The organism is Rothia sp. HMSC068F09 (assembly GCF_001812775.1).
GTDB classification, from domain to species: Bacteria; Actinomycetota; Actinomycetes; order Actinomycetales; family Micrococcaceae; genus Rothia; species Rothia mucilaginosa_A.
The window spans coordinates 102,097-156,625 of sequence record NZ_KV810428.1 but is presented as its reverse complement, the minus strand read 5'-3'; the positions used below and the strand labels follow the sequence as shown (position 1 = coordinate 156,625).

Here is a 54,529-nt window from a genome sequence, read left to right as displayed (position 1 = left end):
CCTCCAACCACACTCAACTCTGAAGAGCCATAATAGTAGATATTATAGAATTCCAAATCAGCGGACGTTAGAAATTTAGTAAACGTATAGCTGTAATCTGGCGGCGGCGCAGAATATGCAGGGTGCTGCTGATTTGCCGGGGTGTAAATTCCGATCATGTCCGTATCGACAAGATGGTATTCTCCCCTATAGTCTTCTTGGTTGAAGAATTTTTTGGTCCACTCAGGGTCGACAGTCATTTCCTCTCCTTCCTAAAATATATCTCTTATTAAATAATGCTATTTTGAATTCACGAATCTATTTCGTGTATCCAGCAACAGAAACACCCTTGGGCAACAAAAGATCCCCTTGTAGATTTTCGTCAACGCTTACCCAGCGTCCATCCAAAAACTCGCCGTAGAAAGAAATGCTTGGGTGTCGGTCAGTATGAAACATATCTCGAAAATATTTCACTTCGCCGGTATCGCGATACACAAAATAGGCATCTCCATATATCGATAATTCCGTCTGCATTTTGTTGCGAGTTGAAATATCTACTGCATCAGCTTAAGAAGAACACTCATTGTTCAGACAACAAATGAGATCGTTAAACGAATAAATACCTTTAGCGAATCAACATCTGACTTGTCTGAGTTAGATGCTTGAGCAGCATCGTGAGAACCTCAGCGTACTCACCTTGAAAAGGTACAGGGACGGCATAAGCCTGAAAAATAACCATATATAGCTTCCGGAAGTTAAAGTTGATGTGACGGTGAACGAGCTTCCTCGCCCACTCCTCAAGGTAACACACGCGCACTCTACACACGAACTCAGCAGGACGGATTCCACCTCCCATAGCCAGCCGCGAAGAGCCCACCTCAAAAGTCCAGAAAGAAACCCCCGCCAGCACAGTACCGAAAGTACTGCCCGGCGGGGGTTTCTAGAGAAACTACAGCTGCCCGAATCCTTGCGGGTAGATCGGTTCGTAGGTGTTACGGTTGCTGTAGCCGTCGCGGTCCACCACAATCACCCACTGCCCACGCAGATGCTCCACAGCCAGCGAGAAACGCCCCAGATACCTCAAATATTTGCGGATATCCTGCTTCTCACCCGTCTCAGTCACGTAAAACGCCAGGTCCGTAGCCTTAGTCGTGTACAGGGTGCTCACCAGAATATTTCGGCTCGTATTTTTAGCCTTTTCACCCGCAACAAGATCGTCAACAACGTTGGCGTTCAGCACATTCTTGTCAGGCGAAATAACCCACCCGCGCTTCTCCCTGTACAGGCGAAGAATTTCGGGGTGTAGCACCTTTTCGGGGTCTGTGACCTTAGAAAGAGGCTCCGTATCGCCCGTGTGGTAGAAGTAATTCATTGACGCAAAGAAGTACGCCACGAATGCGTACAGGCCGCCACGGTCGTAGTTATCCATTCCGGGCTGCTGAATAGGGTATGGCACGTTCTGCGCCGCCTGCGCCTCGGTGGCAGGAATGAAGCGGCCCTTACGCTCAAACGCCGTGTAGACGAGCGGCCCGGAGGAAGGGCCCAAGGTACGGAGCTCATCGTACCTCTCCGTGGGTTCCAGGCGTACAAATTCCTGGTCACGCTTCTTATCGGCTTGGGAATCCGAGCTCATCGTATTGAGCAGGTTGACACCCCAGCCAAAAGCCACCGCGACGAGGGCGGCACCGGCGAATACGCCAGCCCGTATAAACTTGGCTCGAGAAAGCATAGACCTCATGTACGCACGTTGCTCGTTGAATCCGGGCCTGTTATATCCGGGTCCGCCAAAGTTATTCGTCATGTTGCTCTCCCCTAACTCGCGCTATTTTCTGAAATGAATTGGATGGGCCTCCACTCATTCGTGAATTGTGTGCGCAGAGTCCCGTGTATCGCGCCGTCACGAATCAGACCGCGCGTATCAAAATCGGTGATGGGATACATCTGATTAGTGTCCTTGCGGTACACCTGAACTTCGGGAAGAATATCGAACCGTACGTTCCATTCCACAATTTTTAGCGTCTCGTCAATGAGGCGCGGCTGCCCCTCCAAAAGGTTCATGGTCAGAATCTGGGGGTTAGGGGTAATGACCCAGCCTTTACCTTCTTCGTAGAGGTCCTGAATGGTGGGGAAGAACATTTCCTCGCTGATATTGTCGATCTTCAGAATTGCAGGTTCCGAGGCGAGAATCATGTAATTCTGGCAGGCGTAGTAGTAGCCCAGGTAGGGGCGCAGGTTCCTCGCCGCATAGTGCCTCGGCCTGTACCTTACCCCCGGCGCCGGCGCCGAGTAGGCGGGGTGGTCCCGGTTTGCGGGCGTGTAGGGCCCGATCACGCCATCGGCAACGTACGGGTATGTTCCGGTGTAGTCTTTTTCGTCAAAGAGCGCTTGAGCGTCTACTGTCATTCTTTCCCTCCTTGGATTCCATATTTATGAGCCGTCAAGTTCGCGAGCTGCCGAGGTGGTTCTGGGCTACTCGCGGGCGGCTGGGTTCAACAGCCGGGCGCCTTCGCCCGTCCCCTACTTCGTTCAACGAAGAGGTACTCGCACCCCGCTCCCCCGTCGGAACGGTACCGAAGTACCGCCCCAACGGGGGTTTCTTGTGCTAAAATTCTGCACTAAATCTGCTTCCCAAATAAAATGTTCGGCGACTCCCACCCATCGATTTAGTATCTTATTTTATGAAAACCGGGGGGATATAGAGGCATCAAATCCTTTCCATTATTAATCAAAACCCATCGCCCCTTCAAGTTTTCTAGATATGAACTAAAATAACCACTTTCAAAGGTCTCATAGTGGTCAAGGGGAATCTTTTCCCCCGTCCCTGAAATAAAGAAATACGCTGCCCGGTGAAGAAAATATTCTACACTACAATAAAAAATATTCCGCTTGGTGTACTCAAACCTCTCATCCGGGAAAAAAGAACCAGAATTAATGGATACCTCATTAAATATATCATCCTCACAGATAAGCCATCCGCGCTTTTCTTGGTAGAACCGGAGGATTTCAGGTTCAATAACGTCCTCTGGCTTCACTATCTTAGAAAGAGGCTCAGTGTCTCCCGTGAGGTAAAAATATTTCAGAGACGCATAATAGTAAGCAATAAAAGTATATAATCCAGACCTGGTGTATTTATTCATACCCGGGTGTAATACCGGGTAGGGAACATTCTGCGCCGCGTGCTTTTCCGTTGCAGGAATATACCGCCCGTTACGCTCATACGCCGTGTAAATGAGCAATCTACTAGATTTCCCAAGGTCCTTTTGATAGTCGTATTGTTGCTTCGGCTCCATGTCGATATATCTTTGGTGCTGCAACCGTCGACGTGCCTCCCGTCGCTCCTCGTCCGTTCCCAGCAAGCCAGCACGATACCCTGCGGAGACGAGCAACCCAGCACCCAGAACGCCTACGCCCAGTCTGCCTAAAAAGACGCGGCGGCTAACCGGGCGGTTCTTCCGAGGTTCAGGCTGATAATTAAGCTGGGAATATGGGTCGGAATATGAGGTGGGATATGGGTTAGGACCACTGTTGATACTCATAATTTATTCTCCTTATTAAGCGGGGTCAGTACCGTCAGGAATAAAACTGATTGTTGACCCTTTGTCTTTGACACTCACCGTTCTCATCGTGCCGTGTATTGATCCCTCACGAATCAGGCTTCGCGTATCAAATTCAGCGATGGGATGCAGTTCTCCGGTATCTTTTCGATATACCTTCGCGTCAGGATGAATATCAAATCGCACCTTCCACTCGGTCACCTCTTGTTCCGAATTCGTGATGCGCGGCCGACCCTCGAGAACGTGCAGACTGAGAATCCTAGTATCAGGTGTAACCACCCACGCTTTACCCTCTTCGAAGAGATCTTGAATAGCCGGGAAAAAGATTTCATCCTCACTCAGATCGTCTCCTAAGCCTCGTGTATCAGAGGTCAAAAGAATGTAATTCTGACAGGAGTAATAATAGATATAATGGAAAAGCTCCCGCACAAAGCTAGTTACTGGTTGCTGCCAATAATCGTAATCCGGGATAGGCGCAGAATATGCTGGATGATCCTGATTGGCCGGAATATACTCGCCAGTTAAACGAGTGGTTGCTAACGAATACTCTCCAGCGAAATCATCCATATATACAAATGACTTAAGTAGTTCTTCGCTGTCTATCATTGTCTTCTTCCTTACACTCGTCTTTGGATTTTTAGAACCGAATCTTAAGATTCACCGGTATGGGAACCATCTGCGGGGTACATCGGTGTCCTATCCTTGTCATTATTCAACAAGGTCCACGCGCCATTCAGATGCTCAGCTTCCATCCTCTCCCCGTTATCGTACGATGATTCTCGCCCCAGAGGACTCCGATATTCGTAAAGAGATAATTTTTCACCGATGCTCGGAATATAGAAATACCCTCTATAGGATTCTTTAGATACCCCCAGAAAGCACGACATGATGTGTCGGCCGTTCCGCTCCACCATCGATAGACGATCCGAACTACTCGTTGGGAAATAAATCCACGCCTTACACACGTCCTCTTTTGATATAACCCATCCGCGCTTCTCCCGGTACAGGCGAAGCATTGTTTCAAGAAGGACAGCCTCCGGCTTAACAACCTTCGACAGCGGCTCGGTATCTCCCGTGTAGTAGAAGTAGTTGAGGGCGGCACAAAAATACCCCATGAAGGTCAGAAAACCCTGCGGACTATATTCGTACATCTCCGGTTGAGGTACAGGGTAGGGCACATTCTGAGCGGGATGCTCCTCAGTCGCGGGAACGAACTCGCCGCGGCTTTCGTAGGCGGTGTACTCAAGAGGAACATCCTTATACAGATAAGACGTATCGATTACCCCCACGAACTCTTGATCCGGTTCAAGAGCCGCCAAAGCCCGATCTTTCTTGGCCTGCTGTTCTCTCTCCTCAGCTTCCTGCTTCTTTTGGCGTTCCTCTTCCAGCTCCTCCGGCGTCTTAATCAAGCCCGTGCACCGGCTAACAACCGCTGCCGTCAGAACACCCACACCAGCGTAGCCAAGGGTTCGTCGAGAGAAACGCTTTTTCTTCTTGGCGCTCTTGGCGGGAGCCGGGCTGCTTGAACCGCCGTCGTTGTTCGTGGTCATTCGTGTTCCTCCACGGCTTTCGTAAAATACCGCGATGTATTTTCTGATGTTGTGGTCCCCCACCGAGTGCAACAGACGTCGTCCCATGAACGGCGGGAAACCCTACATTCCTAGTCTATTAGAGCCGGTTCCACGCGCCTCCGGTACAGGCGACTAACCCAGGGAATCCACAGCAAATAGCCAGGAAACAGCCCCGCATCCTGCCCACATAAGATGGACCGGGCATGAGTGGGCATGCAGAAACCCCCGCCGGAACGGTACCGAAATACCGCCCCGACAGAGGTCTCACGCTAAAACTCTGCGCTCAAATCACGCAGTCAGGCTAGGCCACCCGGATTAGGCGCCCAGTGCCTCCAGACCGGGCAGGGTCTTACCCTCAATGTACTCGAGGGAAGCGCCGCCACCGGTGGAGATGTGGCCGAACTGCTCGTCCTTGAAGCCCAGGTTACGGACTGCCGAAGCGGAGTCGCCACCACCAATGATGGAGAACGCGTCAGACTCGACGATAGCCTCAGCCACGGCGCGGGTACCGGCCGCGAACGGAGCGATTTCGAACACGCCAACGGGGCCGTTCCAGAAGATGGTCTTTGCGCCCTTAATCTTCTCAGCGAAAATCTCGCGGGTCTTGGGGCCAATGTCCAGGCCCTCAGCCTCTGCGCCGAGCTTACCTCCGGTCAGGTCTTCAATGGGGCGAACCTCGGTGTTAGCGTCTGCGGAGAAGTCGTCAGCCCAGACCACGTCCACAGCGGTAATGATCTCGGTGCCCTTCTCGGGGGCTTCCTTCAGGTAGCGCAGAACGTTCTCAACCTGGTCCTTCTCGAGCAGGGACTTGCCCACCTCGTAGCCGTGTGCGTAGGCGAAGGTGTAACCCATGCCGCCACCAATCAGGATGGTGTCAGCCTTACCAATCAGGTTGTCAATCACGGCGAGCTTATCGGACACCTTAGCGCCGCCCATGACCACCACGAAAGGACGCTCGGGGTCATTCAGGGTCTTAGCCAGAACGTCAACTTCCTTCTTCACCAGGTCGCCCAGGTAAGCGGGCAGACGCTTAGCAACGTCGTAGACGGAAGCGTGCTTGCGGTGAACCGCACCGAAGGCGTCGTTCACGTAGGCGCCGTTCTCACCGGTCAGTGCGACCAGCTCATCGGCAAATTCGCCGCGCTCTGCGTCGTCCTTGGAGGTCTCGCGGGCGTCGTAGCGGACGTTCTCGAGAACAAGGACCTCGCCGTCGGCCAGGCCTGCTGCCTTAGCCTTGGCGTCCTCGCCTACCAGGTCGGTTGCAACCTTCACGGGCACGGATGCCAGCTCAGCCAGGCGTGCAGCTGCCGGTGCGATGGAGTACTGGGGGTCGACCTTGCCCTTGGGGCGGCCCAGGTGTGCGGTCACGATAACGCGTGCGCCAGCCTTGGCGAGCTTCTCAATCACGGGCAGGGATGCGCGGACGCGGCCGTCGTCGGTGACGACGCCGTCCTTCAGGGGTACGTTCAGGTCGGAGCGAACGAGGACGTGGCGGCCTGCGACGCCTTCTTCGAGCAGTTCGGACAGTGCCTTAGCCATGGGATTTCCTCCTGGTTAGGTGGGTTTATATACCGTTTCAATCATACCGAAGAATAGGGGTTTTGACAGCCTAAAAAATAAGCTTTTATAAGGTGTTTCTCCGCAGAATACCGCGGATATTCACCCTTCCTATCCCCTGCTCTCTTACGGTATTTCTGACTCAAAATGAGCGATAGAAAATAGTATGTTTATACATCATTAAGGGTTTTATTCAAGACCCCTGCACAAGAGTCTTGGTACAGCAAACCCCGACTCCCCCGCGTAAAGCGGTGGTGCCGGGGTTCACTATATGCGTTAGTCACGCTCTATGACGCTTAGCTATGCGTCGAAGCCCAGAAGGCTTAGAGGGAAGCCACAACCTTGTTGGTGAACTTCACGAGGCGGGAAACGTAGCCGTACTCGTTGTCGTACCAAGCGATAACCTTCACCTGGTCGCCGATGACCTTGGTCAGCGGTGCGTCGAAGACGGTGGAGATGGGCTCACCCTCGATATCCTTGGACACGATGGGATCCTCGTTGTACTTGATGATGCCCTTCATGGGGCCCTCAGCTGCTGCCTTGACCGCTGCGTTGACTTCCTCAACGGTGACCTCGCGCTCAGCGGTGAAGGTCAGGTCGGTGATGGAGCCGGTGATGGTGGGAACGCGGACTGCGAAGCCGTCCAGCTTACCCTTCAGCTCGGGCAGAACCAGGCCAACAGCTGCTGCTGCACCGGTGGAGGTGGGGACCATGTTCACGGCTGCGGCGCGTGCACGGCGCAGGTCGCGGTGGGGTGCATCCTGCAGACGCTGGTCAGCGGTGTATGCGTGGATGGTGGTCATCAGACCCTGCTTGATGCCGAATGCGTCGTTCAGGACCTTAGCCATCGGAGCGAGGCAGTTGGTGGTGCAGGAAGCGTTGGAGACGATGTGGTGGTTAGCTGCATCGTACTGGTCGTCGTTCACGCCCATGACGAAGGTGCCGTCGATGTTCTTACCGGGAGCGGAGAGGATAACCTTCTTAGCGCCGGCCTCGAGGTGTGCCTTTGCCTTGGTGCCGTCGGTGAAGAAACCGGTGGACTCGAGGACCACGTCAACGCCCAGGTCCTTCCAGGGGAGGTTCTGGGGGTCGCGCTCGGCGAGGATCTTGATTTCCTTGCCGCCAACAACCAGTGCGCCTTCCTTGACCTCAACCTCTTCGCCGAAGCGACCCATGATCGAGTCGTACTTGAGCAGGTGTGCCAGGGTCTCAACGTCGGTGAGGTCGTTGATAGCGACGATCTCGAAGCCGACGCCTTCCTGCTGAGCTGCGCGGAAGAAGGTGCGGCCGATGCGGCCGAAGCCGTTGATTGCTACGCGTACAGTCACTGGAGTATCTCCTTGTCAGTGCGTTGGGTGGCGACCCGCCCAATTCGATGCCTTGTGGGCATTATGCTTACCGAATCATTCCGGGCTCTGTGGTGCCCGGCGCGTTCCGCCGTTGTTGGTAATAATCCTACCCTAGTTTGTGTGTGTTTTGGTGTGCTCATTCGAGAATTTTTTGTGAGTTACCCCATAAAATAGGCGAAAAACCCTTTGTTTTCTGTTGGTTTACGTGGTGTTCACCCCGAGAAAATGTTGCGATATAGTCTAAATAACAATAAATACACACGATGCCCATTCGCAGAAAAACCCCGCCGTATCAAGGCACGATGAGAGGGTGCAAACTACCCTTTCAACCGCTAATACACGACCATCGCAACCGCTCCCAACCCCGAATGGGCCGAAAGCACCGGGGGCAGAGAACTCACCAAAAACTCGGGTATGTTTAGCGCCACAGAACCCTCACCCGAGGCAGAATCGGTGGGCGCACCCGCGGAATGACTCAGCGAGCCCTCACCCAGCAGACGCTGCACCCGCTCGTACAGCTGCACCGCCTGCGCCGCATTACCCACGTGATGCACCGCGACCACCTCACCGGGCGTATCGCTACCCGGGGTCGCATCCGTCGAAGCGTCGAGAGCGGCGGCATGACGGTGCTCGCGGCAGGCCTGCACCGTCAGTTCCACGAGCCGATCCAGGGCGCGCGCGGCTGTACGGGGCCGCTCCACGTAGGTGAGCTTCCCCTGGGAAATCGTGCCAATGGGCTTAATCTGGAACATCTGCCCCACCATCGCCAGCGCCGGGGAAACACGACCCCCGCGGCGCAGCGCATCCAGGGTGGGAATGTAAAAGTACAGGGTCGCGCGCTCGCACACCCGCCGCACACACTCCACGACCCGCTCGGGGTTCGGGCCCTCCTCCAACAGATCAAGGGCGCGAAGCACCGCATACCCGTAGGCGCCGGCCACCGTGCGGCTATCCACCACGCTCACACCCTCGGCGCCCAGGCGGCTCAGGCGCGCGCCGGTACGCGCGGACTCCACCGTGCCCGAGAGCTCGCCGGAGAGGTGAACCGACACCACGTGCGTAAAGCCGCGCGACGCCAGCTCGTCGTACACGTCAGCAAACGCGCCAGGAGCCGGGCCGGAAGTGCTCACGGTCTGCCCCATGACGTGCGCCAGCATGATGGCTTCGTCCACCTCGGCGGCGCCGAGGCCCTGCAAGCTACGGTCCTCCGCACCGGGGGTGCGAATCGTAACGGGCATGGGCACCACGACAAAGTTCCCGCGAGCGCTCAGCCGCTCCACCAGCTCCGGATGCAGTGCCGCGGCGCTATCGGTAACCACGGCAATGCGATCCTTTGCGTTGTTCTCGTGCCCCATATTCCGGCCCTTCTTCCGGTTCGTCAGTGAATGATTCAGCGACAAAGCCTCTCCTAGCGTTTCCTGAACATTATGGCACTCATCACTACCGCAGTACAGCAAAGCCCCACCGTGCCTTTCGGAACGTTCCGCAGAACGAACCGAAAGGCACAGCGGGGCTTGCATATCGGCCAAAAGCCTAGATCACGATGTTCACGAGCTTCGGTGCGCGCACAATCACCTTGCGGATCTCGGCGTCACCAATCGAACGCTGAACGGCGGCATCGGCCAGGGCCAGCTCCTGAAGCTCCTGCTCGGAGATATCCTTGGCGACCTCCAGGCGAGCCTTCACCTTGCCCTTAATCTGGACGATGGCGGTAACGGTGTCGTCCACCAGCAGGGCCGGGTCAACCTCGGGGAAGCCCGCGGTCAGCACCGGGGTGTCGTGGCCAAGCACGTGCCACATGTCCTCGGCGGTGTACGGTGCGTACAGCGAGAGCAGGATGGCGATGGTCTCGGCGGCCTTGCGGACGGCCGGGTCGGCCGCGCCGGCACCGGAATCGATGGCCTTGCGGGTAGCGTTGACGAGCTCCATGGTCTTCGCAACAACCACGTTGAACTTGCCGCCCTCAATCAGGCCCTGCACCTCGTGCACGGTACGCGCAATCAGCTTCTGCAGCTCCAGGTCACCGGTGGTTGCGTCCACGCCGGATTCGCTGGTGACGTCCTGAGCCACGCGCCAGGCGCGAGCCAGGAACTTCTGCGAGCCGGCGGGGGAAACGTCGGCCCAGTCCACGTCATCCTCGGGCGGGGACGCGAAAATCATGGTGGTGCGGATTGCATCCACACCGAACTTATCGAGCTGCTCGCCCAGGTTCACGCCGTTACCCAGCGACTTGGACATTGCCTTGCCGCCGTTGAGCACCTGGCCCTGGTTCATGAGCGCCTTGAAGGGCTCATCGTGCTGAATCAGGCCCAGGTCGCGAACAACCTTGGTGAAGAAGCGCGCGTACAGCAGGTGCAGAATTGCGTGCTCCACGCCGCCCACGTACATGTCGACGGCACCCCACTCGCGCATGGCCTGCGGGTCGAAGGGAGCCTGGTCGTCATGCGGGGAAACGTAACGCAGGAAGTACCAGGAGGAGTCCACGAAGGTGTCCATGGTGTCCGAGTCACGGCGAGCCTGCTTGCCGCACTTCGGACAGGGCACGATAGCCCAGTCATCGGCGGCGGCCAGGGGCGACTGGCCCTTGGGAGCCAGCTGCTCACCACGCAGGTTATCGGGCAGCAGAACCGGCAGCTGATCCTCGGGAACGAGCACCTCGCCGCAGTCCTCACAGTGAATCACGGGGATGGGGGTACCCCAGAAGCGCTGGCGGGAGAGCAGCCAGTCGCGCAGGCGGTAGATAACCTTGCCCTCACCGGTGCCGGCGGCCTCCACCAGCTCGATGGCCTTGGCAATCGCCTCAGCCTTGGGCAGGCCGGTCAGCTCGCCAGAGTTCACGAGCACGCCGTCACCGGCGGTAGCAACACCGCTGGTGGCCGGATCCTCGGCGCCCTCAACATCCAGAACCTTCACGACGGGCAGGTCAAACTTCAGGGCGAAGTCCAGGTCGCGCTGGTCGTGCGCGGGCACGGCCATAATCGCACCGGTACCGTAGTCGGCCAGCACGTAGTCGGAAGCCCACACGGGCAGCTTCGCGCCGGTCAGCGGGTTAATCGCGTAGCGGCCGGTGAACACGCCGGTCTTCTCGCGCTCGGAGGACTGGCGATCGATATCGCTCAGCGCCTTAATGTCCTCGCGGTACTGTTCCAGGGCGGCCTTCTGCTCGGGTGCCACGATCTGCTCGGCGAACGCCGCATCCGCAGCGACCACGATGAAGGTGGCACCGTACAGGGTGTCGGGGCGGGTGGTGAACACGGTGAAGGATTCGGCGGCCTGATCCTCGGTGGCCTCAATCTCGAAGCGCACCTCGGCACCCTCGGAGCGGCCAATCCAGTTGCGCTGCATGAGCAGCACGCGGTCGGGCCACTTGCCCTCCAGCTGCTCCATGTCGTCCAGCAGCTGCTGGGCGTAGTCGGTGATCTTGAAGTACCACTGGTTCAGGGCCTTCTTGGTCACGGTGGTGCCGCAGCGCTCGCAGGCACCGTTGACGACCTGCTCATTAGCGAGCACGGTCTGGTCCTTGGGGCACCAGTTGACCATGGAGTCCTTGCGGTACGCCAGACCCTTCTTATAGAACTGCTCGAAGAACCACTGGGTCCACTTGTAGTACTCGGGGTCCGAGGTGTGCAGGCGGCGGCTCCAGTCAGCGGCAATGGCGTAACGCTTGAACGACTCGGCCTGGGTGTCGATGTTCTTGTACGTCCACTCCTTGGGGTGAGTGTCGTTCTTAATGGCTGCGTTCTCTGCCGGCAGGCCGAAGGAGTCCCAGCCAATCGGGTGCAGAACGTCGTAGCCGCACTGCTTGTAGTAGCGGGCATTCATGTCACCAATGGCGAATGCCTCCGCGTGACCCATGTGCAGGTCACCGGAGGGGTAGGGGAACATATCCAGAACATACTTGCGGCCCTTGGGTGCGTGACCGGTGGGCTGGAAAACCTTCGTTTCGTCCCAGTAGGGGCGCCACTTGGCTTCCATAGCGCGGAAGTCGTACGCATTCTCGGTGCGTTCGGTCTCTACCTGAGCAGACACAGCGATTCCTTAAAGACGGTTGATCAAAACTTAACCCTCCAAGTGTAACGCGAAAGCGGCGACGGGATGGATCCGGGCCCGCACTGATTAGTCCGTGGACGAGCCGAGGATGCGCGAGGGTCTCGGCACACACCACCCTCCAGGGGCTTTTCAGGCTTCTCGCCTAAAATTAGGGGTGGGACTCTCCCCTCCCCGCACCCGACCCCGTGAAAGGTACCCATGACCTCCACCGTTCCCTCGAACTCCCCCAGCGCCTCGGTTCTCGAGGGCGTACCCGGCCCGCTCATCCCCGGCACCGGTCACGAGGCGCGCATCGGCGCGGATGCGCAGGCGGTCACGACCCGCTACTGGCAGTACGGCGAGGGCATGGGCTCCGGAAGCTTCCCCGAGGGGTGCTACCCCGTGCTACTCGTGCACGGTTTCCGCGGTGACCACCACGGCCTCGAAATCATCGCGAACTACCTGCTGAAGCTCATCCCGAACGTCAGCATCATCAGCCCCGACCTGCCCGGCTTCGGCCGCTCCGGTGACCTGCCCGAAAGCGCCCCGGGCGAGGACAGCATCGACGCGTACGTGGCCTGGTTGCAGGATTTTGTGGAGCACACCAACCCGCTCGGACTGCCGCTGCACGTGGTCGGCCACTCTTTCGGCTCCATCGTCACCAGCGCCTTCGCCGCCGCACACCCGAACTCACTCGCGCTACTCTCGCTTATCAACCCCATCAGCGAACCCGCCCTGGAGGGGCGTCAGCGCGTCACCTCACGCCTGGCCTCGCTCTACTACCGCGCCGGCGCGGCGCTACCCGAAAAGATTGGCTACCCGCTGCTGCGTTCCCAGCTGATCACCCGCCTCTCCAGCGAGGTCATGATGCGCACCAAAGATAGGGCGATGCGCCGCTTCATCAACGGCCAGCACGCCGCCTACTTCGGCTCCTTCGGCTCGCGCCGCGGGGTGCTCAGCGCCTACGAGGCGTCCATTGCACACACCGCCGCCGAGTACGCCGCCGCAATCCGAGTTCCGGTGCAGATGCTCGTCGCCGAAGACGACGACCTGGGCACCCCCGAAACGGCCCGCGCCATGTACGCGACGCTCACCTCCCGCGACCTGCCCGACTCTACGACCGGCGCCCGCGAGCGCCTGGACATGATCCCCGAAGTCGGGCACCTCATCCACTACGAAACCCCTCGCCGCGCCGCGGAACTCATCGCCGATTTCGCCGCCGACCACTCAGGGAACGAGAAGTAAGGAACCAACATGAAACTCATGGTTGACGCCCGATACACCCGTATCGGCTTCCACGACGGCATCAGCCGCTACACCGCCTCTCTGCTGGACGCGCTCAAGACCCTCATCGACTCCGGCGACGAGGCCGCCGCCGACCTCGACCTCACCATGATTATTAGCGATGAGCGTCAGCTGGACATGCTGCCCGACCTGCCGCACGTGAAAATCTGCTCGCCCACCGGCCCGCTCGAGCCGACCGCCGCGCTGCAGCTGAACAAGTACGCGCCGGATGTGGTGTTCTCCCCCATGCAGACCATCGGCTCCACCGGACGCAAGTTCAAGCTGATTCTCACCCTGCACGACCTGATCTACTATTCGCACCCGACCCCGCCCGGGTTCCTGCCCGCGCCGGTGCGCGTGGGTTGGCGGCTCTTCCACAAGACCTACACCCCGCAGCGTTTTCTGCTCAATCACGGCGACGCGGTCGTGACGGTTTCTGAGTCGACCGCCTCGCTGATTCGTGAGCACGAGCTGACCACCAAGCCGCTGTTCGTGGTGCCCAACGCCCCGCAGCCCGGCAGCGTGGTCTCGCGCCAGACCGCCCTGGAGCGCGCCACCACCCGCGAAGAGCAGCCCGTCAAGCACCTGGTATACATGGGGTCATTCATGCCGTACAAGAACGTGGAAACCCTGCTGCTGGCGATGCGTTCCCTGCCGGATTACCGCCTGCACCTGCTGTCGAAGATGCCGCCGCAGCGCCTGGTGCAGCTCACCGACGAGCGCCTTATCGGTGAGAACGTGGAGGTGCACAACGGCGTGAGCGATGAGGAGTACCAGCAGCTGCTCCGCCGGGCGCACGCCCTGGTGACTGCCTCCCGCGAGGAGGGTTACGGCCTGCCCGTGGTCGAGGCTCAGGCTGCCGGTTGCCCCGCTGTGATTAGTGACATCCCGATTTTCCGTGAGATTGCGCCGCACGCCGTGTTCGCACCGGTGGACGGTGCCCCGGAGGCGCACACCGCCGACTGGGTCAAGGCAATCCGTTCCCTGGAGGATCCGGCCGTGCGCGAGCGCGTCATTATTGATGGCCTGTCGGATGTGCGCCGCTACTCCTGGCGCGACTCGGCGCTCAAGCTGCTGAAGGTCGTGCGCGGGCTCTAAAGCGTGCGCGGTTTATACGACGCGGCGCTAAATTACGGTGTTAGGCGCAGAAATGTCGCCGCACTCCCCCGGTTCTCGGGAGGGTGCGGCGGCATTCTCATATTTGGTTTGTGGTTGCCGGGTGACCCGTGCCCTAATACGGGGGCGGCGAGGCTACACCTTCCGGAAGCGCCCTCAGGGTGCCCGAGCTCTGCGAGGGCGGGTTCCCTGCGTAGGCGCGGAGGAAGTGTGTAGCGAACCGCTCCGAAATCAAACCACGGAAACCCGCTAGACCGCGGTAAAGCTACCGGTGCGGGCCTCTTCTTTTGCCACCAAATCGTTGACGTGGGTGTAGGCGTAAATAATCTTCGCGTCATCCAGCTCAGCGAAACGCGCCAGGTAGCGGCAGACCGCACCGCGCTGGGCCATCGTCATGGCCGAAAGCAGTTCGGGGTTGGGGTGGGTGATACCGTTGCTACGCTCGGGAGCGGAATCGCCGAATCCGGGTTCGTAATCGTATGCCGGGCTCATCGTCGAGGGCCTTTCGTCAGGGCGTCGCTACAGTGCAAACGCCACGCGGAGTAACACGGCGAATAGGTTCGCAGCGATAACCGGATGCCTCTTCGCGGTGGTGGTTGTGATACCTCTAAAGTACCCAAGAGCCAATCAATGTTCAAGAACCGCTAGGGAACAACCTCATAATGGACACGTCCGCGGTTGTCAGGCGGAAATCAGGGGGCATAATGGCGGCAGACGACCGCCGGTTTTTCCCCACCGTTTGAGTCCACCGTTAGAAGCTTAAAAAGAAATGCCGCCGCACTCGTCAAGAGTGCAACAGCATTTCCTAAAGCTCTAATGATGCAGGCTACGCCACGCTTGCGCAGAGGCCGCGCTCGGCGTCCCTACGGGCCAGCTCATAGGCGTGGCCGTACGCGTAGAAAATCTTTGCGTCGTCCAGCTCCGCGAAACGCGCCAGGTAGCGGTAAACAGCTCCTCGTTCCGCAACGGTCATATCGGCAAGCAAAACGGGGTCAGGGTGCATGACGCCGTTATTGTGTACAGAAGCAGACCCGCCGCATGCAGGTTCGTATGCGGGGGTGATCATAGTCTGAGTCACCAGTATTCATCTTTCGTTGGTGCGCACGGTTGTGAGGCGTACGCGAAGTTGAGTGATAGATACCGCCGATACCCTCTCGACAAGCGCCGAAAAAGTGCCCGCGGTGCCGAATATATTACCGTGAATACGACGGCTAAACCAGTTGGGACCTCAAAGATTCAGCTATGAGCCATTAGATGCACATTGGTGCACGGATTGTGGGGGTAGCCCCAACGCGGCGCTACCCTAACCCGCATCGGGCCGAGGCGCGCTCGCCTCATCGACGACTCCCCCGGCGACGCTCTCTCGCGCCAGAGTGCGATCAATCTTCGTCACCATGAACCGTTGGAACCGACGCTGAGTCGCAGGAGACAGCACCACCACGAGCAGCACCTCCACCGCGAACAGAATCGCCAGCAAAGCGAGGCCGCCGCCGGGCGAATCCACCTGCTCACGCAGGTACCGGGCCGCGGCCACCGCCCACTCAAACCCCGCGGAGTCCAGGACCGGCACATCCAGCCCGGCCTGCGCCGAAACGTGCAGAAGCGACGCCGCATTCAGCAGCAGCACAAACAGCGCGGTCAACCCCGCATACAGGCCGTAGTGCACCGCACGCGCAACCCTTTTAGCTCGGGCAAAGGCACGGTTGAGCTCGGCGCCGATATCGTTCACGCCCTCCAGCAGGTGCGTGTCGGCCGGTAGAACGTGCGGCAGCAAACGGCGCGACAGCATGAGCGGAACCGGTGAACTGGCGTCAAAATACTGCATGTGGCTACTCACCGAAGGCCCCGGCAGGGTCGCGAAGGTAACCTTCACATCGGTCGGCTGCGTAATGTTCGAACGCCCGATGCTATCGCCGCGCGCCGCAATCTCACAGTGATCCGCCACGTTCATCTCGTGCAGCGAGGGCGCATAGGCGCGCACGAACAGGTGACAGCAGCTACGCACCGATACGACTATCGCCAGCATCACGACGCACCAGAACGCCACGCCCAATGCGGTGGGCGCAGGAACCCTCGCTTCACCGCTCAGGTAGGCAAGCACCAGCATGAGGGAGGTAAACATCATGAATACCCCGTTCACAAAGAGCGTCGGGATAAGCCACTTAATCAGGGAACGTGTGCCGTAGACATTCCAGAGGGCAGGGATCGCCCCCGTCTCCTGCGCAATGCGGCCCCGGCCCTTCAGCGCCGAGAGCACGGCGAAGACAACCGTGGCCGCGCCCAGCGTCAACGGAATCAGCATCATGTGGCGCAGCAGTGATGCGTAGGGGCCAACCAGAAGCAGGGCCTCCTGAACCCAGGCGAACCCAGCTACCGCTCCGAGGGCCAGCAGGGTCAGGCGGTTGCGGAACCCGCCGGAGCTATCGAGCGGAGCGGGAACGTCGTTGCGGTCACTGGCGATGATACTGATCGGCACCACACCGTTACCCAGCCCGTAGAAGAAACGCAGGGGTTTCTTTCCGGCCTTCGCACGGCGACGCAGCAGCTCATACCCCAGGTACCCGCCCTGCGAATGGGCAATAATACCCGGGGCATCACTACGGGCCGCCAGCAGATCCAGCTGACGGTCCAAACGCGCGTAGATGCGCTCCAAATCCCGAGACTCAGGGCTGGTCGCCGTCTGAATCAGCTGCGTGGGAATCGCCTTCACCAGCGCCCACAGCTCGCGGGCACGGCGAGCCAAAGCCCAACCCAAAATACCCAGGCTGAGCACGGCCACCAGCGCCGTCAGCAGACCGCGGCTCGTGCTCAGGGAAGCAACAAAGGCGTCGCGCATCGTCACGATCGTCACCACCGCCAGTACAAGCCACCCGGCCACGTTCACAAAACGCGCTACCGACCGGAGCAGCTGCCCGGCGCGATCGGTCCAGGTTCGGCCCGGACGCTCGTAGTAGAGACAGAACATGAGGAAAAGCGGCAGCACCGAGACCAGCCAGGGCAGGTGATCTCTGAGGGGACGATAGTGCTTCGGGCGCCAGAACCCCTCCTGAAGGAGGATGCTGCGACGCACCACCGAACGCTCCGGATGTTCCGGACGGCTCGAATGCGAGGCGCTGAGGCGCTCCTGCAGGCGTCGTTCCTGAGCGCGCAGCCCCTCCGAGATACGCGCCTGCAACGACGAGGCGCTCGGCTCGTCGACGGCTTCCCGGTCCTCCGGGGACTCGGGTACTTCGGTAGATTCGGAAACTTCGAGAGTTTCGGGGGTTTCTGGAGCCTCGGGGGCCTGCACGTACTCCAGCGTGAGCGCGTAGCTCAGCTCGCGGTGCTCGCTATGCGGGGTCACCTCCCCCGATGGCGGCTGAGTATCGCCGTCGGGGATGAGCGTGACGCTCCCCCGGGTCGCCTCCTCGGGGCTGTCCGCGGCATCGGAACCGGTATCGGATGCGGTCGCGCTCGCCATCGTGGCCAGCGTCTTCAGGCTGTGCGCCACCGGCTTGCCGAAGTAGTCCAGGGTCTCACCGAAGTTCTGGTACCCGATGCCGTGAATCAGCAGAACCGCGGCGTCGTGCCGGCGCCCCGTACTGTGCAGGGTGCTCTCGGGGTGCCGGGAAGCATACCCCAGCAGGGTCCGCTGCTCGTCCGAGGGCAGGGAACTGCCCTTCACCAATTGGCGATCCACGACGCCCCCTTTCTGCACTGTACCTCTGCGTTTTCTGCAGATAAATCCGCAAGACTGTGGGTTTTAAAGCACGTCCAAGCCGTCACAACGCACCTGGACGGGCCGCTCCCCCACGGTTTTCTTGAGGGCGGCCATCGTGGCGCGCGTGGCGCGTAACTCGTGCGTCACCTGCTGGGCAATACCGTAGGAGAAGAAGATCAGGGCGCGCCAATCCCCGCGCACCGGGGATTCCTCCGGATCATTCTCCAGGGTTTCGGACCAGGCGAGATAGCCGTGGTCCAGCGGAACCGGACCGACCACCCGCGATTGCTCGCGCACAGACTCGGGTAGGGCCGAAGAACCCAGGAAGATTTCCATAAAGGAGCGCACGTCAGCCTCCGCGCCGGTTACCGCGGCCGTGCGCACCGCCGGAGGCAAGCCCGTCTGGGAACGCTCCTCCAGCTCCTCACGAGCGAACCAGGCCGGATCCCAGCGGATGAGGGCCTGCTCCACGGGCGAGGGCGAGGCGGTCGTCACTACGGTCCCCTCCAGCGCCGCCGGACGCACCAGGGCCGCCGCGTTAAGCCAACGACGCAGGGCGGCCTCGGGGGCGCGCAGAGAATCGAAGTAGAGCATCTTATCGGCGTCCAGAAGCAGGGCCGCCGCGTAACCACCGAAAGCCACGGGCTCAGCCCCGGGAGTCGCCACGACCAGGGCCGGTTCCGGGCCGACCGTCGCGCGCACGTGATCGCCCGAGGAGGAAATCACCGGAACGTTCGGGAAGGCCCGGCCCAGCTCCTCGGCCGTGCGCATCGCTCCCACCGTCGAGGAACGCCAGCGGTTAAACCCACATTCGGGGCACCGCCACTGCTGGGCCAGATGGCCGCACCACGCACAGGAGGGCACCGAGGAACCGGAAGCCAACGAAAGCGGGCCGCTGCACACGGTGCATCGGGCTGGCATGCGGCACCGCGCGCACGAGAACGAGGGCACGTAACCACTGCGGGCCACCTGCACGAGCACCGGGCCTCGGGACAGGGCGCGGCGGGCGTGCTCGAAGGCAAGGTGCGGGATGCGCGCCACAGCAGCCAGCGGGTCGCGAGCCAGCTCGTACTCCGAACCGGTCGAGAAGATGCGCGGCGAATACTCACGCACGAGCGAGCGAGGAGCCCGCAGGTAGGTGGCCCAGCGGGTGCGTACCAGGCGTGCCGCCTCGCTACTCATCGTGAACCCTGCGAAGAGCGCCGCGGCGTTCTCCGCTGAGGCGCGCAACAGTAGCACGTCGCGGGCGTGGCAATAGGGGGCGCGCTGTTCGAGCAGCGACGAGTCGCCGTCGTCCCAGCAGACGACCAGGCCCAGGTTAGCGACCGGGGCGTAGGCGGCCGCGCGGGTTCCGATGACGACGGGCACGCGACCCAGGCGGGCCTTGAGGAACCCGTGGTAGCGCGCGTGCGGGCCCGAATCGGCGCTCAGGCGTGCGTAGGAATCGGTGGGAAGCACCCGCGCGAGGGCGCTCTCCAGCAGGTCGAGGCTCTTGGCGGTGGGAACCACGGCGATGGCGCCCCGCCCGGAGGTTGCCGCGGTGGCCAGGGCCACGGCGAGCACATCGGCCCAGGTGTGTTCCAGGTGGCCGGGAAGCACGGTCATGACGGCGCGGCTCGCGACGCCGGCGGCCACGTCCTCGATAAATTCGGGGCCGTTTTCGTAATCGGAGAAGACCGCGGCGGCATCGGGTGCGTCCTCCAGCGGGGCGGGAGGCTCAAGGGTGAAGGGCGCGGGTGCGCCGGGGGTAGCGAGCCAGGCGTAGGGGTCGGTCTCAGTACTATTTCCGCCGGTCAAAGAGTTTTTAGCCAATTCACCCTCAGCCTGAACCTGAGATTCGCAACCCTCACCTTCAATCGAAGGGTTACCGGCAGATTCGCCCTCAACCGGAGCTTGAGGTCCCACCTGGGAAGGCTCGTAACCCGGCAGGAACGGAGCGTACTTCTTATCCAGGGCGGCCACGCGCGGAGGAACCGCCAGGCGCAACACGTTCGCCACCGTGGAGGCGTAGCGATCGGCCAGCGCTTCCGCCACGCTGAAAATCTCGGGCGCCACCACCGGCACACGCGAGAGCACCCCCTTGAGCGGGGCAAGCGAGGACCGCGTCCAATCGGTCGTGGCCGCGCGCTCCTCAATGTAACCGCTCATCTCGTGCCCGTTGAACATGACGCGCACGCGGGCGCCGGGCACCGCATCCTCGCTCATCTCGGCGGGCACGCGATAGTCGAAGGTGCGGTCCACCTGCGGCAGGGTGCTATCCACACGCACGCGCGCCACGGGGTTCACCACGCCGCTGGCCCGCAACTCGGCGGCCACGCTGACCGGCTCGGGCGTCGCGGGAATCAGGGCATCACGAAGAGCAGGAAATCCCTGCAACAGGTCAAGCTGTTGCAGGGATTCCTGCTGGGTACCCGCGGGTACCTTCGGTTCATCAGAACGGTTCTGACTCACGCGCGCTATCGTGCTCTCGTTCGCTGAATTCGTTCTAGGAGGAGGACACTGCCGAGCGCAGTGCATCCACGCGGTTGAGGCGCTCCCAGGTGAACTCCGGCTCGGTGCGGCCAAAGTGACCGTGAGCCGCGGTCTTGCGGTAGATGGGGCGGCGCAGGTCCAAATCGTTAATGATGGCCAGCGGGCGCAGGTCAAAGACCTCGCGCACGGCGCGCTCAATCTTCAGCGGGTCAACCTTCTCGGTGCCGAAGGTCTCGATGTACAGGCCAACGGGTGCTGCCTGGCCGATGGCGTACGCCACCTGAACCTCGGCGCGATCGGCGAGGCCGGCGCCCACGATGTTCTTGGCGACCCAGCGCATAGCGTAGGCTGCGGAACGGTCCACCTTCGAGGGGTCCTTACCGGAGAACGCACCGCCACCGTGGCGTGCGGAACCGCCGTAGGTGTCAACGATGATCTTGCGGCCGGTCAGGCCAGCGTCACCGACGGGGCCACCCTGCACGAAGCGGCCGGCGGGGTTGACGATGAACTTGGTGTTGGAGGAATCCAGGTCCACGGAGCTGAGCACGGGGGCAATCACATGCTTCTCAATATCGGCGCGCAGGTCGGCCAGATCGTAGCTGGCGGTGTGCTGGCTCGAAACAACCACGGTATCAACGGATACGGGCACGTTGTTCGAGTCGTAGCCGAGGGTCACCTGGGTCTTGCCGTCGGGGCGCAGATCGGTCAGTAGGCCGTCCTTGCGCACCTTGGTCAGGCGCTCGGAGAGGCGGTGTGCCAGCCAGATGGGGGCGGGCATCAGCACGTTGGTCTCGTTCGATGCGTAACCGAACATGATGCCCTGGTCGCCCGCGCCCTGGCGGTCGTAATCGTCGGCGGCGATGCCCTGACGAACCTCGAGGGACTCGTACACGCCGGCGTTAATGTCCGGGGACTGCTCGCCGATGGAGACGGAGACGCCGCAGAACTCGCCGTCGAAACCGCGGGTCGAGGAATCGTAACCGATATCGAGGATGGTCTCACGCACGATGGAGGGAATCTCGACGTAGCTGGAGGTGGTTACCTCACCGGCGACGTGCACCTGGCCGGTGGTCACCATGGTCTCCACAGCAACGTTCGCTGCGGGATCCTGGGCGATAATGCCGTCCAGGATTGCGTCGGAAATCTGGTCACAAATTTTGTCGGGATGGCCTTCAGTCACCGATTCGCTGGTGAATAGGCGTAGATGGTTAGTACTCACGGTTTCCACTCTACTGGTTGAGGGCACGCAAAGGTAGCGCGCTCGTAATGATGACGGTTTCCTTCAATTATGACACGTTTATGACGGCCGATTACGGGCCCCATTCGCGGGTTCACGCCCCGGTCCTCGCACGCCGGTCACGCGCAGCCCGCACGCGAGAGGCCCACCGGCGGGGCCCAATCGGTGCGCTAAGCCAGCGCCGCCAGAATCTTCTGCGCAAGCGCCGGGCCGATGCCGGGCACCTGTGTCAGCTCCTCCTCGGTGGCCTGCTTAATCTGCGCCACCGAACCAAAATGCTTCACGAGCGCGGCGCGCTTAACCTCGCCCAGGCCGGGTATCTCGTCCAGAGCCGAGGCGACCATGGCCTTGCCGCGCTTGGAGCGGTGGAAGGTGATGGCGAAGCGGTGCGCCTCATCGCGGATGCGCTGCACCAGGTACAGCGCCTCTGAGGTGCGCGGGAGCACGACCGGGTAGTCGTCATCCGGCAGCCACAGCTCCTCCAGGCGCTTGGCGATTCCGGCCACGTACACATCGGTAATACCCAAATCGCTCAGAGCGGCGGATGCGGCGGCCACCTGGGGCGGGCCGCCGTCCACGAGCACGAGGTTCGGCGGGTAGGCAAAGGTCTGAGGCTCGGGGGTGGAGGCATCAATCTCCCCGGAGCGCGTGGGCGCCTCGGCGCGCTCGGCCTGCTGGGCCAGGTGCCGCTTGAAGCGGCGGGTGATGACGTCGTACATACTGGCGGTATCGTCGCGGGCGGCGTCCCCGGTGATGCTGTAGGTGCGGTAGGCCTTCTTGGCGGGCATACCGTCTTCGAAGACCACCATGGAGGCGACCACGTTCGTACCCTGCACGTGCGAAATGTCGTAACATTCGATGCGCAGCAGCGGGTCGGGAAGCTCAAGGGCCGTCTGCAGCTCCACGAGGGAGGCGCTGCGGGTGGTGAGGTCACCGGCGCGCCGGCTCTTGTGTAGGGTGAGGGCCTGGCGGGCGTTTTCGGTGACGGTCTTCATGAGTTCGGCCTTGTCGCCGCGCTGCGGAACGGCGATTTCCACGGGGCCGCCACGCACCTCCGAAAGCCAGGATGCCAGCTGTTCCTTGTTCTCGGGCTCCACCGGCACGAGCACGGAGCGCGGAATATCGTAGCTGTTCAGGCTTTCGGTGCCGCTACCCTTCTGGGCGGCCAGGCTGACCGCGATATCGCTGTACACGCGGGTGAGCAGCTGCTCGATGAGCTGCGCGTCGGTGCTGTCGTCCACCTTTTCCACGATCCAGCCGCGCTGGCCTCGGATTCGGCCGCCGCGCACGAAGAACACCTGAACGGATGCCTCGAGGTCATCCTCGACGTAGGCGAAGAGGTCGGCATCCACGGTCGAGCCGAGCACCACGGCGTTTCGCTCGAAAGCCTTGGTGAGTGCCGCAATGTCGTCGCGGAGCACTGCGGCGCGTTCAAAGTCCATCTGGGCGGCGGCTTCCTTCATCTCCTTGGTCAGCCGCTCGATGTACTTCTCGGCGCCTCCACCCATGAAGCGGGTCAGGCCGCGGGCCAGTTCGCGGTGGTCTTCGGCGCTGATTTTGCCCACGCAGGGCGCCGAGCATTTGTCGATGTAGCCGAGTAGGCAGGGGCGTCCGCTGTTCTTGGCACGCTGGAACACGCCGTTCGTGCAGGTGCGCACCGGGAAGACGGTCAGCAGGGCATCCAGAGTTTCACGGATGGCCCACACCTGCGAGTACGGGCCAAAGTAGCGCACGCCCTTGCGGCGCTCACCGCGGGTGACCATAGCGCGCGGGTACACGTCGTTGACGGTCACGGCCAGGTACGGGTAGGACTTATCGTCGCGGAAGGCGATGTTGAAGCGCGGCGCGTACTCCTTAATCCAGGTGTACTCCAGGTGCAGGGACTCCATCTCGCTGGCCACCACGGTCCACTCGACGCTGGCGGCGGTGTGCACCATCGCGTAGGTCTTGGGTCGCAGCGTCTCGGGCGAGGCGAAGTAGCTGTTGAGGCGGTTGCGCAGATTCTTGGCCTTGCCCACGTAAATGACGCGTCCGTCGGCGTCACGGAACCGGTAGACGCCCGGGTCGGTGGGAATTTCTCCGGGGGCCGGACGGTAGCTGGAGGGCTCTGCCATGGGTGCTTTCTCCTCGGGCGCGGGCGGACATACGACAAACCGCGCATCCTACGCCGACCCCGCGTGCGGGGCCGTGCGTGGATGCGCGGTTAAAGTCTACGCGGTGCGCGCCGGAAGAAGGCTTAGCCGGCGTCGCGTGCGGCTGAGGGCGAAACGTTGTACTCGTTCTTTCGCGCCTGGCCGGACAGCTGGGCGATCTCATCCATAATCGTGTCGGTGGTGGCGCGGCGCTGCTTGCCGCTCATCTTCTCGCCGGTCTTCTCAAAGTAGAGCGGCTTGCCCACGCGAATCGTGAAGCGGCGCGGGTAAATCATGTTCGAGCCGGGCTTCTGCAGGCGGTCGGTGCCGATCAGGCCGACGGGCACGACGGGCGCACCGGTCATGTGTGCCAGCCAGGCCACACCGATCTTGCCGCGGTAGAGGTAGCCGTCGCGGGAGCGGGTGCCCTCGGGGTAGATACCGAAGACCTTGCCCTCGTTCAGCTTCTCCAGGGCGATATCGAGGGCCTTGAGCGATTCGGAACGGTCGGAGCGGTTCACGGGGATGATGTCCACGGCTTCGAAGAAGGCTTTCATCATCTTGCCGCGCGGGCCGGGGGTGTTCACGTATTCGGCCTTGGCGAGGAACGCCACGCGGCGGGGCATCATGGCGGAAATAATGATGGAGTCCAGGAAGGAGAGGTGGTTGGAGGCGACAATCACCGGGCCGGTGGCGGGGAAGTTCTCGAGACCGGTCACGCGGGCGCGGAAAACGGTGCGCAGAATTCCGGTGACTGCTTTCTGGGATGCCTGATAAATCTTCATGTGAACTCCTGGAGGCTGTACCGACGGTGGACGACGGGCCGGCGGTGGGGTGCGCGGTGTAGAAGGAGGCTACTCCCCCGCTGCGCGTATGTACCGTGTTAGTTAAGGGACGCTGGCGTCCGTTACCGATTTCATTATTCCATACCCCGGGCCGCTCGTAGCTCCGTTCCTCTCGGGTTTATCGGGGGCCGGTCGAACGGGGTTCAGGAGGGTTACTTCGGCGGCGCTTTGCGGCGGGTGCATCGGGCTTTTGCGGGAATAATGCGTTTACCGCCGGTTGATATGTAAGGTTGCGGCGTGTAAGCCTTTCCTTTGTTTTTGCCGCGAAGTGAATTTTGGTAGGGTAGAGGTAGGGTAGACACGAGGAACAACAACGGAATGTACGGGCACTGTCGCCCCGGGAGCATCCTCCCCGAGTGACCTCAGCGTCACATTGAGACACCTCGTCACCAAAGTTTTATAAATGCGCATTTAATATGCAAAAATAGGGTAAGGGTGGGCTGTCGCACCTCCCTCTCCGGACGATTCGCTACCCAGTGAGCCGCCCTCCAGCGGATGTGCGTCGGTCCCATTCGAACCGCAAATCCACGCACACTGGAGACATATCACTATGGCTACAAAACCCGTCTCGCGTGCTGAGGCAGCTAAGATTGCCCGCCGCACAGACACGGTCGGTGCCTATGCCGGTAAGGGCTGGGTACAGGCTGTTGCGTTTGTGATGCTCCTGGGCTTCACCATCATGGCAGTCCTCGCAATGCGCACTTACGCACTCTCCATGCCGATGCCCGACAAGATTGTCGGCAACGACGGCAAAGTAATCGCAACCCAGGAACAGATCCTGCATGGTCAGGAACTCTTCCAGGCACGCGGCCTGCAGCAGTACGGAACCGTCCTCGGCCACGGTGCCTACCTCGGCCCCGACTACACTGCAGAGTACCTGCGCCTGACCACCGATGCCGCCATCAAGGAGTATCGTGAGCAGGGCAAGCAGGACCCCCGCGAACTCGTCAAGAACGAGTGGCGCAAGGAGAACAAGTACGATGAGCAGACCAAGACCCTGACCTGGTCCGCTGGTCAGACCAAGGGCTTCCAGCTCATGCTCAAGCACTACAGCGACACCCTGATGAAGGGTGACACCTCGCAGGGCCTGTTCCCCGACGCCATTAAGAACGACGAAGAACTGCACGACCTCGTCGCCTTCTTCGGTTGGACCGCATGGGCCTCGGCGGCAGACCGCCCCGATCAGCCCTACTCCTACACCAACAACTGGCCCTCCGAGCCGAACGTTGACAACAAGCCCACCGCAGACCTCATGGTCTGGTCGGCGCTGTCCCTGATTACCCTCATCGGTGGTACGGGTCTGATGTTCGCCATCTACGGCCGCTGGTCCCGTTCCATCGGTTGGCACGCTGAAGAGGCACCCGTCCTCGACTTCCGCCAGCCCGACGAAGTTCGCCTGACCCCCTCGCAGAAGGCAGCCTGCCTGCTCTTCGCAACCATCCTGGTGCTCTTCCTCCTGCAGGCTCTGGTGGGTGCACTCACCGAGCACTACCGTGAAGAACTCACCGGCTTCTTCGGAATCGATATGGGCCAGCTGCTGCCCTACACGGTATCCCGAACCTGGCACCTGCAGCTCTCCCTCTTCTGGACCGCAGGCGCGTTCCTGGCGGGCGGTATCTTCATCGCCCCGCTGATTACCCGCCGCGAACCCAAGAAGCAGGGTCTGCTGACCTACGTCCTCATCGGTGCCGTGGTCTTCGTGGTGCTCGGCTCGCTGCTGAACGAATGGTTCTCGCAGAAGGGTCTGGTCCCCACCAACTCCATCTTCTCGCAGCAGTGGGAGTTCCTGGACCTGCCGCGATTCTTCCAGATTCTGCTCATCGTGGGCATGTTCATCTGGATCGTGATCGTCGCACGAACCCTCACCGCCCGTCTGAAGGGCTCGAAGAAGACCTCCCTCCCCTGGCTGTTCCTGTTCTCGGGCCTGGCCATCCCCATGTTCTACGCGGTCGGCCTGCTCGCCGGCCAGCGCACTCACGTGTCGGTCGCCGAGTTCTGGCGCTTCTGGGTGGTTCACCTCTGGGTGGAGGACTTCCTCGAGCTGTTCACCACCGTGATGGTGGCGTACATCTTCGTGCTGCTCGGCGTTGTCCGCGAGCGCATCGCTATCTCCATCATCATGATGGACGCCGTGCTCTACTCCGTCGGTGGCGTGGTCGGTACCCTGCACCACACCTACTTCGTCGGTACCCCCTCCGAGCAGATGGCATTCGGTGCGTTCTTCTCCGCAGCTGAGGTTATCCCGCTGACCTTCCTGACCGTTGAGGCATGGGGCTTCATGCAGCTGGGTGCTCGCCAGTACTCCAACCGCACCAAGCCCTTCCCGCACCGCTGGGCCGTGATGTTCCTGATCGCCGTGGGCTTCTGGAACTTCCTCGGTGCAGGCGTGTTCGGCTTCCTCATCAACCTGCCGATCGTGTCCTACTTCGAAATCGGTACCGCACTGACCGCAAACCACGCACACGCCTCCATGATGGGTGTGTACGGTATGCTCGCAATCGCGTTCGCGGTCTTCGGTCTGCGTTACCTGGTTCCCGAGAACAAGTGGCCTGAAAAGGGCCTGAAGTTCTCCTTCTGGACCCTGAACATCGGTCTGCTGTGGATGTCCTTCATCTCGCTGCTGCCGCTGGGTATCGCTCAGCTGTACAAGTCCGTTGGTGAAGGCTACTACGAGGCTCGTTCCTTCGCGTTCATCCACGACGGCGCTTCCGCCGTGATGGGTTGGATGCGTATGCCCGGTGACGTCATCTTCCTGGTCGGCATCTTCCCGCTGATCAAGCTGGCTTGGCTGGGTATCAAGGAGATTTTCTCCAAGAACTCCAAGGAGACCGTCCTCGAGTTGCCCGAGCCCCCGCTGTACGAGGTGGTTGACGACGCTCGTATCGCCGAGTTCGCCGGTGCCAAGGCTGCTGAGGAGCTGCCCGAGCAGACCAGCCCCTACCGTAGCGATCGTCGAGGCTAACCATGCCTGAGCAGATTGCTGGAGTATCTTTCTTCGTGTGGCTGGCCTGCGTGTACGCGCTCGGCCTGGTCGCCGTGGGGTGGTGCTTCGATATTCTCGCTAAGCGCACCAGCCAGCGTGTCGTGGCGGCGCGAACCTTCGGGTTCACCTACCACGAAGAGAGCGATGCGTGGCTCTGCCCCGAAGACCAGTGGCTGTGGGCCACGGCCTTCGACTCGGACAACCGCGTTATGCGCTACCGCGCTAAGCCCAGCGTGTGCAACACCTGCCCGATTAAGGACAGCTGCACCGTCTCGGCAAACGGCCGCGAACTCACCCGCGAGGTGGACGAGTGGCCCTACTCCGAGTCGGGACGATTCCACCGCGGCCTGGCCGTGGCGGTCTCCCTGCTGGGCGTTGTGGTCATGATTGGTGCGGCCATCGTGTGGCACTCTCCCCTGGAGCTTCTGGTGGAGGCAGCCGCAGTGGTGGTCGTCCTATCGCTGACCTACCCGCTGGCGATTAAGCTCATGCGTTCCCCCGCCAACTTCGAGGGCGACCCGAAGCATATTCACGCATCCACCGCCGAAGAGTCGGTGAACGTGAAGATGGATCGCTTCGCCGCGAAGTGGGGTGGCGTCTCGAACGAGCGTAAGCGCCGTACCGAGCAGGCCCGCAAGCAGATGATTGCGGATGCATCCCTGCCGGTTCGCACCTCGGTCCTCGACCCGGATCGCCCCGCCTGGAGCGGTACCGGTGCCTCGGTTAAGCGACTGCACAAGACCACGAACGAGGTCTTGCAGGAGCAGAACCTGGCCGAAGTTGAGGCCGCCGAGAAGCTGGCGAAGAAGTAGCAATGCTGATGGTCCCTCCGTCCCGGCGTTCCCCCGCCGGGGCGGAGGCCCATTGCGCATCACCCCCTGAACCTCCCCGCCGGAAGGGCCACCGCGAGCACCGCACGGTGCCGCCAACCGACTTTCCGAACACACCTCCCGTCGAGTCTGTACGAGGCGCAGTCGACGGGTGCACATGCCCCGAATGAACCATCCCGAATAGATGTGAAGGAAACCCATGGATCCCGTCACCCTGGCAACAATCCTCATCCCAGTTGCCGTTATTGTTCTTTTTATTCTGATTCGTATGTTCCGCGTGATCCCCGAATATGAACGCGGTATCTCCTTCCGTTTCGGTCACCTGCGTTCCGAGCTGAAGCCCGGCCTGAACGTGGTCTTCCCCCTCGTCGACTCCCTGCAGCGCGTTGACATGCGTGTTATCACCCTGACCATTCCCCCGCAGGAAGTCATCACCAAGGACAACGTTCCCGCCCGCGTGAACGCCGTTGTCCTCTTCCGCGTGACCAACGCCAAGAACGCCGTGCTTGAGGTCGAGAACTACCCGATCGCCACCAGCCAGATCGCCCAGACCACTCTGCGTTCCCTGCTGGGTCGCGTTGACCTGGACACCCTGCTCGCACACCGCGAGGACCTGAACGAGGACCTGCGCTCCATCATCGGCTCCCGCACCGAGCACTGGGGCATCCAGGTTGAGCTCGTCGAGATTAAGGACGTTGAGATTCCCGAGGCCATGCAGCGCGCCATGGCCCGTGAGGCTGAGGCCGAGCGTGAGCGTCGCGCAAAGATCATTTCGGCACGCGGTGAGCTTGAGGCTTCGAGCGAGCTGAAGGAAGCATCCGACATTCTGAGCCAGTCCCCCGCCTCCCTGCAGCTGCGTTACCTGCAGACCCTGCTGGAGCTGGGCGCCGACCAGAACTCGACCGTGGTCTTCCCGCTGCCCATGGACGTCATCGGCCCCCTCGTGGGTGCGCTCAAGGGCGAAAGCAAGTAGGCTACTCCTCCTAAGCTAAAAACCGAATAGTACGTAGGCCCCGAGCAGATAGCTGCTCGGGGCCTACGCTTTAACGGCGGCCGATCCGCGGGGCTCCTCCCCTGTTCTCTATACCGCCGCCCCCATGCCGTAGCATGGAACTGGAAGGCCCCGCCGGCTGGGTCTTCAGAACCTACTACCGACAGATGAGGGCGGTCGCATGCTTCACCACCTCCGCGAGACTCTTGGACGTATTCCCGCGCCTCGCCGCTACGGGCGCATCATGGCGCTACTCCTCGCCTCCCTGGGCGGCGCGGTGGACGTCTTCTCGCACATGCGCTACGAGGCCCTCGTCGCCACGCAGACCGGTAACTTTATTCTGCTCATCGCCGACCTGCACCGCGATACTCCCCACGCGGTGCACCTGCGCTGGTTTTCCGTCATCTTCTTCAGCTGCGGATACCTGGGAGGGCATCTTATCCATGATCTGCTGGGGCAGCGGGCCCGGATGCGGCACTGGCGCATCGGCACGCTCCTGCCATTCCTGCTGGTGTGCTTCGCGGTACCCTTCATGGACGGAACGCTGAGCAACAGCTTTCAGGTGGGCGCGCTGGCCTTTACGGTAGGCCTGATGATCCACGCCCTCGCGGACACGCGCATTGGCGAAAATCCCTTCTCGCTCTTCATGACCAGCGGCAATTGGCGCAAAATGCTCAGCGCCTGGTATGCCGCAGGCTCCCTGTACCTCCCGCGGAAAACCCCCGATGGAGCGTCAAAAGATGAGGCGAAGGCACGACGCCGCGCGGCTCTACTCAAAGCGCTCGACTACTCGCTCGTGGTCATCTCCTTTATAGCCGGAGTGCTTCTCATGGCCCTTGTGCACCGATGGGCCGGTGTATTTTCCATCTGGCTGGCCGCGCTGGTGGCCGGCACGGCGTTCTGCTTCGGCTACCAGGCGGAGAAGAAGGAATCCCGCGCGGAGGGGAACGGCTAGGTTCTTCACGGCCGGCCCCGACAGCCGACCTCAACGGCGGCCACGGGCCTCACGCAACACCGGCCCGCGCGTTAAACACGTAGTGCCCGGCACCGCTTCACACGGTGCCGGGCACTACTGTTTGCCGGGAGCCGGGCGTACTCTACAAGGCGCGCTCGCGGGGTCCGGCACGCTCAGTTATCCCCCGGAGCCCCGACAGATTTAGGTCAGGGCGAAAATCTCCACCGGGGAGCCCTCCGCAATAATCCTGCCCTCGTGCAGCAGGACCGCGCGGTCAGCCAACGAGGCGATACGCGCATCGTGCGAAATGATCAGCACCGCACGGTTCGCCAGTACGGCGCGCAGGGACTCGGTGGCGTCCGCGAGCTCCAGCTGGGTGGTGGACTCGTCCAGGATTACTGCGTGCGGGTCGGCCAGCACAATACGTGCCAACGCAAGCTGCTGAATCTGGTCGCGGGTCAGAGGCGAATCCGCGCCGCTGACGACGGTGTCCATGCCCTGCGGCAGGTCGCGCCACCAGCGGGCGCCGACGGCGTCCAGCGCCTCACCCATCTGCTCGGCGGTCGCGTTCGGCACGACCACCGTGAAGTTATCGGCGAGGGTGCCGAAGAAGACGTGAGCCTCCTGCGTGCAGACCAGCAGGCGCGGGCGGCCATCGGCGGCGGCGTCAGTCGGGAAGTCACCATGACCAACCGGGCGACCCATCACGGTGATGGTGCCGTCCAGGGCGGTCAGCGAACCACCAATCAGACGCGCCAGGGTGGTCTTACCCGAACCGGAACGACCCACCAGGGCGAGCGCTTCGCCGCGGCGAATCTTTAGGTTGATGCCTTCAAGCACCAGGGCGTCCGGCGAGTAGCCGTAGGAGACGTCGGTGCAGTCAATGGCGTACTCCGGGTTCTTCACGGCTTCATCAGACACGGCGGCGAACGCTTCGGCGCGGTGCTGTGCACGCTCCTCACGCTGCTTCTTCGCCAGAGACACCACGCCGAACACGCGGCCCATGTTCACGAGCATGATGCGCAGGTTGCTCACGTGGTGATTCAGCATGTCAGCGAGGGTTCGCAGGCTGAAAACCATGACCGAGGCGGTTGCTACGGCGCCCCAGCTTGCCCAGCCGATAGCCACGCAGGCGGCGCCCCAGAGCATGCACAGAATCGTGGGCATCCAGGCGTTGATGGCGTCCACGGTGAAGTACATCTGGCGGATACGCACCATGCCCAGCTGAGCACCAAACAAACGTTCCTTGTTCTCAGCGGAAAAAACCTCTTCGCGGGCATCGTGAACGCCCAGCTCACGAATCGTGGAGGTGCCGCGGATATTCTCGGTCAGCACGCTGTTGAGGTCACTCACGCATTCCTGGGCGGTCTGGTTGCGTGCCGCCATGAGCGGCAGCATCTTCGACATGATGAGGGCAAGACCGGCAATCATGGGCAGCATAATCAGGCCCATTGCGGGGCTCACGAACGCCAGGGAGATCGTGGAGATAATGAAGTACAGGACCACGTAGATTGCACCGAGAAGGTCTGTGCTGACAGAGCTTGCTGCCGAGGACAGGTCGTCGGTCACGCGGGTGAGCAGGTCGCCGCTGCCGGCTTCTTCCACGGTGCGTGCGTCCAGGTCGAGGGTGCCGTCGAGGGTGTCCTGGTTGGTGTCGCGGGTGACGAGCGCACCCAATCGCGCGGCGCTGTACGAGGAGACCATGAGGGTTATCGCCTGCACGATGAACGCCGCCAGGATAATCAGAATCGGCTGCCACGGGTAGCTGGCGAACTTGCCCGCCACCACGTCGTCAACGGTGGCACCAATCTGCAGGGGCACCACCGCGCCCATGAGGGTGCTGACCATGTAGATGACGAAGGTGTAGAGGGCCCGCCCCTTATGCGCCGCGAGGTAGTGCCACATGCGGCGTGCCACGTAGGCGGGGGTTTCAATGGGAAGCTGCTTTGCCATGCTAGTTCACCTCCTGGTTCTGGGTAGTTTCGATCTGAGTGGTTGCGGGGGTTTCTGCCTTAGCAGCGGGGTAGCCGTCGCGTTCCATGCGGCGGGTCGTCTCCGCGGTCGTGGAAACAACGTAGACCTGCTCCAAATCCTGCAGCAGTCCGGGGTAGCCGACGGGCAGGCGGTCGCTGCCGACCTGGGTTTCCATCGCATCGTAGATGTAGCGCTGGCTGGGTTCGTCCACGGAGTTCAGCGGCTCGGTCAGGATCAGCACCTGCGCGTCCTGTGCGAGGGCGCGGGCGAGTGCCAAACGCTGACGCTGACCACCGGAGAGGTTCGCACCCTCAGTAGTGATGCGGGCGGCGAAGTAGTCTTCGGGGTTGCGTCCGCCCAGTCGGTAGGCGATTTCGCGGGAGTCGGTAATCTTCAGCAGCTCCTCATCCTTTGCCTGTGCCAGCTCCTCGTCGGGGTTCGGCACGGTTCCCAGGCGCAGGTGCTCCTGCAGGGTTCCCGCGAAAATCATGGGGTTCGGTTCGCTCAGCAGCACGCGGCGGCCGGAGGCATCCTTGAGGTCCTCTCCCCCGCGGCGCAGGGTGCGGGCGAGCGCCTCGGCGTAATCCTGCGCGGTGAGGTTGTAGTCGCGCGGGTTGACGTACACGATGCGCGGGTTGCTGGCACCGGCGGGGGCGACGGGCACGGGTACCTCGAGGGTGTTTGCCTCGACTGCTTGTTCGGCGCGTGCCAGCTGCGCCATTTCTTCGTCGGTGCGCGGGCTCTTCAGCACGCCCTGGCGTACGCCCGCGTGACCTTCGAGGCGGGCGATCTTGGCGAGCGCAATTTTGGCGTAACGCCATTCAGTCAGGAAGTTCTGGGTAATCCAGATGGGGCCGCCCATCATCGCAATAATGGAGGCGACGGTCACCAGGGACGCGGCGGGGGTGTCGGATACCCAGCGGCCGTTTTCGACGTGGCCGGTGAGGGCGAAGCCGATGCCGAGCAGGGTCACGGCGCCACCGAGCAGCGCGCGGATGAGGAACATCCAGCGGTGCGTCTTTTCGTAGCGCATGTAGCTGTCGAAGACTTCATCGGTGCCGCGGTGGTAGCGTTCGCGCATCTGCTCTTCGGCACCGAGGCCGGCGATAGTGCGCAGGCCGGTGGCGATATCGGAGGCGCGTGAGGAGGCTTCGCCGTCCTTTTCGCGATACTCGCCAATCTTGGATTCGAGGAAGGTCGAGTACCAGGCAATCACGCCGACCACAATGAGCGTGCCGATGAGAGTGACGACCGCGGTGACGGGATTAATCAGCCAGAGCTGTACGGCACCGAGGGTCGCGATAATCATGGCGTTGACGAATAGCGGTAGGGAGAAGTAGACGTTTGTAACACGTCGTACGTCCTTGTTCATGACGGTGACCGCTTCACCTGCGTCAACGGTCGTGCGGGTGCGCCCCATAAGCCGGTTAATGTAGGCGCGCCAGTCGCGGCCGAGCTCGGCGCTGAGGGTCATGGAGGTGCCCCAGCCGAAGAACTCGTTAATCACGATGAAGGTGATGGATGCGACCACCACCCAGAACATGGGCCAGGCGTCGGGGGCTTTTCCTGCGATGTGCTGGTTGATGAATTGGCCCACCATGACGGGGATCAGGATCGCGCCGATACCTGCGGTGGTTTCCCCGAGGACGGGGATGGCCCAGCGGTGCCAGGGGTATTTGTGTCCGGGCGCGGTGACTCGCAGGGCGAGGCGCTTTTTGAGGGCTTCCTCTTCTGCCTTGCGCTGTTCGCTAGCGGTTACTTCCTGTGCAGATTTTTTCTGCGAGGCTTTTTTCTGAGCGGCTTTTTTCTGAGCGGCTTTTTCCTGCGTGGTTTTGATGTGCAGGGTTTCTTCGTGCGCGGCTTCTTCACGCGCAACGTTTTCTTGTGCCTTGTCAGCATTGTATTCAGTCATTCAACGTCTCTCCTTTCTCTTACCCTATTCCTTTATCAATGTGGCACGCAACACTATTTGCGTATTAGGTGGAGCGTGTCGTTATGTTGTGCAACGTATTTTGGGGCATGCATCAGCCGCTCAATATGCACCGATATCAATCGGTGGATTTTTCACCTACTGCGGTGGTCTAGGCGGCGGATCATGCGACATGGAGGCATCTACCCTCGAAAAGCCTGAGCGCCGGGGTGCATCACTGCACTAAGGCGCTTCGTTCTACACTACACGAATTTTGGGAATTCCCGCGTTAGCGCGGCGCCGCGCCTCCCAAACGCCTTATAAACGCCCCGCGAAGGTCCTGTAAAGGAACCGCGAGTACCCGCGTGTTCCCTCGTAACGATAACGTCCCCCGCGCCCGCGCTATTCCCGATAGACTGGAATCCTCATGAGTATTTTGAATTTTCTTTCTCCCTCGCTGGGCGAGAACCCTGGCGACTACAACCGACGCGATTTCAAGAGCAACCCCCTCACCCCCGAAGAAATCTATGAGGCGTTCACCGAGTGGATTTCGACCCGCGGCATGACCCTCTACCCCGCCCAGGACGAGGCCGTCCTGAGCATTGCCGCTGGCCATAACGTGGTGCTGGCTACCCCGACCGGTTCGGGTAAGTCCACCGTAGCTGTTGCCGCGCATTTTACGGGCCTGGCGACCGGTCAGCGCTCCTACTACACCGCCCCGATTAAGGCGCTGGCGTCTGAGAAGTTCTTCGACCTGATCGATATTTTTGGTGCCGAGAACGTGGGCATGATTACCGGCGACTCCGCCATCAATACGGAGGCGCCGATTATCTGCTGCACCGCGGAAATTCTCGCCAATATTGCCCTGCGCGAGGGCAAGGATGCGGACCTCTGCCAGGTCATCATGGACGAGTTCCACTTCTACTCCGACCCGCAGCGCGGCTGGGCGTGGCAGCTTCCTCTGCTGGAGCTTCCGCAGGCGCAGTTCCTGCTGATGAGCGCAACCCTGGGCGACACGACCCGCTTCCAGGAGGAGATGACGGCGCTGACCGGCCGCGAGAGCGACCTGGTGGCTCATTCCGAGCGCCCCATCCCCCTGCATTTCTACTACTCCACCACCCCGGTTCAGGAGACCGTGCAGGAGCTCGTACAGACCAAGCAGACCCCGGTCTACATCGTGCACTTCTCGCAGAAGGCGGCGCTGGAGCAGGCGAACGCGCTGCTGTCGGTGGCTATCGCCTCGAAGGAAGAGAAGGAACGCATCGCGGAGCTGATCGCGAAGTTCCGTTTCGGTCCGGGCTTCGGTAAGGCGCTGAATAAGCTGGTGCGCGCCGGTATCGGTATTCACCACGCGGGTATGCTGCCCAAGTACCGCCGCCTCGTCGAGCAGCTGGCCCAGGAGGGTCTGCTCAAGGTCATCTGCGGTACCGACACCCTGGGCGTGGGCATTAACGTGCCCATCCGTACCGTGCTGATTACGGCGCTGTCGAAGTTCGACGGCGCCCGTAGCCGTCGTCTGCGTGCCCGCGAGTTCCATCAGATTGCCGGACGCGCGGGCCGCGCGGGCTTTGATACCGCCGGTACCGTGGTGGTTCAGGCTCCCGAGCACGATATCGAGAACGCGCGCCTGCTGGCGAAGGCGCAGGCGAAGTTCGGCGACGACACCAAACGCATTAACCAGTCGCTGTCCTCCAAGCGCAAGAAGGCCCCGGAAGGCTTCGTGGGCTGGTCTGAGAAGACCTTCGACCAGCTGGTGGCCGCCGCGCCAGAGCCGCTGACTTCCTCCTTCGACATCACCCACGCGATGCTGCTGAACCTGATGCACCGCCCGGAGAACCCGGTCATCGCCGCCTACCGCATCATTCAGAACAACCATGAGAGCCCGGCGCGCCGCCGCGAGCTGCTGCGCAAGGCAATCGGCATCTACAAGGAACTGCTGACCGGCGGCGTGATTGAGCGAACCAACACCCCGGACGAGCACGGCTCCTACCTGCGCCTGACCGAGGACCTGCAGGACAACTTTGCGCTGAACCAGCCGCTGTCCGCTTTTGCGGTCGCCGCGCTGGAGCTTCTTGACCCCGAATCCCCCAGCTACGCCCTGGATGCGCTCTCCCTCATCGAGGCAACCCTGGATTCCCCGAACCAGGTGCTGTACGCGCAGGAGCGCAAGGCGAAGAACGAGCTGTCGGCGCAGTTGAAGGCGGACGGTGTGGACTACACCGAACGCATGAACGAGCTGGACAAGGTCACCTACCCGCAGCCCCTGGCGGAGCTCATCGATCAGGCGTACACGACCTACAAGCAGTCCGCGCCGTGGGTGGCTCGTTTTGAGCCGCGCCCCAAGTCAATTGTGCGTGACATGTACGAACGCGCAATGGGCTTCAACGACTTCGTGCAGTACTACTCGCTCGAACGCGCCGAGGGCGTGCTCCTGCGCTACCTCTCTGACGCATACAAGGCGCTGCGCCACACCATCCCCGACTCTGCCGTGACCGACGAGCTCGACGACATCATCGAGTGGCTCGGCGAGCTGGTGCGCCAGACCGACTCCTCCCTGGTGGACGAGTGGGAGAAGCTGGCAGCCGGCGAAGACACCGCGACCATTGCCGCCGAGCACGCCTCCATCGAGGAGGAAGAGCCTCCCGCCGTGACGAAGAACCTGCGCGCCTTCCGCGTGATGGTGCGCAACGCCCTCTTCCGCCGCGTGGAGCTTTTCGCCGATGAACGCGACCGTGCCCTGGGTGCCCTGGACGAGTGGTGCGGCTGGGATGCCGACCGCTGGGCGGACGCCATGGACGACTATTTCGACGTCTACGACGACATCTACACGGACGCCGATGCGCGCTCGCCTCGCCTGGTCAGCATGGACGAGGACACCGCGGCTCACCCCGGCGTGTGGAAGGTTCAGCAGAGCTTCGCCGACCCCGAAGATAACTTTGACTTCGGTATTCGCGCAGAGGTAGACCTGGCCGCTTCCGATGAGGCGGGCTACCCGGTGCTCAAGATCCTGAGCGTTGGCGAGTTCTAGGGGCCCCTCCGGAACACCCCTCAAGTGGGCTAGAATACAGAGTATCTATCTATTTATTTGAAAGAAGGTTCACCGTTGACCGTTTCTTCGCTTCCCAAGGTTGAGTACCGCAAGGGTTCGGTCGTCAAGCACGACGGCTACGAGATTACCGACCACTGGTTCCAGGTTCCCCTGACCCACGGTCTGATTTTCTCCAAGGGCAAGGACGCCGCTCTCTCTTCCCGTTTTGCGGACCAGACCATCACCGTGTTCGCCCGCGAGGTCGTGAACACCAGCGAGACCCTGACCGTCCCGGCCGATAAGCGCCCCTACATCGTGTACCTGCAGGGTGGCCCCGGCTTCGGTTCCCCGAAGACCGGTTCTATCGGCGGCTGGATTGCCGAGCTGGCCAAGACCCACCGCGTGATTCTGCTGGATCAGCGCGGCACCGGCCTGTCCTCTCCCCTGTCCGCTCGCACCATTACTGCCGTAGGCGACCCGCAGGTTCAGGCTGAGTACACCGAGCTGTTCCGCGCCGATTCCATCATCGCTGACGCCGAGGCTATCCGCGAGGTGCTGCTGGCTGACCGTGCCGATAAGCGCTGGTCCACCATCGGTCAGTCCTTCGGTGGTTTCCTGACCCTCTCGTACCTGTCCTTCGCTCCGCAGTCCCTGCGCGATTCGCGCATCACCGCGGGCCTGGCGCCGATTCGTACCTCGGTGGACAACGTCTACCAGCACACCTTCGACCGCATGAAGGAACGTGTTGAGGAGTACTACAGCTGGTTCCCCGAGGACGCCGAGCTGGCGACCCGCATTGCTGAGCACCTGCGCACCCACAAGGAGTACCTGCCCACCGGTGAGCGTCTGACCGATCACCGCTTCCAGATGGCCGGTCATTTCCTGGGTGGCCGCTGGCGCGAGCGCGGTCTGCACTACTTCCTCGAGAACGCATTCGCCGAGGGTAACGATCACCTCTCCGATCAGTTCCTGACCGCTATGGGTGCTGAGGTGACCTTCCAGGCGAACCCGCTGTACGCCCTGATGCACGAGACCATTTACGCTGACGGCCCCTCCGACGGCGTTCTGCCCGGCATCCCCGGCTACACCATCTCTCCCTCGCCCGCTCCGACCAACTGGTCTGCTGCTCGCGTGGCGGCTTCCCGTCCCGAGTTCGCACCGGATGCGGACCGTCTGCTCTTCACCGGCGAGCACATCTTCCCCTGGTACTACGAGGAGGACCCCTCGCTGCGCCCGCTGGCTGAGGTTGCGAACATCCTGGCTGAGAAGAAGGACTGGGGTCGCCTGTACGACCACGAGCAGCTGCACAAGAACGAGGTTCCCGTGGTGGCTGCGGCGTACAACCCGGACGTGTACGTGGACTTCGAGCACTCCATGGAGACCGCCCGCTGGGTCGGCAACACCCACGTGTGGACTTCGAAGACCCACCACCACGACGGTTTCGGCTCCGACTCGCTGACCATTCTGGGTCACCTGAAGAACATGCTGGCTGAGGTTCACAACCAGTAATTCTTCGCTGAATATATCTCGGATATAGCTAAAGCCCCTCACCCCGGTTGATCCGGGGTGAGGGGCTTTAGCGTGAGCGCTTGAGCTGACTAGCTCAGGCTCTTGAACTCTGTGTTACTTGGAGGAAGCGTGCGCATCCTGCGCGGTGCGGGCACGCACCACGAGGGCGTGATACTCGTCTTCCTTCTCGATCAGCTCGTCACGCAGCTCCTGCGGGATGGCGTTGAGCTTCTTGGTTTCCTTCTGCCAGCGGGCGGTGATGTCCGCGCGCTCGGCGGCGGGTGCGTCCTCGGGCAGTGCCAGGTATTTCTCGGAGAGCGCCTGCACGCGCTGAATGGTTTGCAGTGCGCGGCCCTTGGGGCTGAGCAGCGAAACCAGCACGGTGATGACCAGAACGCCCACGATCACCAGCAGGGACATCTCGGTGGTAATCTCAACCACGTGCACGGACTCGCCGTGGTTGATGAACGGCAGGTTGTTCTCGTGCATCGCGTGCAGGATGAGCTTCACGCCAATGAACGCGAGGATGGCCGCCAGGCCGTAGGAGAGGTAGACGAGGCGGTCCAGCAGGCCGTCAATCAGGAAGTACAGCTGGCGCAGACCCATGAGGGAGAACGCGGTCGCGGTGAACACGATGTAGACGGACTGGGTGAGGCCGAAGATCGCGGGAATCGAGTCGAGCGCGAAGAGCAGGTCGGAGCCCGCGATTGCGACCATGACGAGCATCATGGGGGTCATGACGCGCTTGCCGTTTTCGATGGTGAAGAGCTTGTCGCCGTCGAAGTTTTCGCTGGTCTTCAGGTATTTCTTGGCGAGGCGAACCATGATGTTGTCTGCCTCGTCGTCGCCGTCGCCCTCGGTGAGTTCGTCCTTGAGCAGGTTACCCGCGGTCATGAGCAGAACCAGGCCGAAGATGTAGAACACCCAGGCGAAGGAGTTAATGATTGCCGCGCCGGCGAAGATGAAGGTGCCGCGCGCCAGGATGGCGAAGACGATACCGAAGAGCAGGACCTTCTGCTGATTCTCACGGGCGACGCGGAAGGTGCCCATAATGATCATGAAGACGAAGAGGTTATCGACCGAGAGCGCCTCTTCGGTGATGTAGCCCGCGTAGAATTCGGTGGCGGCGGAGGGGCCGTTCGTCACGAAGATATACAGACCGAACAACACGGCGATGCCGATGTAGATACTCGACCAAATGGCCGCTTCCTTGACGGTGGGTTCGTGCGCCTTACGGACGTGAACGAAGAAATCAAAGGCCAGCAGGCCAGCGATGATGAGAATAGTAACCAACCATTGCAACCCGGTAACTTCCATGGGGAGCCTTTCTTGTGGTGTGCGTACAGGACCACAAGTCTCTCCCGCCGATCTGAATGGAGGTCGGCTCGACTCCCCGGTTAGGCGCCTTCGGCTAACGTGCTGACGATGAGTCGATTGGTGGGATACTCCCTTGCTCGGGGCACGATTATACAGCAGGTTGGGGTTTTCGCCCAGAAACTTCTCGGAGGGATTTTTAGGAGCCGCGGGCACGCGAACGCCGCATCCGGCGGGGTTATCCCATCGGATGCGGCGTTTCTGCGTGATGAATACGCGCTTGCCAGTTAGTGCTGTCTAGCTGGCACCGCTATGAGTTGGCGCTGTCTAGTTAGCACTGTCTAGTTGGCGCTGTCTAGTTGGCAACGGTGAAGCGGTGGCCCGCGTGCTTGGGTTCTTCCGCCTCATCAATCAGGGCGACAGCAAAGTCCTCGGCGCTAATGGAAGCACCTGCGGGGGTGTCCAGTGCGGTGTTGTACTTGCCGGTGCGTTCACCCGGTGCGATTTCGAACGCCGGGGAGAGCATGGTCCAGTTCAGACCCTCGGATGCGCGGTACTCGTCGAGAATCTGTGCGAATGCCTTCGCCTCGGGCTTGTACTCTTCGGGGAAGCCTTCGCCGTCCACGAAGCGGTTGCCGTTGCCGTCCTCGAGGGAGCCGGCGCCGCCAACGACCAGCAGGCGACCGGTAGGTGCCGCCGCGATCAGTGCGCGGTGCGCGTCGATGACCGGCCGTGCGGAGGTGCCGCGACCTGCCGAGACGGCGACGATGGTGACGTCGTGGGTGTTGACGATGTCGACCAGTGCCGCGGTGTCGGCCAGGTCGATGCTGTGGGCGACGGTGCCTTCGGGTGCCTTGCCGGAGCGGGTGTAGGCGTCAACCTGGTGGCCGCGGGAGATTGCTTCTGCTGCGGTGCGTGCGCCGACCATGCCGGTTGCGCCGATGATTGCGATGTTCATGAGGGGTTCCTTTCGGAGTGGTTTCTATCGTTTCTCTTGCGGTGTTCCGCTTGATGGTTTTATAGTATCTATTAGAAACTGGGTACCTCAAGGTAACTATTGGGGACTTTGAGAAAATATTTAAAAATATTTTTCGCGCCCCTCACCGCACCCATAACAGCCCCTCAACAGATTGAATAGATAGCAACCATGACCGCAACCGCACTCCCCCGCACCCCGCAGGACGACCAGCCCGCCAACATCCTCGCCAGCGTCTGCCCCTCCCGCACCGTCATGCGTCACCTCACCGACCGGTGGACCCCGTTCATCGTTGCGGCGCTCTCCGAGCAGCCCGTCGCCCGTTTCAGCGAGCTCAAGGCGATGATTCAGGGCGTCTCCCCCAAGGTTCTCACCCAGACCCTGCGCTCCATGGAACGCGACGGCCTCGTGGCACGCAAGGTGACCGCATCCATTCCGCCGCGCGTGGACTACGAACTGACCGCGCTCGGTACGACCCTCATTGAGCCGATGACCGCCCTGCGCCACTGGGCACAGGACAATATGCAGGCAGTACTCGAAGCCCGCGAGCGCTACGATGCGGCCGAACTACAGGGCACCGACCGTTAGAAGCGACAGCGGTTAGCGGCCGCGGAGACAGAAGCCACGACAAAGAGGTGGCCCTCCCGGGAATGATTCACCGGGAGGGCCACCTCTATTTTTCTGCGGCCGGGCGTTCGTTCTGCCGCTATGTATTTACGGCTGAGCGCCTGCTGCCGAGCACCTGCCGCTAGGCGACACTAAAGGTCGGCGGGGTGAAGGCGATAGCGTTCACCTGCCTGTTCGTGTCCAACTTACCGTTCACGCGAATGGTCGGGATGGTAATCACCACGTCGAACTGATACATGCCCTCTTCGAGCTGTTCACCGCGCAGGGGTACGCGCGCGGAGATGCCGGTGGCCGGGTCGTTCACGCTCGAGGCGAAGGGCACGACCTGACCCGTTACGGTCTGGAGCGTATTGTTGCGGGTCATGACGGTAGCCTTGCCGCTCGGATCGGTCGTGAAGACCTGGCGGCTGATAATCTCGCCCTGGGGCGAGAAGAGGTAGATATCCATGGACGGGTGCAGGTGAGTGGTGCCGCGGGTCGCCTCAAGCGCGGAGACGTTGAAGGTCATCACGAACTCGCCGCAGTTGAGGTTGAGGTCGCCGTCGGTGCCGCGGGTGGCCTCGTACACCGACATAAGGCGAATCGTGGCGGGGTTGGGCGAGACGGCGTTCTCGGTCGACCACCAGGCCTGCCCGGTTTCGGGTGCGGTGACGGGTCGGTTGCCCGCGCGGGATTGCAGGGCGCCGCTGGCGGGGTTGGCAATCATCCAGCCGCCAACCTGGTTAAAGTCCGGACCCTTCACCGGCTTACAGTCGTCGCCGGAGGCGGCAAAGGCCGGGACCGCGGTGGAAGCAACTACCGCGGGTGCGGCCCAGAGCATGCCGCGAGTGAGGTTGCGGCGGGAGATGGCGCCTCGGGTGTGCGCGCGGCCGTTGGCGGCAGTTTCTTTGGCGGCGTGCGCGTTGGAGGGGTTATCAAAAATGGTCACAGGGTGTTTCTGAGCGCTTTCGGAAGTTATTGGATACGAGGCGAAGAGTAAATAGAGTCCTAGTTTACAAGACACATTTACATTCGCGCGAAATTCCGGGGTGGGCCTTATTCAAAACCGCCCCCGTTCGCGATGTTTAACGGGGGCCGGGACATTCAATATTCCCGTTTGTTCCGCATTTTCGACATTATTTTTCGGGATTTTCTGCGCACTATCCGAGTGTGGCGTCGCTCGGGTGCGCGCGGTTGAGGCGGCCAGGGGACGGTAAGCAAAAGGCCCGGCGGGTAGGAATACCCGCCGGGCCTCGAGCGCTTAGGTCTGTGACGCTTAGGCCGCTTAGGCGTGACCCGCCTCCTTCATCAGGCGCAGCTCCTTCTTCAGGTCGGCCAGCTCGTCGCGCAGGCGCGCCGCCAACTCAAATTGCAGGTTCTCCGCGGCCAGGCGCATCTGCTCGTTCATTTCCTCGATGAGGTCCAGCAGGTCCTCGGCGGGTGCCGCCGCCAGGCCGTCGGCGCGAACGCGCGCCTCCGCACGGGCGAGCAGCTCCTCCGACTCCGGGGTGCTCGTGGCAATCTTCGACGAGGTTACAGAACCCGTCTTCGCACCCGCACTCACCGTACGGGCACCCTTCTTGCCGCTCTTGCGCTGCTGCAGGAGCTCGCGGGTGTCCTCTTCCTCTCGGGCGAGCACATCCGTAATATCGGCAATCTTCTTGCGCAGCGGCTGCGGGTCGATGCCGTGCTCACGGTTGTACGCCTGCTGAATCTCGCGGCGGCGGTTCGTCTCATCAATCGCCACGCGCATCGAGTCCGTAATCTTATCGGCGTACATGTGCACCTGACCGGACACGTTACGCGCCGCGCGGCCAATGGTCTGAATCAGCGAGGTGGTCGAACGCAGGAAGCCTTCCTTGTCAGCGTCCAGAATCGCAACCAGCGACACCTCGGGCAGGTCCAGGCCCTCACGCAGCAGGTTAATACCGACCAGCACGTCGAAGGTGCCCAGGCGCAGCTCACGCAGAAGCTCCACGCGGCGCAGGGTGTCCACGTCGGAGTGCAGGTACTGCACCTTCACGCCGTGCTGCAACAGGTACTCGGTCAAATCCTCCGCCATGCGCTTGGTGAGGGTCGTAACCAGCACGCGCTCGTCACGCTCAACGCGCACGCGAATCTCCTCGAGCAGGTCATCAATCTGGCCCTTGGTCGGCTTAACCACAATCTCCGGGTCAATCAGACCGGTCGGGCGAATAATCTGCTCCACATAACCATCAGCCTGGGAAAGCTCATACTTACCGGGGGTCGCCGACAGGTAAATCGTCTGGCCGATGCGATCCAGGAACTCCTCCCACTTCAGCGGGCGGTTATCCATCGCCGAGGGCAGACGGAAACCGTGCTCCACCAGGGTGCGCTTGCGGGACATATCGCCCTCGTACATGGCGCCAATCTGCGGAACCGTCACGTGCGACTCATCAATAATCAGCAGGAAATCATCCGGGAAATAATCCAGCAGACAGTTCGGGGCGCTGCCGGGGGCACGACCGTCAATATGGCGCGAATAGTTCTCGATGCCATTGCAGAAGCCCATCTGCTCCATCATTTCCAGGTCGTAGGTGGTGCGCATGCGCAGGCGCTGCGCCTCCAGCAGCTTGCCCTGGGATTCGAGGGTCTGCAGGCGCTCGCGCAGCTCATCCTCGATGGAGGTAATCGCCTTCGCCATGCGCTCCGGGCCGGCAACGTAGTGGCTTGCGGGGAAGACATACATCTCTTCTTCCTCGCGAATCACCTCGCCGGTCAGCGGGTGCAGGGTGTAAATCGCCTCGATCTCATCACCGAAGAACTCGATGCGAATCGCGTTCTCCTCGTACATGGGGATGATTTCGACGGTATCGCCGCGCACACGGAACGTGCCGCGGTGAAAGTCCATGTCGTTACGCGCGTACTGCATCGCCACGAACCGACGAAGCAGCTCGTCGCGGTCGATTTCCTCGCCGCGGCGCAGGGTCACCATCTGCTCGACGTACTCCTCGGGCGTACCCAGACCGTAAATGCAGGACACGGTCGCAACCACCACCACGTCGCGGCGGGTCAGCAGGGAGTTCGTCGCCGAGTGGCGCAGGCGCTCCACCTCCTCGTTGATAGAGGAGTCCTTCTCAATGAACGTATCGGTCTGCGGCACGTACGCCTCGGGCTGGTAGTAGTCGTAGTAGGAGACGAAATACTCCACCGCGTTATTCGGCAGCAGCTCACGCAGCTCATTCGCCAGCTGCGCCGCCAGGGTCTTATTCTGCACGAGCACCAGGGTCGGACGCTGCACCGCCTCAATCAGCCAGGCGGCCGTCGCGGACTTACCGGTACCGGTGGCACCTATCAGCACAATGTCTTTCTCGCCGTTCTGCACGCGCTCGGTGAGCTCGGCGATGGCCTTGGGCTGGTCGCCGGCGGGCTGGAAGGGGCTGACCACCTCAAAGGGGGCGACAATGCGGTTAATCTCGGGTGCGTAACTCATGTATCCATCCTAATGGAGGGCTCAGTTTCAGGCTTCGAGTAAGGTCGTTCTTTTCTTCCAGCGCAACGTGAGGGGAGTGTTTATCACGATAAACCAACCCCCGCAAACGTAGTCAAAATCACAAAAAGCGAACACCGAAAGATAAGGGGTGGAACATATCGGTTATTTACACCGCGCTGAAGACATTGCGTACCTAAATTCTGCCTCCGGTATGCCGAAATAACGCCTGTCGCCCCTTTCACATTCATCCCGCTCAAGATAAGAACCCTAATACAACGACTCACTACGCCGCCCAACCACCCCAGTCCTTTGCCTCTCTTTGACGCACACCACTATGTTTAGAGCACACGACACGCAACATATCGCATCTTCAGGAGCATCAGGAATCTATGAGTAGCACTCCGGACGCGCCCACCGCGCCCACCGTTTCCGAGGCCCGCGCCGCGGAACGGAAAACTCGTAACTCCCTCTACCGGTCTACCTACCCCATCGTCATGCTGGTCGCCCTCGTCATTCTTGTGGGCGTCACCTACCTCTCCCTGGTGACCGGCCGCTACCCCGTCACCCTTGACGAGCTCTTCCGCATCCTCGGCAAGAACTGGTTCGGCATGGACCTGAAGGTCTACAAGCCCGCAGAAAACATGCTGCTCACCGTGCGTATTCCGCGCCTGCTGGCAGCCGGCCTGATCGGTGCCGCACTGGCTATTGCCGGTGCCACCTTCCAGGCGGTCTTCCGCAACCCACTGGTCTCCCCGTACCTGCTGGGTGTTTCTCAGGGGGCGTCCGTCGGTGCCGCAACCGCCATTCTGCTGGGTGTGGGCACCACCATCGCCATTCAGGGTTCCGCCCTCGCCGGCGGCCTGATTGCCGTGCTGCTGACCGTCACCATCCCGCGCCTGTTGCGCAACGAATCCACCCTGATGCTCGTGCTCTCGGGCGTGATCGTGGGTGGCTTCGGCACCGCGGCCCTGGGCGCACTGAAGTTCATCGCAAACCCCGAAACCCAGCTGGCTCAGATTGTGTTCTGGCAGATGGGCTCCCTGCAGGACGTGCGCGTCGACGCGCTCACCCAGTTCGCCCTCGTGGCCGGCCCCTGCATCCTGCTTCTGCTGGCGATGCGCTGGCGCGTGAACATCCTGTCGCTCGGCGACGATGAGGCACGCACCCTCGGCATCAACCTGAGCCGTACCCGCGGCGTCACCATTCTGCTGGCCACCCTGATTACCGCGACCAGCGTGTGCATTGGCGGCCCGATTTCCTGGGTTGGCCTGGTCATTCCGCACCTGTGCCGCCTGCTGGTCGGTAACGACACCACCAAGCTCATGCCGCTGTCCATCCTGATGGGTGCTTCGTTCATGATGTTCGTCGATACCCTGGCTCGTAGCCTCACCAGCGCCGAGGTTCCGCTGAGCGTTCTGACCGGTTTCATCGGCACGCCGCTGTACGTGGCGCTGCTGCTGCTCGGAAAGGTTCGAGTGAAGTAACCCATGCCTAACGCACAGAACTCCGCTAACGCAGCTAACACCCAGTCCGGCCAGGCGCTCCTCGAGCTGAAGGGTGCGGGCTTCCACTACGGCCATCGGGGCGAGCGCATCAAGCACACCCGCGCGGGCCGCCGCTCGGACCGCTGGATTTTCCGCAACGTGAACCTGACGGTGCACCGCGGCGAGGTTCTCGCCATTCTGGGTCGCAACGGCGTGGGTAAGTCCACCCTGCTGAACTCCCTGATTGGTCTGCTCTCCCTGACCGAGGGCACCGTGCATCTGGGCGGTGATTCGCTGGATTCGCTGACCGCGACCGAGCGTGCCCGCCGCATCGCCTACCTTCCGCAGATGGAGGGCAGTGGCATCGCCTACACCGTGACCGAGTACCTGCTCATGGGTCGCGCGCCCTACATCGGCTTGTTCTCCTCCCCCTCGCGCCAGGACCGCGACAAGGTGCAGGAAATGATGGAGGAACTGGGTCTTATTGACTTGGCGCACTCCCCGCTGGATCAGCTCTCCGGCGGTCAGCGTCAGCAGGTGGGTATTGCCCGAACCCTGGTTCAGGATGCTCCCCTCATCGTGCTGGACGAACCGACCAGCGCCCTCGACGTGGCGAATCAGGCCAAGGTTTTGCGCAAGATTCGTCAGCTCCGTGATGCCGGGTACGGCGTGATTTTCACGACCCACAACCCGGACCACGCCCTCATGCTGGATGCGACTATCGCCCTGCTCGGCGCACACGACGAACCCACTGCACAGGCTTCGAAGGACGCGCCGGCTCACCTGCTGATCGGTCAGGCTTCGGAGGTGCTCACAAGCGAGGTTCTCTCGCGCACCTTCAACACCGACCTGACGGTGACCTACTCCCCCGAGTTGGGCCGCTCCAGCGTGCAGATGACGAGCCTCGATACCTGAGAATCCGCAACCCCTAGTCTTCCGGTGGCGGTGCGGGCCAGGCCCCGTCGGGGATGCGGTAGAGGTGCCGCATCCGCGACGGTGGCGTACCCCTAGCACGCTTGTCCTCTTCCGTGCCGCCTCCGGTTTATTCATCAACTATCCGTTGTACGACAAAGAAAGACACACCATGAAGATTACGAAGTTCCACTCGGGCCTCGCGCTGACCACCTCCCTGCTGCTGGCAGCCCTGACCGGTTGCGGTGCCGCCAACACCGCTTCTTCTTCCTCTTCCTCCGCGGCCGCTTCCTCCTCGGTTTCGGCATCGAGCAGCTCCGAGCAGAAGCACACCAGCTTCTTCGTGAAGGACAACGGTGACGGCACCAAGGTCATCAAGGATATTGATGGCAAGGAGGTCACCGTCCCGACCCACCCCGAGCGCATCGCTGACCTATGGCACGCTAACAACCAGATCGTTCTGCTGCTGGGCGGTGCCGACAAGCTGTCCGCTACCACCACCGCGGTGAAGTCCCTCGAGTGGTTCAAGCAGGTTTACCCCGGCATTGAGAAGGTCGACGCCCCGGTGAAGGGCACCGACGTGAACATGGAGCAGCTGCTGGCTGACAAGCCCGATGTCGTGCTGGCTTCCTCGAAGGACCAGATTTCCAAGACCTCCGCTGCCGACATTCCCTCCGTGCACGTTGAGTTCCAGAACTTCGCTGACCTGAAGCGCACCGTTGAGCTGACCGCTGAGGTCATCGGCACCAACGACGCCATCGACCGCGCCAACAAGTACCTGGCGTACCTGGAGAAGAACGAGAACCTGATCAAGGAACGCCTGAAGGACGTCAAGGAGTCCCCGAAGGTTCTGCACATCTCCGGCGGTTCCGACCTGACCAAGGTGGACGGCTCCAAGTCCCTGATTGGTGAGTGGATGAAGCTGGCGGGCGCCACCAACTCCCTCGACGGTGTGGAGAACCTGAAGAACGTCTCGATCGAGCAGATTATCGCTTCTCAGCCCGACATCATCATCATTGGTGGCTCGGACGCTCAGAAGGGTGTCGACGCCATCAAGGCTGACGCGGCGTGGGCTGACGTTCCCGCCGTCAAGAACGGCAAGATCATCAAGAACCCCGTGGGTACCTTCAACTGGGACCGCTACTCCGCTGAGGAGGCTCTGCAGATTCTGTGGGCCGCTAAGCAGTTCCACCCCGAGCAGTTCCAGGACGTTGATCTGGTCAAGGAAACCCGCGAGTTCTACTCGACCTTCTACGGCTACAACCTGACCGAGGATGAGGCTCAGCGCATCATCAACGGCGAGGGCCCCGCAAAGTAGTCCTGTAGCTCGCTAGTTTTGTAGCTACCCCCGCCGGCTCTGCCGAGGTTCTTCTACCGAGGCTCTACGTCTGGAGCTCTTGTGGAGCCTCTGGATTCTCAGCGGAACCGGCGGGACCCCAAGATTTTCGCTCTTCTTCTCTCTAATAATTCCTGTGTGCGAATACCGCCCGGTATCGCGGCTACGGCCGTGATACCGGGCGGTATTTTATGGTCTTGATACGAGGGTCTTCTGCGAGGAACGGGGTTAACGAATCTCGACGGTGGCGCCGGTCAGGGTCATCAGCGCCCTATTCGTCAGCGGCAGGTAGCCGTTCAGGGTGCTCAGGATCAGCTGCATCGTGCGTTCCTCGTCTTCCACGCTCAGACCCGAGGGAATACCCACCCCCGGGGTATTAATGCGGTGCTTGTACAGGTCGATTACCGCGCACACGGTGCGGCCGGGGGCGCGCAAGACCGGAAGCATGCCGCTGTGGGTAAGGGTCCGCAGGCCTCCGGAGGAGGTCACCTCTGCCGCGCGTACATCGGGCAGGGCGAAGCGTCCGTCCACGAAGGGGCTCAGGGAGGCCGCGCCCGAAGGCTCAGGAACATCCAGCGAGGTTGGGAGGGGCTCTCCCGTTTTCGCGGTCACGGCCACGTAGCGCACCTGCCGGTCCATGGCGTTCAGGTAGTCCAGCTCGGCGAACTCCTCGATGCGGTAGTTCTCGGTGACCCCGGAGGCCTCCACGGTGCGGCTGGTCAACTCCTCGTCGTAGAAGCTGGCCACGCACACCTGCGGGGCGCCTCGCTCCACGCGGGCGCGGCATCGGTAGTCGTCGTCGAGGAGCCAGAGGGACAGCTCGTAGCCGTCGGGGATATCGCGCACGCCGGAAGCGAGCAAAACATCGCTACCGTCTAGGGAGAACGGCTCCCACCCAATCGGTTCAAAGGCGTTGAGGGCACCGTTCAGGGCGGGGTTACAGGAGCCGAGGCTCGAGGATTGTTCGGCCGGGGCAAACGCCTCGGTAGAGGGCATGGAGACGGTCAGGCCGCGCAGACGGCCGGCCATGCAGAGTTCGATGGCCATGAGCAGGTGCCCGGCCCCCTCACGGTTGAGCGCCGGAGCCTGGATGAGGTGCAGCACCCGCGAGTTGTCGAGGCTGAGCTTCTCCCCCACCCCGCGGGCGGCGTTTGAGTAGCGGTTGTGCAGGCGCACGAGCTCGTCGAGAGGCAGCGTTCGGCCCACGGAGGCGAAGGCCTCGGCGATGGCCGCCACGTGCTGGGGGAAGAGGCGGCTGAGCCGGCCTAGCTGGCGGGCGAACTCGCCGGGGCGGCGGGTGAGCACGCCCAGGAGGGTGCCGAGGGTCTGTTGACGGTAGGCGTCAAGGAGCTGGGCGACGGTTGCCGGCTCAAGCTGGGCGGCAGCTCCCGCGCTCCCCTGCCGACGGGTGAGGGTTGCTGCCCCTCCCATTGCGTTAGCGGGTTCCTCTACTCCATTGGGGATGATGCCCTGCTGCGCCACACTATCACGACCTCAGATATTGGATGAGTTTTTAGCACTCCCTCTACCCTATCAACAACGACGGGCAATTACTAGGGTTAGAGTAACTATTAACTAAGGTTAAGCTATGTAAGTGGTTGCGGGGATGGTTGCGGGATTCAGGTAGCGGCCCTGCGGGTGGGGCTATTTGCAGCCCAACCCCCGAATTTGGCGCGCTGCTCCAACTCGTTACCCCGGAGCGTTACCCCGGCCCGCGCTCCAGCTCGTAAGCCCGAACGCGCCCCCGGATTCTGGGCCGGATATTCTAGGCCGGAAGGTCAACCCAGCGGGTCTCACCCCAGGTCACGCTCGCCGCGCCCGAGCTGAGGCTCACCACCAGCTCCTCCGCACGCGACAGCTCCTCAGCGCGGTCAAACACGCCCACCGAGATGACCGCGCCCTCCGCACCGTACTCGGTACCCAACACGTTCAGGCCCGCGGCGCGCATCTCGTTCTCCAGGCGGCCCGCCTCCGCGTGCGAGCTAGGAACCTCGCCCACGCGCAGACGCTCACGCGAGTCGAACTGCGCCGAGTCCAGGGTCTGCACCACCGCATCCGTGTAGGCGCGCACCAGGCCACCGGCACCGAGCTTAATGCCGCCGAAGTAGCGCACGACCACGGCCACCACATCGGACAGGTCGGTCGTGCCGTCCTCGCGGGTCTGGCGCGCCAGCAGCGCCTGCATCATGGGTACACCCGCGGTACCGGCAGGTTCGCCGTCATCGGAGGAACGCTGCACGTCGCGGTCGGCACCAATAATGAACGCCGAGCACACGTGGCGGGCGTCGTGGTAGGTCTTGCGCACCGACTCAATGTAGGCGCGGGCCTCCTCGACGGTGCTCACGCGCTTGATGTGGCCAATAAATTCGCTACGCTTAATTTCGAGGAGGCTCTCGTAGGGCTCATCGCCGCGCGGCACAAGGTAGCGATTGGCGCGGGTTTCTTCCTGCATGTGTCCTCCTCTAATCGGTACCTATCTATTGTGGCACAGCCCGTCAGGAGCACCGTCTATGTCCCAGCCTTCTTCCCCCGCCTCTACTCGCCTGCGCCGTTACGCCCTGACCGGCGGCATCGGCAGCGGCAAGAGCACGGTCGCCGCCCTCTTCGTTGAGTGGGGCGCATTCCTGGTGGATGCGGACGCCATCTCCCGCTCCCTCATGGAGCCCGGCGAGGCGGTGCTCGCCCGCACGGTCGCGGAGTTCGGCGAGCACCTGCTCGATGAGGACGGCCGCCTCAACCGCCCCGCCCTGGCGCGCATCGTGTTCAGTGACGAGCAGGCGCGCCTGCGCCTGAACTCAATCGTGCATCCGGCCATCCGTGAGCGTGCCGCGCAGCTGGTGGAGCAGGCGCAGTCCGAGCCGGGGTTCAGCGGCATTATTCTGGAGGACATTCCGCTACTCGTGGAGAGCGGTGACCCGTCCGCCTTCGACGGCGTGGTCGTGGTGCGCACTCCCCTGGCAGCCCGCCTGCAGCGCCTCGTGTCCTCGCGCGGCATGAGTGAGGAGGATGCGCGCGCCCGCATTGCCGCGCAGGCAACCGATGAGCAGCGTGAGGCAGTCGCGACCTGGATTATCGATAACGGCGGCTCGCTGGAGGAGACTGCCGAGCAGGTGCGCGCCGTCTGGCAGCAGATGGTTGCGGCTTAACAGCTCTTCCCCCGCATCACCCGGCACCCAAAACCTACCCCGAACCCCAACCTCCCCACAACGCAAAGAACCCCCTCACCTCCCAAACGGGAGATGAGGGGGTTCCCCTGCTCTAGGTGGCCCCGCGGGGCTACCTATCGGCTATTACGCCTGATGAGTGCTCATCTGAGCGGCAGATTAGTTGCCGGTCAGCTTCTTGCGGAGCTCAGCCAGTGCCTCATCCGATGCGAGGGTACCTGCGGAAGCGGGCTCCTCGGAGGAGTAGGAGGTCGGTGCGGGCTCAGCTGCTGCGGGAGCTGCTGCTGCAGCCTCTGCGTCAGCCTCGAGGGCCTTAGCAACCTGAACCTTGTGAGCCTCGAAGCGAGCCTGTGCCTCTGCGTACTGTGCTTCCCAAGCCTCGCGCTGTGCGTCGAAGCCTTCCAGCCACTCATTAGCCTCGGGGTCGAAGCCCTCGGGGTACTTGTAGTTGCCGGCCTCGTCGTACTCTGCGGCCATGCCGTACAGAGCCGGGTCAAACTCGGTAGCGTTGGGGTCAACGCCCTCGTTTGCCTGCTTGAGGGACAGGGAGATGCGGCGGCGGTCCATGTCGATGTCGATGATCTTGACGAAGACCTCTTCACCAACGGAGACGACCTGCTCAGCCAGGTCAACGTGGCGGGTTGCCAGCTCGGAGATGTGGACGAGGCCCTCGATGCCGTCCTCAACGCGCACGAATGCACCGAAGGGAACGAGCTTGGTGACCTTGCCGGGAACAATCTGGCCCAGAGCGTGGGTGCGGGCGAATGCCTGCCACGGATCTTCCTGGGTTGCCTTGAGCGACAGGGAGACGCGCTCGCGGTCCAGATCCACCTCGAGAACCTCGACGGTGACGGGCTGGCCAACCTCGACAACCTCGGAGGGGTGGTCGATGTGCTTCCAGGACAGCTCGGAAACGTGAACCAGACCGTCCACGCCACCCAGGTCCACGAATGCACCGAAGTTGACGATGGAGGAGACAACGCCCTCGCGGACCTGACCCTTCTCCAGCTCGTTGAGGAAGGAGGAGCGGACTGCGGACTGGGTCTCTTCCAGGTATGCACGGCGAGACAGAACAACGTTGTTGCGGTTCTTGTCCAGCTCGATGATCTTAGCTTCGAGCTGCTGGCCGATGTAGGGAGCGAGGTCGCGGACACGGCGCATCTCGACGAGGGATGCGGGCAGGAAGCCGCGCAGACCGATGTCGAGGATGAGGCCGCCCTTGACAACCTCGATAACGGTGCCGGTGACGACGCCGTCGTTTTCCTTGATCTTCTCGATGTCGCCCCATGCACGCTCGTACTGTGCGCGCTTCTTGGAGAGGATCAGGCGACCTTCCTTGTCCTCCTTGGTGAGGACGAGTGCCTCAACCTCGGAGCCGAGCTCGACGACCTCGGAGGGGTCGATGTCGTGCTTGATGGACAGCTCGCGGGAGGGGATGACGCCTTCGGTCTTGTAACCGATGTCGAGCAGAACCTCATCGTGGTCGATCTTGACGACCTGGCCGGAGACGAGATCGCCGTCGTTGAAGACCTTGATGGTCTTGTCGACAGCCTCGAGGAATGCCTGCTCGTCGCCGATGTCGTTAATTGCGACCTGAGGGATGTTGGTGCTCATGTAGTGAGGGCTCCAATTGGATTTCTAATAGGTCGACGCCGCCGGTTCGCCGTTCGGCTCCCCCGTGTGGAGGCGCCGGCCGGCTCACTTTTTCACCCCGGTACGCACGGCATAGGGCCGCGAACACCATGATTGGGGTGAGGAAACGTCGAGCTGACGGATACTTACAATGTGTACCGCCGCCGAGGCGAAGACGCTTCAGCGGGTGTACGGAAGATATAACTCGTTTTTCCGGAAGGTTATTCCCGCAAAACGGGTGCAAAAACCGTACGTTGGTACACGCGATTAACAGTGTACGGGAATCCCGGGCGTGTCGTCAATGGTTGCGCGCCCGGTTTTACTCCCCTATTTGGCGGGTAGGACGGGGATGGCTCGCGGGGCTGCGCTCGTCCTCGTTCCTCTCCCCCCAACCCAAGGAAGCGGCCGGTGCGCACCTTCCTACGCTCCTACAGGGGAACCCACCCTCTCGGGCGCTCCGCTTCTCCTTGCTTCGCTGCGGAGAGCACCCGAGAGGGTACCCTGATGTCGCTTCCGGAAGGTGCACCGGCACGCTCCGGTAGCGGAGCCAAGAGCGGCTACCCGAGCGGCCATCCAGAAAACGCGGTCGCCCGCTATCCCAGCGCGGAAAGGCGGTATCGTCCGTAGTGACATCAGGGTGCCCGAAG

The 54,529-nt window shown here is 61.7% G+C and carries 38 protein-coding genes and 1 pseudogene; 13 read left to right on the top strand and 26 right to left on the bottom strand.

The annotated features are described in order from the left end of the window. From HMPREF2874_RS06830 to leuS, 10 genes and pseudogenes are all read right to left on the bottom strand, one after another. Window positions 1–239, bottom strand: a pseudogene (locus tag HMPREF2874_RS06830) (peptidoglycan-binding protein); the annotation flags it as partial. Window positions 240–928: 689 nt separating this feature from the next. After that, window positions 929–1,717, bottom strand: a complete 789-nt coding sequence (locus HMPREF2874_RS06820) for a DUF6318 family protein (protein WP_246823793.1) — start codon at window positions 1,715–1,717, stop codon at window positions 929–931. Window positions 1,718–1,791: 74 nt separating this feature from the next. Then, entirely contained in the window at window positions 1,792–2,382 is a 591-nt protein-coding gene (locus tag HMPREF2874_RS06815; protein WP_070649634.1) for a DUF6318 family protein, read from the bottom strand. 260 nt (window positions 2,383–2,642) lie between these two features. Further along, window positions 2,643–3,515: a DUF6318 family protein gene (locus tag HMPREF2874_RS06810; RefSeq protein WP_141754236.1), complete on the bottom strand. Its 873-nt coding sequence runs from the start codon at window positions 3,513–3,515 to the stop codon at window positions 2,643–2,645. A 15-nt stretch (window positions 3,516–3,530) separates the two neighbouring features. Further along, window positions 3,531–4,139, bottom strand: a complete 609-nt coding sequence (locus tag HMPREF2874_RS06805) for a DUF6318 family protein (RefSeq protein ID WP_070649632.1) — start codon at window positions 4,137–4,139, stop codon at window positions 3,531–3,533. A 44-nt stretch (window positions 4,140–4,183) separates the two neighbouring features. Then, a complete protein-coding gene (locus HMPREF2874_RS06800) occupies window positions 4,184–5,083 on the bottom strand; it encodes a DUF6318 family protein (RefSeq protein WP_070649630.1) in 900 nt (299 codons plus the stop codon). Between the two features lie 336 nt (window positions 5,084–5,419). Next, window positions 5,420–6,643 (bottom strand): phosphoglycerate kinase, encoded by a 1,224-nt coding sequence (pgk, locus tag HMPREF2874_RS06795; RefSeq protein ID WP_070649628.1) that lies wholly within the window; start codon window positions 6,641–6,643, stop codon window positions 5,420–5,422. Between the two features lie 341 nt (window positions 6,644–6,984). Beyond that, a complete protein-coding gene (gene gap, locus HMPREF2874_RS06790; protein ID WP_070649626.1) occupies window positions 6,985–7,989 on the bottom strand; it encodes a type I glyceraldehyde-3-phosphate dehydrogenase in 1,005 nt (334 codons plus the stop codon). A 353-nt stretch (window positions 7,990–8,342) separates the two neighbouring features. Then, the gene (locus tag HMPREF2874_RS06785; RefSeq protein WP_070649624.1) at window positions 8,343–9,365 is read right to left on the bottom strand and encodes a DegV family protein; all 1,023 of its coding nucleotides are present in this window, start codon (window positions 9,363–9,365) and stop codon (window positions 8,343–8,345) included. A 178-nt stretch (window positions 9,366–9,543) separates the two neighbouring features. Continuing rightward, complete coding sequence (gene leuS, locus HMPREF2874_RS06780; protein ID WP_070649622.1) at window positions 9,544–12,039, bottom strand: leucine--tRNA ligase; 2,496 nt, start codon at window positions 12,037–12,039, stop codon at window positions 9,544–9,546. Window positions 12,040–12,258: 219 nt separating this feature from the next. Here leuS and HMPREF2874_RS06775 point away from each other — a divergent pair, with 219 nt between their 5' ends. Then, window positions 12,259–13,284 carry an alpha/beta fold hydrolase gene (locus HMPREF2874_RS06775; protein WP_070649620.1) on the top strand — a complete coding sequence of 342 codons (1,026 nt, stop codon included), beginning with the start codon at window positions 12,259–12,261 and terminating at the stop codon, window positions 13,282–13,284. A 9-nt stretch (window positions 13,285–13,293) separates the two neighbouring features. Next, on the top strand, window positions 13,294–14,421 hold the full coding sequence (locus tag HMPREF2874_RS06770) for a glycosyltransferase family 4 protein (RefSeq protein WP_070649618.1): 1,128 nt from the start codon (window positions 13,294–13,296) through the stop codon (window positions 14,419–14,421). Window positions 14,422–14,688: 267 nt separating this feature from the next. On the opposite strand, the gene HMPREF2874_RS06765 is transcribed toward HMPREF2874_RS06770, so the two are convergent. The 7 genes from HMPREF2874_RS06765 to HMPREF2874_RS06735 form a co-directional block, all read right to left on the bottom strand. Further along, on the bottom strand, window positions 14,689–14,931 hold the full coding sequence (locus HMPREF2874_RS06765; protein WP_049334121.1) for a hypothetical protein: 243 nt from the start codon (window positions 14,929–14,931) through the stop codon (window positions 14,689–14,691). 334 nt (window positions 14,932–15,265) lie between these two features. Continuing rightward, window positions 15,266–15,517 (bottom strand): DNA mismatch repair protein, encoded by a 252-nt coding sequence (locus tag HMPREF2874_RS06760; RefSeq protein WP_070649616.1) that lies wholly within the window; start codon window positions 15,515–15,517, stop codon window positions 15,266–15,268. Between the two features lie 225 nt (window positions 15,518–15,742). Further along, on the bottom strand, window positions 15,743–18,118 hold the full coding sequence (locus tag HMPREF2874_RS06755) for an aconitase (RefSeq protein ID WP_141754235.1): 2,376 nt from the start codon (window positions 18,116–18,118) through the stop codon (window positions 15,743–15,745). A gap of 63 nt (window positions 18,119–18,181) precedes the next feature. Further along, complete coding sequence (locus HMPREF2874_RS06750; protein ID WP_070649611.1) at window positions 18,182–20,590, bottom strand: primosomal protein N' family DNA-binding protein; 2,409 nt, start codon at window positions 20,588–20,590, stop codon at window positions 18,182–18,184. Between the two features lie 34 nt (window positions 20,591–20,624). Next, window positions 20,625–21,830, bottom strand: coding sequence for a methionine adenosyltransferase (gene metK / locus HMPREF2874_RS06745; RefSeq protein ID WP_070649609.1), 1,206 nt, complete (start codon window positions 21,828–21,830; stop codon window positions 20,625–20,627). A gap of 188 nt (window positions 21,831–22,018) precedes the next feature. After that, window positions 22,019–23,962, bottom strand: coding sequence for an excinuclease ABC subunit UvrC (uvrC, locus tag HMPREF2874_RS06740; protein ID WP_070649607.1), 1,944 nt, complete (start codon window positions 23,960–23,962; stop codon window positions 22,019–22,021). A 122-nt stretch (window positions 23,963–24,084) separates the two neighbouring features. Continuing rightward, the gene (locus HMPREF2874_RS06735) at window positions 24,085–24,765 is read right to left on the bottom strand and encodes a lysophospholipid acyltransferase family protein (protein WP_049342848.1); all 681 of its coding nucleotides are present in this window, start codon (window positions 24,763–24,765) and stop codon (window positions 24,085–24,087) included. Between the two features lie 610 nt (window positions 24,766–25,375). On the opposite strand from HMPREF2874_RS06735, the gene HMPREF2874_RS06730 reads away from it, so the two are divergent. The 4 genes from HMPREF2874_RS06730 (at window position 25,376) to HMPREF2874_RS06715 (ending at window position 30,584) form a co-directional block, all read left to right on the top strand. Beyond that, a complete protein-coding gene (locus HMPREF2874_RS06730) occupies window positions 25,376–27,787 on the top strand; it encodes a nitric-oxide reductase large subunit (protein WP_070649605.1) in 2,412 nt (803 codons plus the stop codon). Window positions 27,788–27,789: 2 nt separating this feature from the next. Further along, window positions 27,790–28,620: a transposase gene (locus HMPREF2874_RS06725; protein WP_070649603.1), complete on the top strand. Its 831-nt coding sequence runs from the start codon at window positions 27,790–27,792 to the stop codon at window positions 28,618–28,620. Window positions 28,621–28,837: 217 nt separating this feature from the next. Beyond that, on the top strand, window positions 28,838–29,611 hold the full coding sequence (locus HMPREF2874_RS06720; protein WP_049334114.1) for a slipin family protein: 774 nt from the start codon (window positions 28,838–28,840) through the stop codon (window positions 29,609–29,611). Between the two features lie 199 nt (window positions 29,612–29,810). Next, on the top strand, window positions 29,811–30,584 hold the full coding sequence (locus HMPREF2874_RS06715; RefSeq protein WP_070649601.1) for a YoaK family protein: 774 nt from the start codon (window positions 29,811–29,813) through the stop codon (window positions 30,582–30,584). Between the two features lie 201 nt (window positions 30,585–30,785). Here the strand turns inward: HMPREF2874_RS06715 and HMPREF2874_RS06710 are convergent, their stop codons facing one another. Then, window positions 30,786–32,537, bottom strand: coding sequence for an ABC transporter ATP-binding protein (locus tag HMPREF2874_RS06710; RefSeq protein ID WP_070649599.1), 1,752 nt, complete (start codon window positions 32,535–32,537; stop codon window positions 30,786–30,788). Between the two features lies 1 nt (window position 32,538). Next, entirely contained in the window at window positions 32,539–34,470 is a 1,932-nt protein-coding gene (locus HMPREF2874_RS06705; RefSeq protein WP_070649597.1) for an ABC transporter transmembrane domain-containing protein, read from the bottom strand. A 424-nt stretch (window positions 34,471–34,894) separates the two neighbouring features. Between HMPREF2874_RS06705 and HMPREF2874_RS06700 the strand changes: the two genes are divergently transcribed. After that, the gene (locus HMPREF2874_RS06700; protein ID WP_070649595.1) at window positions 34,895–37,495 is read left to right on the top strand and encodes a DEAD/DEAH box helicase; all 2,601 of its coding nucleotides are present in this window, start codon (window positions 34,895–34,897) and stop codon (window positions 37,493–37,495) included. 75 nt (window positions 37,496–37,570) lie between these two features. Then, the gene (locus HMPREF2874_RS06695) at window positions 37,571–39,004 is read left to right on the top strand and encodes an alpha/beta fold hydrolase (RefSeq protein ID WP_239668294.1); all 1,434 of its coding nucleotides are present in this window, start codon (window positions 37,571–37,573) and stop codon (window positions 39,002–39,004) included. 114 nt (window positions 39,005–39,118) lie between these two features. Here HMPREF2874_RS06695 and HMPREF2874_RS06690 read toward each other — a convergent pair whose 3' ends face one another. Both HMPREF2874_RS06690 and HMPREF2874_RS06685 read right to left on the bottom strand, forming a co-directional pair. Continuing rightward, window positions 39,119–40,321: a TerC family protein gene (locus HMPREF2874_RS06690; RefSeq protein WP_070649593.1), complete on the bottom strand. Its 1,203-nt coding sequence runs from the start codon at window positions 40,319–40,321 to the stop codon at window positions 39,119–39,121. Between the two features lie 352 nt (window positions 40,322–40,673). Continuing rightward, entirely contained in the window at window positions 40,674–41,276 is a 603-nt protein-coding gene (locus HMPREF2874_RS06685) for an NAD(P)-dependent oxidoreductase (protein ID WP_070649591.1), read from the bottom strand. Window positions 41,277–41,465: 189 nt separating this feature from the next. On the opposite strand from HMPREF2874_RS06685, the gene HMPREF2874_RS06680 reads away from it, so the two are divergent. After that, on the top strand, window positions 41,466–41,882 hold the full coding sequence (locus HMPREF2874_RS06680; protein WP_070649589.1) for a winged helix-turn-helix transcriptional regulator: 417 nt from the start codon (window positions 41,466–41,468) through the stop codon (window positions 41,880–41,882). A gap of 160 nt (window positions 41,883–42,042) precedes the next feature. On the opposite strand, the gene HMPREF2874_RS06675 is transcribed toward HMPREF2874_RS06680, so the two are convergent. Both HMPREF2874_RS06675 and uvrB read right to left on the bottom strand, forming a co-directional pair. Further along, window positions 42,043–42,849: an ornithinee aminotransferase gene (locus HMPREF2874_RS06675; RefSeq protein WP_246823792.1), complete on the bottom strand. Its 807-nt coding sequence runs from the start codon at window positions 42,847–42,849 to the stop codon at window positions 42,043–42,045. Between the two features lie 336 nt (window positions 42,850–43,185). Continuing rightward, entirely contained in the window at window positions 43,186–45,354 is a 2,169-nt protein-coding gene (gene uvrB / locus HMPREF2874_RS06670; RefSeq protein WP_070649587.1) for an excinuclease ABC subunit UvrB, read from the bottom strand. A gap of 389 nt (window positions 45,355–45,743) precedes the next feature. Here uvrB and HMPREF2874_RS06665 point away from each other — a divergent pair, with 389 nt between their 5' ends. The 3 genes from HMPREF2874_RS06665 (at window position 45,744) to HMPREF2874_RS06655 (ending at window position 49,068) form a co-directional block, all read left to right on the top strand. Further along, window positions 45,744–46,838 carry a FecCD family ABC transporter permease gene (locus HMPREF2874_RS06665; RefSeq protein ID WP_083309862.1) on the top strand — a complete coding sequence of 365 codons (1,095 nt, stop codon included), beginning with the start codon at window positions 45,744–45,746 and terminating at the stop codon, window positions 46,836–46,838. Window positions 46,839–46,841: 3 nt separating this feature from the next. After that, window positions 46,842–47,753, top strand: a complete 912-nt coding sequence (locus HMPREF2874_RS06660; protein WP_083309861.1) for an ABC transporter ATP-binding protein — start codon at window positions 46,842–46,844, stop codon at window positions 47,751–47,753. A 169-nt stretch (window positions 47,754–47,922) separates the two neighbouring features. Beyond that, window positions 47,923–49,068 carry an ABC transporter substrate-binding protein gene (locus HMPREF2874_RS06655; protein ID WP_083309860.1) on the top strand — a complete coding sequence of 382 codons (1,146 nt, stop codon included), beginning with the start codon at window positions 47,923–47,925 and terminating at the stop codon, window positions 49,066–49,068. A 246-nt stretch (window positions 49,069–49,314) separates the two neighbouring features. On the opposite strand, the gene HMPREF2874_RS06650 is transcribed toward HMPREF2874_RS06655, so the two are convergent. Both HMPREF2874_RS06650 and HMPREF2874_RS06645 read right to left on the bottom strand, forming a co-directional pair. Then, entirely contained in the window at window positions 49,315–50,517 is a 1,203-nt protein-coding gene (locus tag HMPREF2874_RS06650) for a 2-oxoglutarate dehydrogenase (protein WP_246823791.1), read from the bottom strand. Between the two features lie 334 nt (window positions 50,518–50,851). Next, a complete protein-coding gene (locus HMPREF2874_RS06645; RefSeq protein ID WP_070649581.1) occupies window positions 50,852–51,538 on the bottom strand; it encodes an IMPACT family protein in 687 nt (228 codons plus the stop codon). 58 nt (window positions 51,539–51,596) lie between these two features. Here HMPREF2874_RS06645 and coaE point away from each other — a divergent pair, with 58 nt between their 5' ends. Continuing rightward, on the top strand, window positions 51,597–52,232 hold the full coding sequence (coaE, locus tag HMPREF2874_RS06640; protein WP_070649579.1) for a dephospho-CoA kinase: 636 nt from the start codon (window positions 51,597–51,599) through the stop codon (window positions 52,230–52,232). 177 nt (window positions 52,233–52,409) lie between these two features. Here the strand turns inward: coaE and rpsA are convergent, their stop codons facing one another. Then, window positions 52,410–53,864 (bottom strand): 30S ribosomal protein S1, encoded by a 1,455-nt coding sequence (gene rpsA / locus HMPREF2874_RS06635; RefSeq protein WP_049334100.1) that lies wholly within the window; start codon window positions 53,862–53,864, stop codon window positions 52,410–52,412. Window positions 53,865–54,529: the final 665 nt, after the last annotated feature.

Coding starts and splice junctions, on each gene's coding strand:
- HMPREF2874_RS06820 (WP_246823793.1), bottom strand. CDS start 1,717: ATGAGGTCTATGCTTTCTCGAGCCAAGTTTATACGGGCTGGCGTATTC.
- HMPREF2874_RS06815 (WP_070649634.1), bottom strand. CDS start 2,382: ATGACAGTAGACGCTCAAGCGCTCTTTGACGAAAAAGACTACACCGGA.
- HMPREF2874_RS06810 (WP_141754236.1), bottom strand. CDS start 3,515: ATGAGTATCAACAGTGGTCCTAACCCATATCCCACCTCATATTCCGAC.
- HMPREF2874_RS06805 (WP_070649632.1), bottom strand. CDS start 4,139: ATGATAGACAGCGAAGAACTACTTAAGTCATTTGTATATATGGATGAT.
- HMPREF2874_RS06800 (WP_070649630.1), bottom strand. CDS start 5,083: ATGACCACGAACAACGACGGCGGTTCAAGCAGCCCGGCTCCCGCCAAG.
- pgk (WP_070649628.1), bottom strand. CDS start 6,643: ATGGCTAAGGCACTGTCCGAACTGCTCGAAGAAGGCGTCGCAGGCCGC.
- HMPREF2874_RS06785 (WP_070649624.1), bottom strand. CDS start 9,365: ATGGGGCACGAGAACAACGCAAAGGATCGCATTGCCGTGGTTACCGAT.
- HMPREF2874_RS06775 (WP_070649620.1), top strand. CDS start 12,259: ATGACCTCCACCGTTCCCTCGAACTCCCCCAGCGCCTCGGTTCTCGAG.
- HMPREF2874_RS06770 (WP_070649618.1), top strand. CDS start 13,294: ATGAAACTCATGGTTGACGCCCGATACACCCGTATCGGCTTCCACGAC.
- HMPREF2874_RS06765 (WP_049334121.1), bottom strand. CDS start 14,931: ATGAGCCCGGCATACGATTACGAACCCGGATTCGGCGATTCCGCTCCC.
- uvrC (WP_070649607.1), bottom strand. CDS start 23,962: ATGGCAGAGCCCTCCAGCTACCGTCCGGCCCCCGGAGAAATTCCCACC.
- HMPREF2874_RS06735 (WP_049342848.1), bottom strand. CDS start 24,765: ATGAAGATTTATCAGGCATCCCAGAAAGCAGTCACCGGAATTCTGCGC.
- HMPREF2874_RS06730 (WP_070649605.1), top strand. CDS start 25,376: ATGGCTACAAAACCCGTCTCGCGTGCTGAGGCAGCTAAGATTGCCCGC.
- HMPREF2874_RS06725 (WP_070649603.1), top strand. CDS start 27,790: ATGCCTGAGCAGATTGCTGGAGTATCTTTCTTCGTGTGGCTGGCCTGC.
- HMPREF2874_RS06720 (WP_049334114.1), top strand. CDS start 28,838: ATGGATCCCGTCACCCTGGCAACAATCCTCATCCCAGTTGCCGTTATT.
- HMPREF2874_RS06715 (WP_070649601.1), top strand. CDS start 29,811: ATGCTTCACCACCTCCGCGAGACTCTTGGACGTATTCCCGCGCCTCGC.
- HMPREF2874_RS06710 (WP_070649599.1), bottom strand. CDS start 32,537: ATGGCAAAGCAGCTTCCCATTGAAACCCCCGCCTACGTGGCACGCCGC.
- HMPREF2874_RS06705 (WP_070649597.1), bottom strand. CDS start 34,470: ATGACTGAATACAATGCTGACAAGGCACAAGAAAACGTTGCGCGTGAA.
- HMPREF2874_RS06700 (WP_070649595.1), top strand. CDS start 34,895: ATGAGTATTTTGAATTTTCTTTCTCCCTCGCTGGGCGAGAACCCTGGC.
- HMPREF2874_RS06690 (WP_070649593.1), bottom strand. CDS start 40,321: ATGGAAGTTACCGGGTTGCAATGGTTGGTTACTATTCTCATCATCGCT.
- HMPREF2874_RS06685 (WP_070649591.1), bottom strand. CDS start 41,276: ATGAACATCGCAATCATCGGCGCAACCGGCATGGTCGGCGCACGCACC.
- HMPREF2874_RS06680 (WP_070649589.1), top strand. CDS start 41,466: ATGACCGCAACCGCACTCCCCCGCACCCCGCAGGACGACCAGCCCGCC.
- uvrB (WP_070649587.1), bottom strand. CDS start 45,354: ATGAGTTACGCACCCGAGATTAACCGCATTGTCGCCCCCTTTGAGGTG.
- HMPREF2874_RS06665 (WP_083309862.1), top strand. CDS start 45,744: ATGAGTAGCACTCCGGACGCGCCCACCGCGCCCACCGTTTCCGAGGCC.
- HMPREF2874_RS06660 (WP_083309861.1), top strand. CDS start 46,842: ATGCCTAACGCACAGAACTCCGCTAACGCAGCTAACACCCAGTCCGGC.
- HMPREF2874_RS06655 (WP_083309860.1), top strand. CDS start 47,923: ATGAAGATTACGAAGTTCCACTCGGGCCTCGCGCTGACCACCTCCCTG.
- HMPREF2874_RS06650 (WP_246823791.1), bottom strand. CDS start 50,517: ATGGGAGGGGCAGCAACCCTCACCCGTCGGCAGGGGAGCGCGGGAGCT.
- HMPREF2874_RS06645 (WP_070649581.1), bottom strand. CDS start 51,538: ATGCAGGAAGAAACCCGCGCCAATCGCTACCTTGTGCCGCGCGGCGAT.
- coaE (WP_070649579.1), top strand. CDS start 51,597: ATGTCCCAGCCTTCTTCCCCCGCCTCTACTCGCCTGCGCCGTTACGCC.
- rpsA (WP_049334100.1), bottom strand. CDS start 53,864: ATGAGCACCAACATCCCTCAGGTCGCAATTAACGACATCGGCGACGAG.